Genomic DNA, 56,586 nt, shown 5'->3' on the forward strand with positions numbered 1-56,586 from the left:
ACGCGCGCTGGTGTACAGCGCGGCTGGTTATGACGGCGATAGTGATGGGGTTCTGGAGTCATTTACCAACAGTGACTTGGATCGGGATGATGTTGCTGACCACCGCGACAAACTTGCGATTAAGGTCTTGTGCAACGCGTTCCTCGCATTCGACTGGCATACACAACCCATCAAGACGGCTTAACCTCAGCCTCATTGAGTTTGGTCGCCAAGACTTCGACCTGCTCTTGGCGCTCGGCTTGGCTCAGCTTGGCGTGAGGGTTGAGCGACGACCATTGCGGATGGGCGCGCGCCTTATACAGCGCATCCGGCAACTTGCCTTCACGCCAGGTTTTGTCCTGCGGCGAGTCGACCTTGATGCTGTGCATCGCCGCATGGCCGCGCAGGTTCAGGGCCTTGAGCAATTGACGTTGGCGCAGGGCGAGCAGGCGCAGCACGCTGTCGTCGACGGTCAGCTCGCGCTGGCCCTTGAGCTTGCCCAGCAGGCGGCTGCCGTAACTGCGTGCAGTTTGCAGTGCGCCACCGGCAATGGCACCGGCGAGGGCGGCGGCGCCGAGGGTGAGACCGCCGACCAGCAGGTCCACACCCGCACCGGCTGCCGCGCCTGCGGCGATCCCGCCGCCGACCCGAACGCCGAGTTGTTTGAGGGTTTCGGGGTTGAACAGGTCATCGCCCCAGCGGCCATCCAGCAAGGGCAGGTCGCTGGCCGCGGCGTCCTGTGGGCGAAAACCGAATAGCTTGAGCAACGCCTCTACGCATTTCTGTTCGCGCTGGCGCACGGCTTTACACAAATCAGCGATGGCTTGCTGCTCATCTTCGGTGACCACACTGCGCCGGCATGCGGCGCAGTCGATCAGCAGCTCGGCGATCAAGCGCGCAGCGCTTTGCTGACGGGCCTGGCGTTGGGCTTGCTGATCGAGGATCAGGCGTTCCAATTGCGGCCGTGAGTTTTCCAGCAGCAGTGCCAGGCTTTCATACAAGCGGCGTTCGCCATCTTCCGGCGGCGCCACGCTGTCGAAACGCACCAGCGCATGCAGGCCGAGGCGGGCCAGGGCTTCGCGCCAGTCCGGCTCGCGGTGGTCGTTGCTGCTGACGAAGTTGAGCACCGGCAGCAATGGCTTGCCGCAACTGGCCAGCACTTGCAGCTCGTCGCGGTACTTGGCCAGCACTGGTTCGCGGGCGTCGATCACGTACAAACCGGCGTCCGAGGCCAGCAGTTGCCGCAGCACTTTGGCCTCCTGTTCAAAACGCTGGCGGGCTTCGCTGCCTTCCAGGAACCGCGCCAGGCGAGCCGGGCCATCGAGGCGTTCGCCGGGTCGGTCCAGGCGTTCCAGGTAATCAAGCAGCGCGATGGCATCCTCCAGGCCGGGCGTGTCGTACAGCTCCAACAAGGCTTCGCCGTCTACCGACAAGCGCGCGCCTTCGACATGCCGCGTGGTGCTGGGGCGATGGGAGACTTCGCCAAAGCCCACATCACGGGTCAACGTGCGCAGCAGCGAAGTTTTGCCGACGTTGGTGTGGCCGACCACGGCGAGCTTCAGTGGTTTAGTCATGACCGGTCTCCAGCCAGTTCAGCGGCGCACTGTCGGCGAACGGCAGCTCCAGCTGTTGCAGCGCGGCGTGCCAGTCGCCCAGGCGCTCGGCGTCCAGCGCCTGGCCGGGTGGCGCCTGCAACAGCCATACGCGGGTGGCGGTGGCGCTGCGGGCCAGCTCGGCGATCAACGCCAGGCTGCCGCGATCCGGCGAGCGGCGCGGGTCACAGGCAATGGCCAGGCGTGCGGGCGGGAAGCGCGTGAGTTGTTCCAGCAGTTTGTTGCGCGATTCGCGGCTGTCGAGGATGCCAGCATCCTTGACGCTGCTTGGCAGCTTGGGCGGCCACGGGTGCTGATCGTCGAGTTCGATGGCCACCAGCAGGGCGCCGTCGCTTTCCAGTTCGCTGATGCCGCCAGTGACGAGGTGCAGTTGTTCGGGCGCGGCGTCGTTGACGCCCAGCCGTTCACTGCTTGGCATCAGGCGTTCGCGTAATTGGCTGTAGCCGGGCAGGTTGAGGTCCAGGCGCAACGCAGCACGCCCGCGTTTCCAGCGCCACAGGCACAGCAGGGCGAGGAGCAATCTGGGCAGCAGGCCGTAAACCAGCAGCACGCCTACCAGCCACGCGGCCCAGGCCTGGCGGGCGCTTTCGATATTCAGGGCCGAGTCGCCGCTGGCGCGGATCATCTCCACCGTCGGCACATTAAAACCCAGCAAGGCGGGCAAGCTGCCGAGGGCTTGGGTCACGGCGACAAAAGTATCGGCGCCGAGGATGGTGGTTTCCCACACAAAACCGTAGCGACGCGTGGCCAGCAGTGTCAGCAGAATTACCATGGCGCTGAGCAGCGCCAGCAACCACAGGCTGTTGACCAGCACACCCACGGCCCAACGGTTGAGTTTCTGGCGCTGCAACAACAGCAACAAGGCTGGCGCCAATTGCGCGGCTTTGGCATCCCGGGCAAGTTTTTCGCTGAGCCATAACCACAGCCGCCCGAGGCTGGCGCTGTGTTCACCGGCAAACAGCAAGCCCAAGGCCCAGCTGATTAACAGGATCAGGTTCAAGCCGAGCAGGCTGCCCAAGGCCCAGAACACGTTCACCGGTGTCAGGCCGTTGCCCAAGGCGGCAAAGGCCAGCCCGGCGCCACTGATAACCGCGACCGCCGCCAGCAGCACCAACGCCAAACGAGCGCCTTGCAGCCAGCGGGTGAGGGCGGCGGTCAGCCCATCGCGCTCGGCCAGGTGCAGGGCACGCTGCTGGATGCGCGTCGCCAGGTCGCCACCGGCCGTGCGCGCCAGCCGGTTGGCTTCCAGGTCTTCCAAGGGGCCTGCGTGTTCTTCGCGCAGGCGCACGGTTTCGGTCAGCCAAAGTGTATGCAGCGGGTTCAGAGCAGTCACGCGCCGTCCTGTTGAGCAAGTGAGCTTGGAGCATAACCGCAGACTCGTGGCTCTGGTATTCTCGTCGGCATGAAAAAAACTCTCCCTTTAAGCCTGATCGCAGCCCTTGGTGAAAACCGGGTGATCGGCGTCGACAACAGCATGCCCTGGCATTTGCCGGGGGATTTTAAATATTTCAAGGCCACCACGCTCGGCAAGCCGATCATCATGGGGCGCAAGACCTGGGATTCCCTGGGCCGACCGTTGCCGGGGCGCTTGAACATTGTGGTCAGCCGTCAGACCGGCTTGGCGCTGGAAGGTGCGGAAGTTTTTCCGTCACTGGACGCGGCGGTTGAGCGGGCTGAAGCCTGGGCGCTGGAACAGGGCGTGGATGAGCTGATGCTGATCGGCGGTGCGCAGCTGTATGCGCAGGGGCTGGCGCAGGCGGATCGCCTGTATTTGACGCGGGTGGCGTTGAGCCCGGAAGGCGATGCATGGTTTCCGGCGTTTGATTTGAACCAGTGGAAGTTGGTGTCGAACGTCGAGAACCTGGCTGAAGGCGATAAGCCTGCCTACAACTTCGAAGTCTGGGAAAAAGCTTAAAAGCATCGCAGGCAAGCCAGCTCCCACAGTTGACCGATTTCTCCTGAGGAAACCGATTCAAGTGTGGGAGCTGGCTTGCCTGCGATAGCGGTCTATCAGACCTGCGCCAACTCCGCATGCTCATCAGCATCCAGCAGCGCTTTATCCGTCTGCCCCATGATCTGGCTGGTAATCGCCCCGGCGGTCATCGAACCATTCACGTTCAACGCCGTGCGGCCCATGTCGATCAGCGGCTCCACGGAAATCAGCAGCGCCACCAGTGACACCGGCAAGCCCATCGCCGGCAGCACGATCAGCGCGGCAAAGGTTGCACCGCCGCCCACGCCTGCCACACCGGCCGAACTCAAGGTCACAATCGCCACCAACGTCGCGATCCACAGCGGGTCCAGCGGGTTGATGCCCACGGTCGGTGCAACCATCACCGCCAGCATGGCTGGGTAGAGACCGGCGCAACCGTTCTGGCCGATCGTCGCGCCAAACGAGGCGGCAAACCCGGCGATGGACTGCGGGATCCCCAGACGGCGGGTCTGCGCTTCAATGCTCAGCGGAATGGCTGCCGCACTGGAGCGACTGGTGAAGGCAAACGTCAGCACCGGCCACACCTTGCGGAAGAACCGCAGCGGGTTGATCCCGGCCAGCGACAGCAATAGGCCGTGAACCACAAACATCAGCCCCAGAGCCAGATAAGACACCACTACAAAACTGCCGAGCTTGATGATGTCTTGCAGGTTGGAGCCGGCGACTACCTTGGTCATCAGCGCCAGCACGCCGTAGGGCGTCAGCTTCATCACCAGGCGCACCAGGCGCATGACCCAGGCTTGCAGGGTGTCGATGGCGTTGAGCACTTTCTGGCCTTTTTCCACGTCATCCTTGAGCAGTTGCAGTGCGGCAACCCCCAGGAATGCAGCGAAAATCACCACGCTGATGATCGACGTCGGCTTGGCGCGGGCCAGGTCGGCAAACGGGTTGGCCGGTACGAACGACAGCAGCAACTGCGGGATATTCAGGTCGGCCACCTTGCCCGCGTAATCACTCTGGATCACTTGCAGGCGTGCCATCTCCTGGGTGCCCGCCACCAGACCTTCGGCGGTAAGGCCGAACAGATTGGTCAGGCCGATACCGATCAGCGCCGCAATCGCGGTGGTGAACAGCAGCGTGCCGATGGTCAAAAAGCTGATCTTGCCCAGGGACGAGGCGTTATGCAGGCGCGCCACAGCACTGAGGATCGAGGCGAACACCAGCGGGATCACGATCATTTGCAGCAGTTGCACGTAACCATTGCCGACCAGATCAAACCAGCTGATCGAGGCCTTCAGCACCGGGTTGCCGTCGCCATAAATGGTGTGCAACACCGTGCCGAACACCACGCCCAATACGAGGGCAAACAGCACCTTCTTGGCGAGGCTCCAGTTCGTGCGACGGGTTTGTGCCAGGCCCAGCAACAGGGCCACGAACACCAGTAAGTTGAGAATCAGGGGCAGATTCATTGAAGCTCCGTTGAGAAGGCAGCCAATCGCGTGAGCCTGCGATTGCGAACCGGGAAGCCTAACAGTTTGAAATATATTGATTTAATACCAATATGGAATGGCGACTGTCGTTTTTGGAATAAGCATTTGACGCTCAGGCACATGCCCTTGGCGTTATCACGACGCAAGCGGTCGTGCTCGGGCGATAACTGTCATACAGATTTGTTAGCGTCGGTGTCTTTCACTCAGGGAGAAAACGCTTATGAAGCTCGCGCCAAAACTACTTGCCGCCGCCTTCTGCCTCGGCCTCGTCAGCCAGGCATTTGCCGCCACAGAGTTGAAACACTGGCCGGCGCCGGCCGCCGAGCAACTGAACAAGATGATCGCCGCCAACGCCAACAAGGGTAACTTCGCGGTGTTCGACATGGACAACACCAGTTACCGCTACGACCTCGAAGAGTCCTTGCTGCCCTACATGGAAAACAAGGGCCTGATCACCCGCGAGAGCATGGACCCATCGCTGAAGCTGATGCCGTTCAAGGACACCGCCGACCACAAGGAAAGCCTGTTCAGCTACTACTACCGCCTTTGCGAAGTCGACGACATGGTCTGCTACCCATGGGTTGCGCAGATTTTCTCGGGCTTCACCCTCAAGGAACTCAAGGTCCAGGTGGACGAGCTGATGGCTTCCGGCAAGCCGGTGCCGGTCACCTACTTTGAAGGCGATGTGGTGAAGAAGTCTGAGGTGCAGCCGCCGAAAGTCTTCACCGGCCAGGCTGAGCTGTACAACAAGCTGATGGAAAACGGCATCGAGGTGTATGTGATGACCGCCGCCTCCGAGGAGTTGGTGCGTATGGTCGCCGCCGATCCGAAGTACGGCTACAACGTCAAACCCGAGAACGTCATCGGCGTGAGCACCTTGCTCAAGGATCGCAAGACCGGCGAACTGACCACTGCGCGTAAGCAGATCACTGCGGGCAAATATGACGAGAAGGCCAACCTCGGCCTGGAACTGACGCCGTACTTATGGACCCCGGCAACCTGGATGGCCGGCAAGCACGCAGCGATCCTGACCTACATCGACGAGTGGAAAAAACCGGTGATCGTCGGCGGTGACACACCGACCAGCGATGGTTACATGCTGTTCCACGATGTGGACGTGGCCAAGGGTGGCATTCACTTGTGGATCAACCGCAAGGACAAATACATGACCCAGCTCAACGGCATGATGGCCAAGCACGCGGCTGCTCAGGCCAAGGAAGGCTTGCCGGTGACGGCGGACAAGAACTGGGTGATCGTCAAGCCGGACGAAATCCAGTAACGCGGTCAGTGTGGGAGCTGGCTTGCCTGCGATAGCGATCGGTCAGGCTCAGAGAGGCAAGCTGACACGCCGCCATCGCAGGCAAGCCAGCTCCCACAGTTGATCTCTGTTGTCTGGGGAGTTTTATTCAGACAAAAAAATGCCCCGCACGTGGCGGGGCTTTTTTATGGGCGGGGCTTACAGGCCGTCGAGCATCGCCTTGTTACGCACAGCACCTTTGTCGGCACTGGTGGCCAGCAGGGCGTAAGCCTTCAACGCGGTGGTGACTTTGCGCGGACGCTTCTCCACCGGTTTCCAGCCTTTCTTGTCCTGCTCAACCCGGCGTGCCGCCAGTTCTTCGTCGCTGATCAACAGGTTGATCGAGCGGTTCGGAATGTCGATCAGCACCTTGTCGCCGTCCTGCACCAGACCAATCGCGCCACCGGCAGCGGCTTCTGGCGAAGCGTGGCCGATCGAGAGGCCCGAGGTGCCGCCAGAGAAGCGGCCGTCGGTCAGCAAGGCGCAAGCTTTGCCCAGGCCTTTGGATTTCAGGTAAGACGTCGGGTAGAGCATCTCCTGCATGCCCGGGCCGCCTTTCGGGCCTTCGTAGCGGATGATCACGATGTCGCCTTCTTTCACTTCGTCGGCGAGGATGCCGCGCACCGAGCTGTCCTGGCTTTCGTAGATCTTGGCGCGGCCTTCGAACACGTGGATGGATTCATCCACGCCAGCGGTTTTCACCACGCAGCCGTCCAGGGCAATGTTGCCGTACAGCACGGCCAGGCCGCCTTCTTGCGAGTAGGCGTGCTCGACACTGCGGATGCAGCCGTTTTCACGGTCGTCATCCAGGGTTTCCCAACGGGTCGACTGGCTGAACGCGGTCTGGGTCGGGATACCCGCCGGGCCAGCCTTGAAGAAGTGATGCACCGCTTCGTCGTCAGTCTGGGTGATGTCCCACTTGGCGATGCCTTCGGCCAGGGATTTGCTGTGCACAGTCGGCAGGTCGGTGTGCAACAGTCCGCCACGGGCCAGCGAGCCAAGAATCGAGAAGATCCCGCCGGCGCGGTGCACGTCTTCCATGTGGTACTTCTGGATATTCGGCGCGACTTTGCACAGTTGCGGCACATGACGGGACAGGCGGTCGATGTCGCGCAGGTCGAAGTCGATCTCGGCTTCTTGCGCTGCGGCCAGCAAGTGCAGGATGGTGTTGGTGGAACCGCCCATGGCGATGTCCAGGGTCATGGCGTTCTCGAACGCCTTGAAGTTGGCGATATTGCGCGGCAACACCGACTCATCGTTCTCGGTGTAGTAACGCTTGCACAGCTCGACGATGGTGCGGCCAGCCTGCAGGAACAGCTGTTCGCGGTCGCTGTGGGTGGCCAGGGTGGAACCGTTGCCCGGCAAGGCCAGGCCCAGGGCTTCGACCAGGCAGTTCATCGAGTTGGCGGTGAACATGCCGGAGCACGAACCGCAGGTCGGGCAGGCGCTGCGTTCGTATTCCGCGACCTTCTCGTCAGAAGCGCTGGAATCGGCGGCGATGACCATGGCGTCGACCAGGTCGAGGCCGTGGGAGGCGAGCTTGGTCTTGCCGGCTTCCATCGGGCCGCCGGAGACGAAGATCACCGGGATGTTCAGGCGCAGGGCGGCCATCAGCATGCCGGGGGTGATCTTGTCGCAGTTCGAGATGCAGACGATGGCGTCGGCGCAGTGGGCGTTGACCATGTATTCCACGGAGTCGGCAATGATCTCGCGGCTCGGCAGCGAATACAGCATGCCGTCATGGCCCATGGCGATCCCGTCATCCACGGCGATGGTGTTGAATTCCTTGGCGACGCCACCGGCGCGTTCGATCTCGCGGGCGACCAGCTGGCCCAGGTCCTTGAGGTGGACGTGGCCCGGTACGAACTGGGTAAAGGAGTTGGCAATCGCGATGATCGGCTTCTTGAAGTCGTCATCTTTCATCCCCGTGGCACGCCACAGTGCGCGCGCGCCGGCCATGTTGCGGCCGTGGGTGGATGTTTTCGAGCGGTAATCTGGCATGGAGCACTCCGGGCGGCTAATCAAGTACTAAAGGGAAGTGAGCTTCTATTGACGTATGGAGCACTCAGAAAATGGCCGTGTGTCCAAACGTTGCCACTCGCGTCGCGGGATCGCCGCGTGCCTGGGCCTCGAGCTCATAAACCCGCCGGGGGATGACTGGCGATGAATAAGGCCGATTCTACACCGCTGGCGGCTGGAGGGAATGACCGTCTGTGGCGAGGGCGCTTGCTAGCGACCCACACGTGCATTCGCCACCCAGCCCCACAGGCTGAAAACGATGAAGCTTACGGCGATGGTCATCAGCAAATGGTTGCCGGTCTGCGCGAGGGCGGCGCTGCTGATGGCCGCGGTCAGGAACATGATGCTGTTGCCCGCCGACGCTGCCGTGCCCGCGCTGCTGGAAAACAGCAGCATCGCCGCCGAAATCGCAGCAGGCCGCACAAGGGTGACGGCCAGGGCGCTGATCAGCATCGGGATCAGCAGAGTCAGGGGGGTGATGGCCTCAACGCTGATAATCAGCGTTAACAAAATGCCGGCCACCAGCAGCAATCCCAGCCCGATATTGATTTGCCGGGACAGCGAGATGCGCTTCTGCAAGTACGATGCCGCGACGCCACCGAGCAGGTAGGCCACGCCGTACACCATCAACACCAGTGCGTATTGGTATTCGGACAGTTTCAACGCATCCATGAAAATCAGCGGCGTCACGCTGATCAAGGCGAAATAGCAGGCGAACACCAGCGCGGCGATCCACCAGTAGCGCAGGAAGTCGCGGTTGCCAGCGACGGCTCTGAGCGTACCGATGATTGATACCGGCGCGCGGTGCGGGCTGGCGGCCTTGGACGGCAGGATGCAGAGCGCATGGATCAACATGCCCAGTGCCATCAGCGCAAAGCCGTAGAAGCTGCCTTGCCAGTCGAAGGTGGTTTGCAGCCAGGAGCCGATCAGCGGCGAGAGCGCCACAAACGAACCGCTAAGGGTCATGTAATACAGGCGTACGCGGGCGCGGTCCTGTTCTTCGAACAGGTCTTCGACCAGTGCATGGCCCAGTACGAAAAACCCGCAGCCCATGGCCTGCACGCAGCGAAACAGCAGGAAGGTCAGGTAGTCGGACGCGAACGCGCAACCCATCGCGCCGAGGATCGACAGCGTAATGCAGCCGATCAGCACTTCCTTGCGGCCCCATTTATCCGACAGCGGGCCTGCAATCAATTGGGAAATTGAAAACACCAGCGTGAACAGACTGATCGACAGTGCGATTTCTGCGGTAGGTGTGTCGAACCTGGCAGCCAGCGCGGGAAACGAGGGCAGCAGAATGTTGATAGGGAAAAAGCTGATCAGGGAAATGCAGGTGATGAGGATGAAGCGGGAGAGGTAGGGCCCAGACATTGTTTTTGTTTTCCGGAGTAATTCCAGAAACCGATACTAGTCTGCGAAATGTGGAATTCAATCAAAACCGTTGAAGGACGGTTTGTGTCGGAAAAATGTGGGGGCGGGCTTGCCCGCGATGGCTGAGTGTCAGTCAACAAACTCGTCAACAGGTCCACCGCTATCGCAGGCAAGCCAGCTCCCACATTTGATCTGCGTGTTACTTAGCTATTAGGCAGCAACCGGCAGGTAATGCTCTTGATGTAGCGCGTTTCGGCAATCGCCGGGTGCACCGGGTGATCCGGGCCCTGGCCGCCGCGTTCGAGCATCTGGATGTTGCGGTCCAGGTGACGGGCGCTGGTCAGCAGGATGTTCTGCAGGTCGTCTTCCGGCAGGTGCATGGAGCACGATGCGCTGACCAGAATGCCGTCCTTGCTGAGCAGGCGCATGGCTTGCTCGTTCAGGCGGCGGTAGGCGCCTTCGCCGTTTTTCATGTCTTTTTTGCGTTTGATGAAGGCCGGTGGGTCGGCGACGATCACGTCGAAACGTTCTTCGCTGGCTTTCAGCTCTTTGAGGGCTTCGAACACGTCGCCTTCAATGCAGGTCATCTTCTCGGCAACACCGTTCAGTGCGGCGTTGCGCTCTACGCCGTCGAGGGCGAAGGCGGAGGCGTCGACGCAGAACACTTCACTGGCGCCGAACGCTGCAGCTTGCACGCCCCAGCCGCCGATGTAGCTGTACAGGTCGAGTACGCGTTTGCCTTTGGCGTACGGGGCCAGGCGGGCGCGGTTCATGCGGTGGTCGTAGAACCAGCCGGTTTTCTGGCCCTGGATCACCGGGGCTTCGAATTTCACGCCGTTTTCTTCCAGCGTGACCCACTCCGGCACCAGGCCGAAAACGGTTTCGACATAGCAGTTGAGGCCTTCGGCGTCACGCGCGGCGGAGTCGTTCTTGAACAGGATGCCGCTTGGCTTGAGCACTTGGGTCAGGGCAGCGATCACGTCTTCTTTGTGCGCTTCCATGGTCGCCGAGGCGATCTGTACTACAAGGATGTCGCCGAAACGGTCGACGACCAGGCCCGGCAACAGGTCGGAATCACCGTAGACCAGGCGGTAGAACGGCTTGTCGAACAGGCGGTCACGCAGGGACAGTGCGACGTTGATGCGGTGCACCAGCAGCGATTTGTCCAGCGGCAACTTGATGTCGCGTGACAGCAGGCGGGCGCAGATCAGGTTGTTCGGGCTCATGGCCACGATGCCCAGGGTCTTGCCGCCAGCCGCTTCCAGGATAGCCTGGTCGCCTGCCTGGAAGCCGTGAAGAGGTGTGGCGGCCACATCGATTTCGTTGCTGTAGACCCACAGGTGGCCGTTGCGCAAACGACGATCGGCGTTGGCTTTGAGACGCAGGCTAGGCAGGGACATGACGTCGCTCCGGAAAAAAGAGCGGGAGTATACCTGTTGCGCCGTTATTCATGTGGGAGCTGGCTTGCCTGCGATGCAGGCGACTCGGTGTATCTGACGTACGGTGGTGATGCAATCGCAGGCAAGCCAGCTCCCACACAAGCCCAGAGCCCACATTCAATCCGGTTTTTGAGGTGTCGGTCAGCTTCCCATAGAGGTTAGAATTCGCGCCTAGTCCAGAGTGTGTATTTATGTCCCCAGAGCTTTCCGCCGAGCAGATCCAGCAGGCCCTGCAAGGCATCAGCGTGCCGCCTCAACCGCAAATCATGGTGGATTTGCAGATGGAGCAGTACATGCCCGACCCGGACCTGGAAGTGATCGCGCGGCTGATCTCCCAGGATCCAGGCCTGTCTGGTGCGCTGCTGAAGATCGTCAACTCGCCGTACTACGGCCTGAGCAACAAGATCGCCTCGATCCAGCGCGCGGTGAACCTGCTGGGCAGCCGCTCGATCATCAACCTGATCAACGCGCAGTCGATCAAGGGCGAGATGAGCGACGACACCATCGTCACCCTCAACCGCTTCTGGGACACCGCCCAGGACGTGGCCATGACCTGCCTGACCCTGGCCAAGCGCACCGGCTCGCAAACGGTCGACGAGGCCTATGCCTTGGGCCTGTTCCACGACTGCGGCGTGCCGCTGATGCTCAAGCGCTTCCCCAATTACATGGCGGTGCTGGAGCAGGCTTACGCCAATGCCGGCCCGGATTGCCGGGTGGTCGACACCGAGAACAACGCGTTCAACACCAACCATGCCGTGGTGGGTTACTACACCGCCAAATCCTGGCGCCTGCCGGAGCATGTGACCGACGCCATCGCCAACCACCACAACGCCCTGGCGATTTTCAGCGATGAGTCGTCGCGCAACCCGCAACTTAAAAACCTGTTGGCGATCCTCAAGATGGCCGAGCACATCTGCTCGTCCCACCGCGTGCTGGGCAACCAATCGGCGGACCATGAGTGGGATGCCATCGGGCATCTGGTGCTGGATTACGTGGGCCTGTCGGACTACGACTTTGAAAGCCTGAAGCTATCGATCCGCGAACTGGGCGCGCACTGACCCTTTAATCAAGAGGTACACATGCCCGAGTTACCCGAAGTCGAAACCACCCGGCGCGGGATTGCGCCGCATTTGGAAGGCCAACGCGTCAGCCGTGTGGTGGTGCGTGAACGGCGCCTGCGCTGGCCGATCCCGGAAGACCTGGATGTGCGCCTGTCCGGGCAGCGCATCGTGCTGGTGGAGCGGCGGGCCAAGTACCTGTTGATCAATGCCGAAGTGGGCACGTTGATCAGCCATTTGGGTATGTCGGGCAATTTGCGCCTGGTGGAAGTCGGCTTGCCAGCGCTCAAGCATGAGCATGTGGACATTGAGCTGGAGTCGGGCCTGGCGCTGCGCTATACCGACCCTCGGCGTTTTGGCGCGATGCTCTGGAGCCAGGACCCGCACAACCACGAACTGTTGCTGCGCCTGGGGCCGGAGCCGTTGACCGACCTGTTTGATGGCGAGCGTCTGTTCCAGCTGTCGCGTGGCAAGTCGATAGCGGTGAAGCCGTTCATCATGGACAACGCGGTGGTGGTGGGCGTGGGTAATATCTACGCGACCGAAGCGTTGTTTGCGGCAGGGATAGATCCGCGCCGGGCTGCGGGTGGTATCTCACGCGGGCGTTATTTGAAGCTGGCGATCGAGATCAAGCGCGTGCTGGCGGCAGCTATCGAGCGTGGTGGCACCACGTTGCGGGACTTTATCGGCGGTGATGGGCAACCGGGGTATTTCCAGCAGGAGCTGTACGTCTACGGCCGGGGCGGTGAGGCGTGCAAGGTCTGCGGGAGCGAGTTGCGCAATGTGGTGCTGGGGCAGCGGGCGAGTGTGTTTTGCCCAAAGTGCCAGAGCTGAGTGTCGGGTGATGGCTGATGTCGCCATCGCAGGCAAGCCAGCTCCCACATTTGGATGTATTCACCACTCTAAATGTGGGAGCTGGCTTGCCTGCGATGAGGCCTTTACAGGCAATAAATAACTTCAGGCCTTGCCGGTAATCAACCGGTACTTGGCCATCAACTGCTCTTCCGTTTCCGGATGGGCTTCATCCAGCGGAATGCAATCCACCGGGCACACTTGCTGGCACTGAGGCTCGTCGTAGTGACCGACGCACTGGGTGCACAGGTTGGGGTCGATCACGTAGATCTCTTCGCCCTGGGAAATCGCAGCGTTCGGGCACTCGGGTTCGCAGACGTCGCAGTTGATGCAATCGTCGGTGATGATCAGGGACATGGAAACTCCTGCCAGGGCTGTCAGCCAGGGCATCTGAAAACTAATGCGTGCAATTGTGCCGCATTGGCGCCCGCAGTGCGAGCGTGTGGCAAGCCCGAATGTGGGTCGTTGCCTCTGTGGCGAGGGAGCTTGCTCCCGTTGGGGCGAGGAGCGGCCCCGCTTTGCTCGAAACCATTGGGACTGCTGCGCAGTCCAGCGGGAGCAAGCTCCCTCGCCACAAAGAGCCTTACTTCTTGAAGCGCAGGGTCAGCGCATCGGCTACGGCCGGATGCACGAACTTGGTGATATCTCCGCCCAAAGCGGCAATTTCACGCACCAACGTCGAGGAAATGAACGAGTAACGTTCCGACGGCGTCAGAAACAGGCTTTCCACGTCCGGCGCCAGTTGGCGGTTCATGTTGGCCAGCTGGAATTCGTATTCGAAGTCCGACACCGCGCGCAGGCCACGCAGGAACACATTGGCGTTCTGCTCTTTGGCAAAGTGCGCCAGCAACGTCGAAAAGCCCACCACTTCCACGTTGGGCAGGTGCTTGGTGACCTCACGCGCCAGCTCTACGCGCTGTTCCAAGGGGAACATTGGGTTTTTCTTGGGGCTGGCGGCGACCGCGATGATCACATGGTCGAACAAGCGAGACGCACGTTCGACCAGATCGCCATGGCCTTTGGTAATCGGGTCGAAGGTACCTGGGTACAACACTCGGTTCATCGCGTCGTCCTGGCGGAGTCCGTTGGGGAACCGGATGGTATCGCAGCATGCCCGGTGGGCCAAGTCGACTTATGTAGATAGATACCGTGAATACCCGGTTTTTTCATGCTGTTTTCAGACGTTCGGCCAATGCTGTCGCCAGTTGCGCGGTCAACCCGTACACCGATAATTGTGGGTTGGCGCCAATGCTGGTGGGGAACAGCGAGCCGTCGTGGATCGACAGGTTACGCAATTGATGATGACGGCCGAGGCTGTCGGCCACCGCGTTTTTCGGGTCCTCGCCCATGGCGCAACCGCCCATCACATGGGCGCTGCCCAGCGTGGTGCGGTGCAGTTCCAGGCTCAGGCCATCGATCAGGCTGCGTGCTTCGGCCAGGGTATTTACGTAGCGTGCATCATGATGCAGCGGCTTGACCGACTTGGCGCCCGCCGCGAACTGAATCTCGGCCATGGTATGAAACGCACGACGCAGGCCGTCCCAGGCGTAGTCCGAGACCTGGTAGTCGAGCACCGGTGTGCCGTCGCCACGTAATTCCACCGTGCCGCCGGGGCTGTCGGGGTGAAAGCCGTCGCGCAGCAGGGCGAGCATGGCGTGGGTGTGGGGCAACTGACTCATGTCCAGCGCGTTCCCGGTGCCGTAGCCGCCGAACAGCGTGCTGGCCAGGCCTGGATGCAGCGGCGGCGCCTCCAATTTGTAAGACATCTTACCGGTGGTGCCGTCCTGCCACTGGAAGTGATCGGAATAGATCGACTGCGGAGCGCCATAGAACGGATTGATCACCTCGTCGAACTGCCCCGCGGAGAAATTCACCAGATGCAGGAAGGTACGCTTGCCCAGCCGCGAATGCGGGTCGGGCGCGTCCGAGCGCATCAACAGCGCCGGGCTGTTGATGCCACCGCCCGCGAGCACGTAATGCTTGGCCTTGACCGTGATCTTGCGCCCGGTAGGCGCCACGCAACGCTCATCCATGGCCACGCATTCAAGGCTGCTGATGGTGTCGCCGCTGTATTTCAGGTGTTCGGCGCGGGCGAGGTAGAGCAGTTCGCCGCCCTTTTCCAGGGTGGAGGGAATGGTGGTCACCAACATCGATTGCTTGGCGTTGACCGGGCACCCCATGCCGCAGTAACCCAGGTTGAAGCAGCCGCGCACGTTGCGCGGGATCACGTGCCAGCTATAGCCGAGCTTTTCGCAGCCTTTGCGGATCACATCATTGTTGGCATTCGGTGGAATGGCCCAAGGGGCGATGCCCAGGCGCTGTTCCATTTTTTCGAACCACGGCGCCATTTCTGCGCTGCTGTGGCCCTTGACTGCATATTCACTGGCCCAGTGGGCGAGGGTGGCATCGGGTGTGCGAAAGCTCGAGGTCCAGTTGATCAGCGTGGTGCCACCGACGGCACGGCCCTGCAGGATAGTAATCGCGCCGTCCTTGCTCATGCGGCCGATGCCTTCCTGGTAGAGGCTGGCGTAGGCTTCGTCTTCGAGCAGCTTGAAGTCGCTGCTGGTCTTGAGCGGGCCTTCTTCGATCAGCAGCACTTTGTAGCCCGCAGCACTGAGGATCTCGGCAGTGGTGCCGCCACCCGCGCCACTGCCGATAATGGCCACATCGGCTTCCAGGGTCAGGTCATTGCTGAGGGCGGCGCCATTGTGGGTTTTCCAGCCACGGGCCAGGCCATCGCGGAACAGATCGGGTACGGGCATAGAAGTGCACTCTTATTTTTATACGAAGTTGCATTCAGTGTGGGAGCTGGCTTGCCTGCGATGGCGGTCTGCCTGCCTTTCATTTCTGGCTGATACACCGCTATCGCAGGCGAGCCAGCTCCCACATGTTTGATTGGGTTGCCAGGGCTAGATCTTCGGTGGGCCGGGGTAGCCGCAATGCGCCCAGGATTGTGGCCGGAAGTACCAGGCCATGATCACCAGCTTGAGCAGCGAGCCCTGGCCCATGCGCAGCAGGTTCAGGTAGCTGTTCTCCCAGCGGTGCAGGAAGTTGCGGATCTGATCGCTGCTGGCGTTTTCCCAACTGCCCCAAATGCCGGTCAACGGGCCACGGGTGATGCCCATGCTCAGCACGTCGAACAGTTGCTGGGTGAGCTTGAACATCTCCGGCGACAGGTTTTGCAGGCTGTAGTCGAGTTTTTTCAGGGTGTCTTCGATACCGGCGACCACGTCCTGGGCGCTGGCCGCGCCTTCGAGCAACACCGGGATGATTGCGCGCAAAAACGGCAAGTCGCTGCTGCGCAGCATGGCAAAGCCACTGGCCGGGGTGCTGCTGGAGCAGCCGCTGAGGCTGGCCCCCAAGCCGGCGGTGGCCAGGAATGCGCTGGCGCACAGGCCGATTTTCAGAACGCCGCGCCGTGACAGCGCGGGTGTTTCAGTCAGGCTAGGGTTCATTGTTATTGTTATCCCGAGGGTGGCGGAATCAGCGGATAAACAGCTTCTGGATCAACTTCTGGATGGCTTTGCCGTAAGGCGGGTAGATCAGTTTCGCCGCGTTCAGGCGCTGTTTGACCAGCACCCCTTTGGCCTTGCTGAACGTGAGGAAGCCTTCATGGCCGTGGTAATGGCCCATGCCCGACGGGCCGATGCCGCCAAAGGGCATGTCGTCCTGGGCCACATGCAGCAGCGTGTCGTTGAGGCAAACACCGCCGGAATGGGTTTCGTGGAGCACGCGGTTCTGTTCGCCCTTGTTGTAGCCGAAGTAATACAGGGCCAGTGGGCGAGGGCGCTGGTTGATGTAGGCAAACGCTTGGTCGAGGCCGCGATAAGGCACGATCGGCAGCACCGGGCCGAAGATTTCGTCCTGCATCACCGCCATCTCGTCGCTGACATTCAGCAACAGGCTATGGGCCATACGCCGTGCCTGGCCCTGGTCATACAGCGGTATCAGGGTGGCGCCCTTGTCGGTGGCGTCTTTGACGTAGGCATTGAGCCGGGCCTGTTGCCGCTCATTGATGATGGCGGTGTAGTCCGGGTTGTCGGCCAGGGTCGGATAAAACCCGCGAACGGCGTTGCTGTAGGCCTCGACGAAACCTTCAACGCGGTCTTCCGGCACCAACACGTAATCCGGTGCCACGCAGGTTTGCCCGGCATTCAGGCATTTACCGAAGGCAATGCGCTCGGCGGCGTCTTTGAGTGGCACGTCCGCGGAAACAATGGCTGGCGACTTGCCACCGAGCTCCAGGGTAACCGGTGTCAGGTGCTCGGCCGCTGCGCGCATCACGTGTTTGCCGATGCTGGTGGCGCCGGTGAACAGCAGGTGATCGAAGCGCAATTTGGAAAATGCCATGCCCACTTCGGCCTCGCCCAGCACCACGCACACCAGGTCTTCGGGGAAGATTTTGGCCAGCAGCGCCTTCAGCAGTTCGCCCGTGGCGGGCGTGGATTCGCTGAGTTTGAGCATCACCCGGTTTCCCGCCGCCAAAGCCCCGACCAGCGGCCCAATGGCCAGGTACAACGGGTAGTTCCAGGGGACAATCACCCCGACCACACCCAGCGGCTGGTAGATGACTTTGGCTGACGCTGGTTGGAAGGCAATGCCTACCGCACGCCGGGAAGGTTTCATCCAGCCTTTGAGGTGTTTGCTGGCGTAGTGAATGCCATGCAGGCTGGGCATCAACTCGGCGAACAGGGTTTCGTCTGCGCTGCGGTGGCTGAAGTCCTGGCTGATCGCGGTGATCAGGGCCTGGCGTTCGTCGCTGAGCACGTCGCGTAAAGCCTTTAGCCACTGCTTGCGCTGTGCAGCTGGCGGCATCGGGTTGGCCGCATAGGCGCGACGTTGGGCGTCGAACAGGTCCTGGAGTTGATCCAGCGCCTGGGAATCTTGCAGGTAGGCAACGTTGGCAGACATGGCGCAGTTCCCGATTGTTATAGGTCTGCCTGGATTTTTAGAGTCATTGCTCTAAATTGTCAAATGTCATTGCAGCAACATGCGGATTTATCCTGACAAGGATAGGCCGTAAGATGCCCCATCCCGTGTTCAGAAGCTGATCCCCTATGGCACCACGAGTAAAGACCAGCGAGCGCATTGTGCAAACCAGCCTGGAGCTTTTTAACCAGCAGGGTGAGCGCAGCGTCAGTACCAACCATATCGCCGCCCATATGGAAATTTCCCCGGGCAACCTGTACTACCACTTCCCCAACAAGCAGGCGATCATCGCCGTGCTGTTTCGTGAGTACGAAGCGCTGGTGGACAGTTTCCTGCGCCCGCCACAGGGCCGTGCGGTGACTGTCGAAGACAAGCGCTTTTACCTGCAGGCCGTGCTGGCCGGCATGTGGCGCTACCGCTTCCTGCACCGAGACCTCGAACACCTGCTGGAAAGCGACCCGGAACTGGCCACCGGCTACCGGCGGTTTTCCCAGCGCTGCCTGATCCAGGGCGGGGCCATTTACCAAGGGTTTGTCGACGCTGGCATCCTCAGTATGGACCCGGTGCAAACCGAGGCACTGACCCTTAATGCCTGGATCATCCTCACCTCGTGGGTGCGGTTCCTGTGCACCACCAATGAGAACTCCGCGCACTTGAGCGCCGAAGCGATCAAGCGCGGTGTGTATCAGGTGCTGGTGCTGGAGGCGGGGTTTGTCACGCCCCAGGCGAAAGAGGCGGTGGATGCCTTGTTCAAAGAGTTTTACGTGCCATTGAACCAGGCACTGGAAGAAGTGAAGTAGGACCTTTCCCGAATCTGTTCACAGGAGCCCGTCATGTCGCTTGCCCAACTGATCAGCCCCCAGCAATTGGCCGAACGCCAAAAGGCCGCGGGGCTGGTGATCCTGGATTGTCGTTTTGCCCTCGAAGACCCGGACTACGGGCTGTGCAGCTATGCCGAAGGGCATATCGAAGGCGCGCAATATGCCGACCTGGAGCGCCACCTCAGTGGGCCGGTGACCAAAGGCGTGACCGGCCGCCACCCGTTACCGGCGGCGGACACTTTGGTTGCGCAACTGCGGGCCTGGGGCATCCATGCCAACACCGACATCGTCCTGTACGACGACGGCCCTGGCGCCTATGCCGCCCGCGCGTGGTGGTTGCTGGCCTGGCTGGGCAAGCGTGACGGTGTGTTTATCCTGGACGGTGGTCTCAAGGCCTGGCACGCCGCCGGTTTCCCGTTGAGCCTCGATGCACCGGTGGTGGAGTCGGGAGCGTTCGCCGGTAAGCCGGACAACCGCCTGCTGCTGGACGCCGAGCATTTGCAAAAGCGCTTGGGTGAGCCGGGCCTCACCTTGATCGACGCCCGTGCAGCGGCGCGTTTTCGCGGCGAGGTAGAGCCGATTGATCCGATTGCCGGGCACATTCCCGGTGCGCAATGTGCAGCGTTCACCGAAAACCTGGGCAGTGATGGCCGCTTTCTACCGGCCGATCAGCTCAAGCAGCGCTTCGCCGCACAGTTGCAGGGCCGGTCACCGGATGAACTGGTGGCGTACTGCGGTTCGGGCGTGACGGCGTGCCACAACTTGTTTGCCTTGAGTTTGGCCGGTTACCCGTTGGGCAAGTTGTATGCGGGGTCGTGGAGTGAGTGGATTACCGACCCCACACGGCAGATTGCAACCGGCGACTGATTGAATAGCCATGTAAACCCAATAAAACTGTGGGAACTGGTTTGTGTGGGAGCTGGCTTGCCTGCGATGAGGGAGTGTCAGTCAGCTAATTATTGGCTGACACACCGCTATCGCAGGCAAGCCAGCTCCCACACAAACCAGCTCCCACATTTTTTAACCGTGTTGTGTCAGTAACCACTGCGGAATACGGCGCTCCAGGTAGTAACTGGGGCGTTTCAACGTCCCATCCACAAACCCCACATGCCCACCCTTGGCCAACAACTCAAACTCGGTGCAATCCGACAGTTCACTGGCCTCGGGCAGGCTGTGAGCAAACACGAACGGGTCATCGGCGGCCTGGATAATCAGGGTTGGCGTGCGGATTTCGCCCAAGTAGTAACGGCTCGAGGCGCGACGATAATAGTCCTCGGCACTGAGGAACCCGTGCAACGGTGCGGTCACCCGGCCGTCGAAGTCCCAGAACGTGCGCATTTTCTCCAATGAGCCCAGGGCTTCCAGGGTTTTCAGCCCTTCGGCCCGGCCATCCTTCACAAAGCGGCTTTGCTTGACGCGGATATACGCCAACATCTCGCGCATGAAGTGCTTCTGGTACACCCGCGAAAAGCCCAGCCCGATACGGTCAGCGCACTGGTCCAGTCGAAACGGCACCGACACCGCCGCTGCGCCTTGCAGCCCGGACGTCTCGCCGGTTTCGCCCAGGTGCTTGAGCAGCACATTTGCGCCCAACGAATAACCCACCGCATACAGCGGCGCCAAGGGTCGTTTGGCACGCAGGTGGGCAATCGCCGCCGCCAGGTCTTCACTGGCACCGGAGTGATAGCTGCGTGCCAACAGGTTTGGCTCGCCTGAGCACCCACGCCAATTCAAGGCGGCGCTGGCCCAGCCTTGAGCTGCGAGGGCTTTTTGCAGCCCGGCCACATAAGGCGAGTTGGACGAGCCGGTCAGCCCGTGCAGCACCAGCACCAATGGCGCTTGCGCGTCATGGGGCCCATGCCAGTCGAGGTCGAGAAAGTCGCCGTCGTCCAGCCACAGGCGTTCGCGTTGGCGTTCGATATGGGTGGTAGGGCGCCACAGCGGCCCCCACAGGGTTTGCAAGTGGGGGTTGCCGAGGCCGAAGGCGGGTTTGAACAGCTCAGAGGACGGGATCATGAAACTCTCGGTAGCAAGCGAGCTTACTGTGGCATGCGAGCTTGTTGTGGCGAGCAGGCTTGCCCTGCGTTGGGCTGCGAAGCGGCCCCAGTAAGGCCACCGCGCTCTTCCAATTAGGACCGAGTGTCCGGTTTTAGGGCCGCTTCGCAGCCCAACGCAGGGCAAGCCTGCTCGCCACAACAAGCCTGCTTGCCACAACAAGCCAGGTGGCCACAACAGGCCTGCGCAGATAATCAGGGCACCGGCCTCACATCAATGCGATACGGCTCGAAGATCTTCAACATCTCCCCGCTCTCACGCAGGTGCTTGAGCAGCTCGGCGAACGCCGCGCCGGTGATCGGCGCTTTGGGCCGTACCAGCGCGTAGTGGTGATACACCTGGTCAATCCGCTCCGAGACCAGGAACTGCCCGGCCATGTCCGCATTACGCACCATGAAGTCGCTCAGGTACGAACGCGTGACCAGCGCAATATCGGCACGCCCGCGCGCCACCATCAGCAGGTTGCTGTCATGGGAGTAGGTCAATGTGGCGTTGAAGTGTTCGGCCATGTTCTTGGGGTCGGGGTTGAAACCGGCAAAGGCGTAGTGATAACCGCTGAACACTGCAAGGCGCTTACCGGCGAGGTCGGTGAAATAGCTTTGGTCGCGGCCGGGCTTACGTTGGGCGACGAAGATTTCTGCATCTTCCAACCCCATGTCGACACTGGTGTGGGAAATATCCTGCCAACCCCAGTCGGGGTTTTCGAAGATGGCCATGTCGACCCGACCTTGCTCGAAATCACGAAAGCGCCGTGGAATCGACGTCGGCACCAACACAAACTGGTAGTCGGTTTGCGCAGCGTTCAGGGCTTCGACCAGTTGCGGCAACAAACCGGTATCGGCGCCCTGCTCGGGCCGAACGGTGTAGGGCGGGAAGTGCGCGGCGCCGATCCTGACCAATTGCGCGGCCGACGCCGGCAGCCACCACGCGGTGCCCAGTGCCCATATAGTCAGTCCTGCAGCCAGCCGCCATGGCGAAAACATTGAGGCACACACCGTTTAACACTCTGATGGCAATAAGCTAGGCGTTTTTGTCAGGGGAGACAACTTTCCGTCGGCAAATTAATAGCTTGCGCCTCAATCAGCTTTAAGCACCATCAACAGCGCCTCCTCGGCCAACTGCTCGAGGGTCAGGCTGCCTTCGGCGCGAAACCAGGTGGTGGTCCAGGACAAGGCGCCGGTCAGGAAGCGTCGAGTGATAAACACATCGCCCCTGATGTAACCCGCCGTCTTGGCCTCGCCCAGCACCTGCAGCCAGATGTCCTCATACACATCGCGCAGCGCCAGCACCTGAGCCTGGCCTTCAGCCGACAGCGAACGCCATTCATAGACCAGCACTGCCATCGCCTCGCCACTGCCGCCCATGATCGACTGCAACTCGCAGCGGATCAGCGCCAGCACGCGCTCACGCACGTTGCTGGCCTCTTCAAGTGATGCGCGCATCATCGCGGTGTTGTAGTGGATGGTTTCCTCCATCACGGCACGCAGGATCTCGTCCTTGCTCTTGAAGTGATGAAAGATACTGCCGGACTGAATGCCCACGGCACTGGCCAAATCACGCACGGTCGTGCGCTCGAAACCCTTGTTGCGAAACAGGTGAGCCGCGGTTTGCAGCAACTTGCCCCGGGCACTGTCGGGGTCGGTCAACTGGCCGCCGTCGACCATGGTGCGCATCACCCGCAGGGCTTTTTGCTCATCCATGCTGCTCTCCTTCATCTCTACTGACGTCTTGGGCGGCAATTTAGGCCGTGGCCGCCAGCCAAGCAAGCGCTTGGGCAAAACTTACATCAACCGTTTACAAACCAAGCGCTTGCTTGGTAGTCTCGACACCAGCCATCAGAGGAAGGATTTCTCATGAGCAAGACGGTTCGTATCGGCTGCGCCAGCGCCTTCTGGGGCGACACCTGCACGGCCGCCGCCCAATTGGTGCACGGCGGCGTCCTGGATTACCTGGTGTTCGACTACCTGGCGGAAGTCACCATGTCGATCCTCGCCGGTGCGCGGATGAAAGATCCCCAGGCCGGTTACGCCACGGATTTTGTCGAGGTGCTCACGCCGTTGCTGGGGGAGATCCAGCGCCAGGGCATCCGTGTGATCAGCAACGCCGGCGGCATCCACCCGCACGCCTGCGCCGCCGCCCTGCAAGCGGCCTGCGACAAGGCCAGTGTGCCGCTGAAAATCGCCGTACTGCTGGGCGACGACCTGCAACCTCAACTCAAGCAATTGCACAACATTACCGATATGTTCAACGGCGCGCCCCTGCCGCCAGTGTGCGTCTCGGCCAATGCCTACCTCGGCGCACCCGGCATTGCTCAGGCACTGGCGCTGGGCGCCGATATTGTGATTACCGGGCGCGTGGTCGACAGCGCCGTGGTCAGCGCCGCCTTGGTGCATGAATTCAACTGGTCGTGGCAGGACTACGACCGCCTCGCTCAAGCCGCGCTCGCCGGGCATATCATCGAATGCGGCGCGCAGTGCAGCGGCGGTAACTTCACTGATTGGCGTGATGTACCGGACTACGAGCACATCGGCTTTCCCATCGTCGAAGTCAGCACCGACGGCCAATTTACCGTGAATAAAGTCGCCGGCACCGGTGGGCTGATCAGCGAACTCAGCGTGGCCGAACAGTTGCTGTATGAAATCGGCGACCCGCGCGCGTATTTACTGCCCGAAGTGATCTGCGATTTCAGCCAGGTCAAGCTGCAGCAGCAAGGCCAAAACTGCGTGCGCCTGCACGGCGCCAAGGGTTTACCGCCCACCGACCAGTACAAGGTCAGCGCGACTTACCCCGACGGTTTCCGTTGCACCGCCAGTTGCCTGATTGCCGGGATCGACGCGGTGGCCAAGGCCGAGCGAGTCAGCCAGGCGATCATCAACAAGACCTCGGAACTGTTCAGCCAACGCGGCTGGGCGCCTTACACCGAGGTAAACATTGAACTGCTCGGCAGCGAAGCCACCTACGGTGCCCACGCCCAGCGCCAGGATTGCCGCGAGGTGGTGGTGAAATTGGCGGTACGCCACCCCAGCAAGCAGGCCTTGGTGCTGTTCGCCCGCGAGATCGCCCAGGCGGCGACCGGCATGGCACCCGGCTTGACCGGCATTGTCGGCGGGCGACCGACCGTGTACCCGCTGATCCGGCTGTTTTCATTCCTGGTCGACAAATCATCCTGCGCACCGCAGGTCGACTTCCAAGGCGCGCGGCACACCGTTGCGTTGCCTTCATCAGCGCCGATGCGCACACCCGCCGCGCCGATTGATCCACCCAAACCCGAAGGCCGCGCGGACGCCAGTGTGCCCCTGGTGAAACTGGCCGTGGCGCGCTCCGGCGACAAGGGCAACCACAGCAATATCGGCGTAATCGCCCGCCACCCCGACTACCTGCCTTGGATCGCCGAAGCGCTGACCCCGGAGGTGATCGTCGACTGGATGAGCCACGTGCTCGACCCACTTCACGGCCGTGTCGAGCGCTGGTACTTGCCCGGCAGCCACAGCTTGAATTTCCTGCTGGAAAACGCCTTGGGCGGCGGCGGCATCGCCAGCCTGCGCATCGACCCGCAAGGCAAGGCCTTCGCCCAACAATTGCTGGAAATCCCCATCGCCGTGCCGCAACACATAGCCGATCAACTCTCCTAAAGGACCGTCGCCGTGGCCTTCGACTCGATCTTCAAAGCCGACCTGTTCCAGGGGCAAACCGTGATAGTCACTGGCGGCGGCAGTGGCATTGGCCGCTGCACTGCCCATGAACTGGCGGCCCTTGGTGCCAGTGTGATACTGGTGGGGCGCAAGCCGCAAAAGCTGCAACAGGTGGCCGCCGAAATCGCCGAAGACGGCGGCACCGCGCACTGGCTGGCCTGCGATATTCGCGATGAAGAAGCAGTGACAGCGCTGGTCACGCAGATCATCCGCGAGCATGGGCCGATCCATGGGGTGGTGAACAACGCCGGCGGTCAATACCCGTCGCCACTGGCTTCGATCAATCAAAAAGGCTTTGAAACCGTACTGCGCACCAACCTGGTGGGCGGTTTCCTGATGGCCCGTGAAGTGTTCAACCAGTCGATGAACAAGCACGGCGGCGCCATCGTCAACATGCTCGCCGACATGTGGGGCGGCATGCCCGGCATGGGCCACTCGGGTGCTGCACGCTCAGGCATGGACAACTTTACCAAGACCGCCGCTTTCGAATGGGGTTACGCCGGTGTACGCGTCAACGCCGTGGCGCCGGGCTGGATTGCGTCCAGCGGCATGGACACCTACGAAGGCGCGTTCAAGGCAGTGATCCCCACCCTGCGTGAGCACGTGCCGCTCAAGCGCATCGGCACCGAATCGGAAGTCAGCGCGGCCATCGTGTTTTTGCTCAGCCCCGCCGCCGCGTTTATCAGCGGTAGCACCTTGCGCATCGACGGCGCTGCCAGCCTGGGCAGCCGCGCCTGGCCGCTGCACAAGGCGCAGCCGCCGAGCGAGCCGTTCAACGGTTTCCACCGCGCCTATTTACCCGATGTGCTGAAGACGGAGCACTGAACCATGCCGGTGATTGAAAGCCTGATCGACGCCCACAGCCCACAGTTCGCGCACAACCGTGAAGCCATGCTGGCAAGCATCCAACAGTTGCGCCAACTGGAGCACAACCTGCTCGCCAAAGCACAGGAAGCCAAACCCAAGTTCGACAAACGCGGCCAGTTGTTGCCCCGCGAGCGCCTCAACCTGCTGCTGGACCCCGGCGCGCCGTTTCTGGAATTGGCCAGCCTGGCCGGCTACAAACTCCACGATGACAAAGACGGCAGCGCGGCCGGAGGCGGCTTGATCGCCGGTATCGGCTACGTCAGCGGCGTACGCATGCTGGTGGTGGCCAACAACAGCGCGATCAAGGGCGGCACCATTTCGCCGTCCGGCCTGAAAAAATCCCTGCGCCTGCAACAGATCGCCATGGAAAACAAACTGCCGGTGGTGACCCTGGCGGAAAGCGGCGGTGCCAACCTCAATTACGCCGCCGAGATTTTCGTCGAAGGCGCACGCAGCTTCGCCAACCAGGCGCGCATGTCGGCCATGGGCTTGCCGCAGATCACCGTGGTACACGGCTCGGCCACGGCGGGCGGCGCGTATCAACCGGGGCTGTCGGATTACGTGGTGGTGGTGCGCGGCAAGGCCAAGCTGTTTTTGGCCGGGCCGCCGCTGCTCAAGGCCGCCACCGGCGAAGTCGCGACTGATGAAGAGCTGGGCGGCGCCGAGATGCACGCGCAAACCGCCGGCACGGCCGAGTACCTGGCGGAAAACGATGCCGATGGCGTGCGCATCGTGCGCGAAATCGTCAGCCTGCTGCCGTGGGATGATCGCCTGCCACCCGCTCCACAACGGGCTTACAAGGACCCGCTGTATCCTATCGACGAGTTGCTGGGGTTGATCCCCGATGACCCGAAAAAACCCTACGACGTGCGCGAAATCCTCGCACGCCTGGCCGACGGCTCGCACTTTCTGGAGTTCAAAGGCGAGTTCGACGCCCACACCGTCTGCGGCCACTTGCATATCCAGGGCCGCGCCGTCGGTGTGATCGGCAACAACGGCCCCATTACGCCCAAGGGCGCGAGCAAGGCGGCGCAATTTATCCAACTGTGCGACCAGAGCCGCACGCCGCTGCTGTTCCTGCACAACACCACCGGCTTTATGGTCGGCACCGAATCGGAGCAACAAGGCGTGATCAAGCACGGCGCGAAGATGATTCAGGCGGTGGCCAATGCGCGGGTGCCTAAACTCACGGTGGTGGTCGGCGGCTCTTATGGCGCGGGCAACTATGCAATGTGCGGCCGTGGCCTGGACCCGCGTTTTATCTTCGCCTGGCCCAACAGCCGCACGGCGGTGATGGGCGGCGCGCAAGCGGGCAAGGTGCTGCGCATCGTGACTGAGGCCAAGCAATTGAAGGACGGTCTGGTGCCCGACCCCAAGGTGCTGGACATGCTCGAACAGGTCACCGCGCAGAAACTCGACAGCCAGTCCACCGCCCTCTATGGCAGCGCCAACCTGTGGGACGACGGGCTGATAGATCCACGCGATACCCGCACGCTATTGGGGTTCTTGCTGGATATCTGCCACGAGGCCGAGGTGCGCCAACTGCAGCCCAACAGCTTTGGTGTAGCGCGCTGATCGTGCCCACGCTCCGCGTGGTAACGCAGCCAAGGACGCTCCGCGTCCCAATAAGGAGAACAACAACAATGATCTTCACCCAGGAACACCAGGAACTGCGCCGCACCGTGCGTGCCTTCGTCGACCGCGAGATCAACCCGCACGTGGACGAGTGGGAAAAAGCCGGGCGTTTTCCCATTCACGAAATTTTCCGCAAGGCCGGCGACCTCGGCCTGCTGGGCATTTCCAAGCCGGAACAATTCGGCGGCATGGGCCTGGACTACAGCTACTCCATTGTCGCCGCTGAAGAATTTGGCACCATCCGTTGCGGCGGCATCCCCATGTCCATCGGCGTGCAAACCGACATGTGCACGCCCGCCCTCGCCCGCTTCGGCTCCGATGAACTGCGCGACGAATTCCTGCGCCCGGCCATCAGCGGCGAGCAAGTGGGTTGCATCGGCGTCTCGGAAACCGGCGCCGGCTCCGACGTGGCGGGGCTTAAAACCCACGCGCGCAAGGACGGCGGCGACTACGTGATCAACGGCAGCAAAATGTGGATCACCAACTCGCCCAGCGCCGACTTTATCTGCCTGCTGGCCAACACCTCCGACGACAAGCCGCATATCAACAAATCATTGATCATGGTGCCAATGACCACCCCAGGCATCAGCGTCAGCCCGCCGCTGGAAAAGCTCGGCATGCACAGCTCCGAGACCGCCCAAGTATTTTTCGACGGTGTGCGCGTGCCGCAACGCAACCGCATCGGCCACGAAGGCGCAGGGTTCATGATGCAAATGCTGCAGTTCCAGGAAGAACGCCTGTTCGGCGCAGCCAATATGATCAAGGGCCTGGAGCATTGCATCGACAGCACCATCGAATACTGCAAAGAGCGCCAGACCTTCGGCAAGGCGCTGATCGACAACCAGGTGATCCACTTTCGCCTGGCCGAGCTGTCCACCGAAATCGAATGCCTGCGCGCGCTGGTCTACCAGGCCACCGAGCAATACATCAAAGGCCAGGATGTGACACGCCTGGCCTCCATGGCCAAACTCAAGGCCGGGCGCCTGGGCCGTGAGGTCAGCGACAGCTGCCTGCAATACTGGGGCGGCATGGGCTTTATGTGGGACAACCCGGTGGCCCGCGCCTACCGTGACGTGCGGTTGGTATCGATTGGCGGCGGCGCCGACGAAATCATGCTGGGCATCATCTGCAAATTGATGGGCACCCTGCCCGGGAAAAAATCATGAACACCCTGCTGCTCGAGCCGCACAACGGCGTGCTGCACATCACCCTTAACCGCCCCGCCAGCCGCAATGCGATGAGCCTGGAGATGGTCAACGAACTGCGGTCGGTATTGGCACAATTGGACAGCCAGGTGCGCGCCGTGGTGATCAGCGGCGCCGGTGGGCACTTCTGTGCCGGGGCGGATGTGAAAGACATGGTCATGGCGGGCGGGCAGTTGCCGGCGCTGAACCGCGCCTTCGGCACCCTGCTGCAAGCCGTCGAAGCCGTGCCGCAAGTGGTGATCGTGGTGCTGCAAGGCGCGGTGCTGGGCGGCGGCTTTGGGCTGGCGTGCGTGAGTGATATCGCGATTGCCGACCACCAGGCGCAGTTCGGGTTACCTGAGACCAGCCTGGGCTTGTTGCCGGCGCAGATTGCGCCGTTTGTGGTCAAGCGCATTGGCTTGACCCAGGCACGCCGACTGGCGCTGACGGCGGCGCGCTTTGATGGGGTTGAGGCTGAGCGGTTGGGCGTGGTGCATTACGTCGAGCGCGATGCACAAGCCTTGGCGGAACGATTGGATGAGGTGCTGGGGCAGGTGTTGCGCTGTGCGCCGGGGGCGAATGCGCGGACTAAAGCGCTGTTGCTCGCCAGTGTGGAACAGCCGGTCGGCCCGCTGTTGGATCAGGCCGCAGAATGGTTTGCCGAGGCGGTGACGAGTGAGGAAGGGATTGAGGGGACGCAGGCGTTTGTGCAGAAGCGTAAGCCTGGGTGGTCTCGATGACGCCATCGCAGGCAAGCCAGCTCCCACAAGGGGAATGCATTTCAAACTGTGGGAGCTGGCTTGCCTGCGATGAGGCCCGAACATTCACCCAATGTGCCAAGGGATAAACCCATGCCTGCATTCACCAAAATCCTGATCGCCAACCGCGGCGAAATCGCCTGCCGCATACAGCGCACCGCCCAAACCCTGGGCTACCGCACCGTCGCCGTCTTCAGCGACGCCGACGCCCAGGCCCTGCACGTGCAAATGGCCGACGAAGCCGTCCACATCGGCCCCGCGCCGGTTAACCAGTCGTACCTCAACATCCCGGCCATCCTCGACGCCGCCAGACGCACAGGCGCCGACGCCATCCACCCCGGCTACGGCTTCCTCTCCGAAAACGCTGGATTCGCCCAAGCCTGCCTGGACGCCGGCCTCACCTTCATCGGCCCCAGCGTTGCCGCCATCGAGCTGATGGGCAGCAAACGCCAGTCCAAACTCGCCATTCTCGACGCGGGTGTGCCGTGCATCGCCGGTTACCAAGGCAATGCCCAGGATGACGCGACCTTGCAGCAAGAAGCCAACCGTATCGGCTACCCGCTGATGATCAAAGCCAGTGCCGGCGGTGGCGGGCGTGGCATGCGCCTGGTCCACGACGGCAGCCAACTGCTCGATCAACTGCGTACCGCACGCTCCGAAGCCCTCAACGCGTTTGGCAGCGACGAACTGATCCTCGAACAAGCTTTGATCGACCCGCGCCACGTTGAAATCCAACTGTTCGGCGACAGCCACAGCAACCTCATTTACCTGGGCGAACGCGACTGCTCGATCCAGCGCCGCCACCAGAAAGTCATCGAAGAAGCGCCCTGCCCGGTGATGACACCTGCGCTGCGCCAGGCCATGGGCGAAGCTGCGCTGAAGGCTGGGCGTGCGGTCAATTACGTCGGCGCCGGCACCGTCGAATTTTTGCTCGACCGCAACGGCCACTTCTACTTCCTGGAGATGAACACCCGCCTGCAAGTGGAGCACCCGGTCACCGAACTGATCACGGGGTTGGACTTGGTTGAGTTGCAACTGAACATCGCCGCTGGCGAACCGCTGCCCTTGCAACAGGCCGACGTGACCCTGACCGGCCACGCCATGGAAGTGCGCCTGTACGCCGAAGACCCGGCCCAGGGCTTTTTGCCGCAAACCGGCGATGTGTTGCGCTGGGAGCCGGCTGCCCGGGTACGCATCGACCACGGCGTGCTTGAGGGCCAGCGCATCAGCCCGTTCTATGACGCCATGCTGGGCAAAATCATCGCCCACGGCGCCACCCGCGAAGAGGCCCGGCGCAAATTGCTGCGCGCAGTGCAAGACACCGTGTTACTGGGCGTCACCACCAACCAGGGTTTGCTGGTTGACCTGCTCGGGCAAGCGGACTTTATCGCAGGCGAGTTCAGTACCGGGTTTATCGCCAAACACTTCAATGACATCCCACGTCACGCCGCGACAAAGGAGCAGGTCGCGCTGGCCGCCGCACTGTTTTACCAACACAGCGCCAACACCCACCGCCAAGGCTTGTCGGGATGGCGCAACAAGGCCGCCTGGCGCTATCGCCTGGCGGTGAACGACGAGGTGCAGGACCTCGACGTCAACGTATTGGACGGCAACCATCTGCAAGCCAACGGCATCGAGATCCATGACCTGACCACCGACGGCCGCTGGGCCACACTGGTGATCGACGGTATTCGCCGTCGCCTGCCCTACCATCTGGACGACACTCAGCTCTGGCTGCCGGGCGTGAAGATCATCAACCGCACCCAACACGTCGCCAGCCGCCAGGCCGACGCCAGCACCGGCATCGTCAAGGCACCGATGGACGGCGCGATTGTCGATATCCGCGTGAGCGCCGGTGAAAGCGTCAGCAAAGGCCAACTGCTGCTGGTGCTCGAAGCCATGAAAATGGAACATCCGCTGACGGCCGGCATCGACGGTGTGATCAAGGGTGTGCAGGTCGTCGCAGGTGATCAAGTGCGCAATCGCCAGGTTTTGCTGGAGATCGAATAACACCCTAGGCGGAACTACACGGCCCAGCTACGCTCTATCCCCATCAGGAAAGGACGAGTACGGGAACCTGCACGATGCCCCATTGGCTGATTATTGACCTTGAAGCCACAACGGATGAAGGCGGCTGGCCCGTGACGGAGATGGAAGTCATCGAGATCGGCGCCAGCCTCGTGAACCGCCAGGGCCGCGAACTGGATCACTTCCAGCGCTTTGTGCGGCCGCTGCGTCGCCCCTTGCTGACGCCGTTCTGTCGCCAACTCACGCATATCACCCAGGCCAACATCGACGCGGCGGCGCCGATCACCGAGGTGTGGCCCTTGTTTGAGCGTTGGCTGGGCCAACATCAAGCGCGCCTGGAAGGCTGGGCCAGCTGGGGCGACTACGACCGCGCGCAGCTTGAACTTGAATGGCAACGCCATGGCCTGACCAGCGCGCTCGCCCAGACCGCGCATGTGAACCTCAAGCAGCGTTTCGCCAAGGCCCGGCGGCTGGACAAGCCCTTGGGGCTCAACGGTGCGCTGCAATTGGCGGGGATGCAGTTCCATGGCCAGCAACATCGGGCATTGGAAGACGCGCGCAACACCGCACGCCTGCTCCCGTTGATTTTGCCGGTCTAGGCAGCACCACCGGCCTTGGGCATACTGGCCGACCTTTCCAGACCCTTTTCCGAGGATTCACCCATGTTCAAAGTCAACGAGTACTTCGACGGCACCGTCAAGTCGATCGCTTTCGGCACCGCAGAGGGCCCTGCGACCATCGGCGTGATGGCACCGGGTGAATACGAATTCGGCACCGCCCAGCGTGAAATCATGCACGTGGTGTCCGGCGCCCTGTCCGTCAAGCTGCCAGATGCCAACGCCTGGGAAACCTTCGCGGCCGGCAGCCAGTTCAACGTGCCGGCCAACAGCAAGTTCCAACTGAAGGTTGCCGTAGACACCGCTTACCTGTGCGAATACCGCGGCTAAGGGTTACAGCGCAAAAAAATGCCCGTCTCGCAAGAGACGGGCATTTTTTATTCCAGGATCGTCACGGGCATTCCGACGGCTAATTCACCGCTGCCATCGTTGACCAGGTTCTGGCCGAACATCACGTCACCGCCCTGCTCACGGTAGGTCTTGAGTGTCGCCAGCGGCTCACGGTCGGCGCTGCGCTCGCCGCTGGCCGGGTCGATGGTGGTGAGGATGCAGCGCGAGCACGACTTGACCACGCGAAACTCCACGTCGCCGATACGCACGCGTTTCCAACCGTCTTCGGCGAAGGCCTCGCTGCCTTCAATCACTAGATTGGGACGGAAACGCAGCATTTCCATCGGCCGGCCGATGCGCTGGGACAAGTCGTCCAACGAGGCTTGGCCGATCAGCAGCAAGGGGAAACCATCGGCAAAACCGACCTGATCGTCGTCCTTGCCATAACCGGCCTCGGTAGTACGTGCACGTGCCAGCGGCACCTGCACCAGCCGCGTGGGCTTGCCGATAAAGTCGCTGACCCAGGCCGCCGCCGCATCGCCGGCATCCGGCACACGCAGTGTGTCGCGCCATATCGTCACGCCGCGCAACTCGGCATCGCTGCCCGGCAGCGCCACGTCCAGCGTGGCAAAGCCAGGCGAATTCAGGGTCAGGCCACCGGCGCTGTTCCACAACGCCGACAACTGGCTCATCTTCGCCACCGCCCGCTGGGTCAGGAATCGGCCACTGGCTTCGTCCACCAGCATCCAGCGTCGATCCCCATCCAGCCCGAGTTTATCCAGGCCGATGTGCTGCAAGGCTTCGGCCTTGCCGGACTTCAAGGGGTAACGGTACAGCGCGCTGAGACGAAGCATGGGCCTGCATTCCTGAGGGGGACAAAGCGCCACCCTATAGGACGGGACTTCCAGAATCAAAGGTCGCTGGAGCTCTTGTGACCGGTAAGCTTACTGTGGCGAGCAGGCTTGCCCTGCGTTGGGGGGCGAAGCGGCCCTGAAACCAGGCGCTTTGGTTTTGCCTGAGGTTACGCGGTGTGTTTATTGGGGCTGCTTCGCAGCCCAACGCAGGGCAAGCCTGCTCGCCACAACAAGCCTGCTTGCCACAACAAGCCTGCCTGCCATCACGAGACTGCCTGCCACAATAGGCCGCCTGCTCAGGCGGGCACTTCGTCCAACATCAAGCGTTGGCGCACCACATCCACCAGCTTGTCGGGTTGGAATTTGGACAGGAAGTTGTCGCAACCGACCTTCTTGACCATTGAGTCGTTGAAGCTGCCCGACAGCGAGGTGTGCAGCACCACATAAAGGCCACGCAGGCGCGGGTCGTTGCGGATTTCGGTGGTCAGGCGGTAGCCGTCCATCTCGGGCATTTCGGCGTCGGTGAAGATCATCAGCAATTTGTCGGTCATGACCTGGCCGCTGTCGGCCCAGGCCTTGAGCATGTTCAGCGCCTTGAGGCCGTCGCTGGCAATGTGCATCTTCACGCCGAGTTGCCCCAGGGTGTCGCGCAGTTGCGAGAGGGCCACGTTGGAATCGTCCACCAGCAGCACTTCGCGGCCACGGGCACGTTCCAGCACCGGGTCTTCGAGTTTTTCGCGGGAGACTTTGGCGTTATAGGGCACGATTTCGGCGAGGACTTTTTCCACGTCGATGATTTCCACCAACTGGTCATCGACCTTGCTGATGGCCGTGAGGTAATGCTGGCGCCCGGCGCTGGCCGGTGGCGGCAGGATGGCTTCCCAGTTCATGTTGACGATACGGTCCACACCGCCCACCAGGAAGGCCTGCACCGAGCGGTTGTACTCGGTGACGATAATCGTGCTGTTCGGCCCCGGCACCAGCGGGCGCATGCCGATGGCCTGTGACAGGTCGATGACCGGCAGGGTCTGGCCACGCAGGTTGACCACGCCGCATACAAACGGGTGACGCTGGGGCATCAGGGTCAACTTGGGCAGTTGCAGGACTTCCTGAACCTTGAACACGTTGATCGCAAACAATTGCCGCCCGGCCAGGCGAAACATGAGGATCTCCAGGCGATTCTCACCCACCAGTTGCGTGCGTTGATCTACCGTGTCGAGAATGCCGGCCATTAAAAGCTCCTGATGTGGGATTGTGCAGCTCACTTAAGGGTGGTTATCGGCGGCAAGCGCCAGACCTTGACCCCGGTAAAATGCCATGTAAATACATTGATGTCACACTGACATCATGGTTTACTGCAATCCGCTCTCCAGACGGCAGTACAGCGACCTTGCGCGACATTCAAATCGACGTAGGGTTCCGCTGTGTAAGGGATTCCCCTATGCACAATCAGGCCCGACCTGATATTCGCGATATCTAATAGCCATTAATGTGACGCCATTCTCATTGCATGAATGGAGTCAGGCTTTTGTTTGCCATCCCAAGCCCTCGGCCCACGGGTCTTCCAGACTTATACGTGGCGGCAACCAAAGTTGTGCAAATGACCCGAATGACCAGGGCCTTCCACGGCTACTCTGATCATTCAAGTAACGGTCCTACTGAAATTTCAGAAGCAGGCTACAGATCTCAGTCATATTTCAGCGGTAGTTTTACGCCATTCACCCGGTGCGACATCTCATCACCCGACCTTATGTTGCGGAGACTTGCATGATGAATAGCGCAAACGAATGGCAGACTGCACTTCCCGAGTTTCTGCTGGAAGCCGAAAAGCTTTTGGCCAAGTCAGAAGAGTGCCTGCACCATTTACATCTGATTCGCAACGACAGCGATGCCATCGACTGCATGAAAACCAGCCTGGCCAAGCTGGCGGAAAAAGCCGAAGGCCTGGCCCTGCAGGCGATCAGCGAGTTTTCCCGACATATCCAATACCTGATCGCCAACGCCGCAAGCCCCATGGAGCTGCACGACCAGGCGCTGAGTGCCCTGCATGACTGCCTGACGCTGCTGGCCTGGCAACTGGAGCTGATCGACATCCGCACCGGCGAACTGACGCTGGACGACAGCGAACAAACCACACTGATCGCGACCGTCACTTTGCACATCCCGCAGAAAGACTTCACGCATAAACCACAACAGCGCGTACATCACGCGTCCTGAGTACTGACAGGTCGTATTTGATCGTCGAGTTATCTAAAAACGACCGTACATTAAACGGTCGACAATGATGCGTGGGCGATATATATCAATTAGCCATCAACGCAATATCGATACAAACAAACCAAATTAATATAACTATGCTGAGTAAACCGCTGGCTCTTTGAACTACGGAGTCAGGTTCCTCGGCGTTTGGCGCAGATTAGGCGGCACCGGGTAAGGCGCCAGGCGACCGACGGTAATAGTGGTGGTACTATGCCCCGTTCGAAGTGACTCAACTTCAGCATGTATAAAAAAACGTTCCAGCACCGTATTCCACACAGAGCCCTGTCAGCCGCAGTGACCGGTCTTCCCGCAGCGAACCTTCATTGGCTCCATCCGCTATGTACGCCAGCCTAAAGTCACTCATCGCAAGGTCCGTGTCCCGCAGCAATGCTCGCCGCCTGGCCCTCGCCCTGTGCCTTTGCTCGCTGTTGGTCAGTCTGTGGGCCTACACACGCTCAGCTCCCCTGCCTTTGTTGATAGTGCTGCTCAACCTGGCCACCCTGGTGGTGGTGGGGCTGCAGCAGTGGCGCTCGCGCAAGTCGATAAAATTCCAGCCGCAGGAACTGGCCGACCGCCTGCTGCAAGTCCAGGAAAACGAACGCCACCGCCTCAGCCGCGAACTGCATGACGATATCGGCCAACTGCTGACCGCCGCCAAACTGCAAAGCGAATGGCTCAAGCGTCGCCTGCCCGACGACCTGCAAAGCCAATGCACGATGTTATGCAATACCTTGAACGAAACCCTGGCCAAAGTGCGCGACGTGTCCGCCATCCTCAACCCCCGCCAGTTGGCCAGCCTGGGCCTTGAGGCGAGCCTGCGCGCGCACTTGCTCAAGACCCTGGAAAACACCTCGGTGCACTGGAGCCTGGAATGCCAGCAGCGCCTGACCGGCATCCCGGAAGAAATGGCCGTGGCCGCCTTTCGCATCACCCAGGAAGCGGTGACCAATATGTTGCGCCATGCCCAGGCGCAGAATTTGCTGGTACGCCTGCAACGCCTGCCCGAAGGCCTGTCGCTGATGATCTGCGATGACGGCCTGGGCTTTTCACCGGCGACCAACCCAGGCCTTGAAGGCCAACGAGGCATGGCCGGCATGACCGAGCGCATCGACCAACTGGGCGGTGCATTGTCTGTCAGCAGCCAGCCAGGCAAAGGCACGCGCATCGACGCGCTTTTTCCCTGGGCGCCCCGCGCCCTCGAACGGGCCAATTCCCCTAAGGTTCTCGAGTGACTTGCAACTTACTCCTGGTGGATGACCACGCACTGATCCGGGCCGGCGTACGCGCGCTGATCCAGGATATCCAAGGCTACAGCGTGATCGGCGAGGCCAGCGATGGCGCGCAATTGCTGGAGACATTCAGCGCACTGCAGCCAGATATCGTGCTGCTCGACCTGTCGATGAAATACACCGGCGGCCTCGACGCGCTTCAGCAACTCAAGGCGGCCTACCCCAAAAGCAAGGTGCTGATCCTGTCGATGCACACCGACCCGGAGCTGATCATGCGCGCGCTGGAGTCCGGCGCCCATGGCTACCTGCTCAAGGACACCACCGCCAGCGAGCTGGAACATGCCCTGCTGGCCTTGCGTAACAACGAGCGCTACCTGAGCCCTGCGATTGCCCACACGGTGATCAACCAGGCGCTGATCCGCAGCCAGGGGCCTGTCTCCTCCGCCGCCGACAGCCATAACCTTACGGCGCGCCAGCTGGAGATCCTGCGTTTGATCGTGCGCGGCAAGTCCACCCGGGAAATCGCCCATGGCCTGGGCTTGAGTATCAAGACAGTGGAAGCGCATCGCTCGCAGATCATGAAACGCCTGCAGATCTTCGACGTGGCGGGCCTGGTGTTATTCGCCGTTCGTGAGCAGATCATCAGCCTGGACGACTAACGGCGAGCCTAGCGGCAAGTGCACGCGCAGGGCCTTGGGCAGCGCGGAAAAACGCAGGTCATCGCCTTTCAATGGCTCGCCATCAAGGTTGATATACAGCCCTTCGGCCACTTTGATCTCGACCCATGGCAGGCGCGCGCGCACAAACATATTGTCCAGGCCCCAGCCGTCACTCATCAGGGTCATCAGCGTGCCGACCACTTCCTGGGGCGCCGGCAAAATACTGATATCAAGCAAGCCATCATCGGCCAGCGCGCCAGGGCACAGCACATGCCCACCGCCCGCCTGGCGGCCGTTGCCGATGCCCAGTGCAAGCAAATCGCCCTTCCAGTGAAAGCCCGGCCCTTCCAGCTCGCCATACGCCGCCTTCAACTCGCTGAAACGCGACAGCCCGGTGAACAGATACGCCGCGCCGCCCAGCACTTTTTTCAGGTCTTCAGAGGTATTGGCGGTGACCTGGCTACCAAAGCCGCCGGTGGCCATATTGAGGAACATCTGCCCACCGGCCTGACCGAGGTCGATGGCCCTGGGCGGCACATCCAGCAGCGCCAGCGCGCGTTCAGGCTCCAGCGGCACACCGGCGGCGCGGGCAAAGTCGTTGGCGGTGCCCAGCGGCATCAACACCAGGCTGGCGTCGGTCTTGGCCAAGGCCATGGCCTCGGCTACATCACGCAACGTGCCGTCGCCACCACCGGCGATCAAGTGGGTATAACCGTCGGCCAAGGCTTCATTGACCAGGCGCTGGGCATCGCCGCCCTCCCACGTCACCCGTACCGCCAGCTCCCAACCCTGCTCGCGCCGGGCCTGCACGGCAGCGCGCACGTCCTCATTGAGGGCTTGCTTGCCGTGCAGGATCAACAGTGCTTTGGGGGTGGTCATGGGGGCATTCTCCTGGGTTCAAGGGTTCCTGAAGGATGTGGACCTTTGAGGAGAAGAAAAAAGCCATCTGCTTGAAAATTAATTCGTCGCCGGGTTACATCAATTTCAAAGCCTGCGATTAAAAACCGACTACATTAAAACCAATGGTGCAGCGTTAACCGCTGGCGAGTCGCCAAAATTTTTGCTCAGGAGAGCCAGAATGAAAGACGACTCAACAGACGATAAGCCCGCAATCGCCGCGCCCCTGGCTCGCCGGGACTTCCTCGGCAAAACCAGCCTGCTGGTTGGCAGCGCCGCGCTCGGGGTTGCTTTTGGCCCGTTGGCGCGCGCGGCACAGTCTCCCGGATCAGCCGAGGAACAACTGGAAGTGCCGGCCTGGACAAAAACCTTGGGCGGTCCCACCGGTGTGCCTTACGGTAAACCGTCCAGCTTTGAGACGGATGCGGTGCGCAATCTCTACCCCGGGCTTACCGAGCGCATGTCGGCTTACAGTACTTCGCCCCTGCAGGAACTGGACGGCATCATTACGCCCAACGGGCTGTTTTTTGAACGCCATCACGCCGGCGTGCCAGCGATTGACCCGGCCAGGCACTTCCTGGTGATTCATGGGCTGACCGACACAGCCTTGCTGTTCACCCTCGATGAGCTACGCCAGTTTCCCGCCGTCTCGCGCATCCACTTCATCGAATGCTCGGGCAACCCTTCATTCCTGCCGCCCTGGGGCAAAACCGCCGCTGAAGTCGCGGGCCTGGTCAGCTGTGCCGAGTGGATCGGCGTGCCGCTGAAAACCTTGCTGCACGCGGCTGGCCTTAAGCCAGGGGCGAAATGGGTTGTGGCTGAAGGCGCCGATGGCGCCGCCATGACCCGCAGCCTGCCGCTCGAAAAATGCCTGGATGACGTGTTGGTCGCCTACAGCCAAAACGGCGAAAGGCTGCGCCCCGAGCAAGGTTACCCCCTGCGTCTTATCGTTCCGGGTTATGAAGGCAATACCCACATCAAGTGGCTGCGCCGCCTGCATGTCACCGATGCCCCGGCGTACAGCCGTGAAGAAACGGCCAAATACACCGACTTGATGCCAGATGGGCGAGCCAGGAAGTTCTCCTTCGTGATGGAGTGCAAGTCACTCATCACGGCCCCGTCCGGCACCCAGACACTCACCCGCAAAGGCCCGCATGAAATACGCGGGATCGCCTGGAGCGGCAACGGAAAAATCACCCGCGTGGACGTGTCCGTCGACGGCGGGAACAACTGGTATGCGGCCACGCTGCAGGAGCCGGTGCTGAACAAATGCCTGACGGTGTTTCGCGCGCCCTTCCAATGGCTGGGCAAAGAAATGCTCATCATGAGCCGCGCCATCGACGAGACCGGCTACGTGCAACCCAGCCTGGAACAATTGAAAGCCGTGCGCGGGGACTTCTCGTTCTACCACAACAATGCAATCCAGCCCTGGCGCATCAACGCCAATGGGGAGGTGAGCAATGGCCGTGCATAACCTTACCGCCATGGCATTGGGGCTACTGAGCATGGGCGTGGTCGCATGCGCATCGACGGCTGCGCAATCCGGCTTGGGGCAGCCGGTGACAGAGCACTACATCGCCCGCTGGAACATCGACGTCGCTCCCGATGGCAAGAGCCTGCCCGCCGGACAAGGCACGGTCATGGAAGGCGAAAAGGTCTATCAAACCGCCTGCCTTGGCTGCCACGGCGCCAACCTGGAGGGCGGCACCGGCCCGGCACTAATGGGCGGCGCAGGCTCGCTCCCCACACCCAAACCGGTCAAAACGGTCGGCAGTTATTGGCCCTACGCAACCACCCTGTTCGACTATGTAAGGCGCACCATGCCCTTCCAGCAACCACAGTCGTTGAGCAATGATCAGGTGTACGCAGTGGTGGGTTATATCCTCAACAAAAACGAGATAGTGGAAGCGAACGCCACGGTGGATGCTGCCACCCTCACTCATCTGAAGATGCCCAATCGCGACGGCTTCTACGTCGACGACAGGCCGGATGTGCGTGTGGAGCCTTGCTATAAGGATTGTATCGGTAGCCCGAAAGCACGTTGATGTGCTTTTGATCCAACCACTCCGGTCGGCTTTCGATCTAAAGCGCAGATCAAAAGACCGCTGATTTCGCCAGCGAAAAGGATGTAATGGCCAGAGCAACAGAACAATACTCGGTCAACTGTGGGAGCTGGCTTGCCTGCGATGCAGGCACTTGGGTACATCAGGTACACCGAGTTGATGCCATCGCAGGCAAGCCAGCTCCCACATTTCGACCGCGGTGTCTCAGAGGATCGCCGCAATCAGCTCTTGTGCAACTTGCTCATCAACTGCGCCTCAGCCTGGGTCAACCCACACGACTGCGTCAGCTCATCCACCGTCGCCCCCATGCCGACCAATTTGGCCGCCTGGGCAAACGACAGGCTTGAAGGATCACGCTGCTCAATCTGCGCCAACTTATCCGGCAACGGCCCAAGAATCGCGCGCAGTTCATGCACTTCATCCCCGACCTTCACCGCACTCTGCTGGAAGTGATCCACACGCTTGACCAAATCCAGAATCCGTCGGTCACGCACAGCATCGCGCTCGGCCTGCTGCACGGCCAGTTCCCGTTGCTGGCGCATATAGCGCAGCAGGAATGCCAACGTCCCGGCCCACAACAGGGCCAGGACAATCACCGCCGCATCAAGGAACAATCAGATGCTCTCCAGTTCCGACCATTCTTCTTCGCTCATCATCTTGTCCAGCTCAACCAGAATCAACAGCTCGTTGTTCTTGTTGCACACGCCCTGGATGAACTTGGCCGACTCTTCGTTACCGACGTTCGGCGCGGTTTCCACTTCCGATTGGCGCAGGTAAACCACTTCAGCCACGCTGTCGACCATGATACCGACCACTTGCTTGTCGGCTTCGATGATCACGATACGCGTGTTGTCGTTGACTTCAGTAGGCATCAGGCCAAAACGCTGGCGGGTATCGATCACCGTCACCACGTTGCCACGCAGGTTGATGATGCCCAACACGTAGCTCGGCGCGCCTGGAACCGGGGCGATTTCGGTGTAGCGCAGCACTTCCTGCACGCGCATCACGTTAATGCCGTAGGTTTCATTGTCCAGTTTGAAGGTAACCCATTGCAGGATCGGATCATCCAAACCTTGTGCGGATGCTGACTTGTTCATACCCCTGACCCCTTCAGTGTGTGCTTCTTCGACCGCGCAACCGCACGGCCCTTATTGTTCAATCAACTGCGTTTGTTCTGTGGCATCGTCTTGACCGCCCCACTGGCGATCAACTCGGCCAGTTCGGCGACGTCGAGCAACGCGCACATATGTTCAATCACGGTGCCCGCCAGCCAAGGCCGCTGGCCCCGGTGGCTGCGCCACTTGATTTCATTCGGGTCCAGGCGCAACGAGCGGCTGACTTGATGCACCGCCAGCCCCCACTCGTAGCCCTGCACCGAGATCACGTATTGCAAGCCCTGGCGAAAATCATCGCGGTAGCGGTCGGGCATCACCCAGCGCGCCGTATCCAGCACCTTGAGGTTGCCGGCCTGGCTGGGCAGGATGCCGAGGAACCACTCCGGTTGCCCGAACAGCGGCGTCAGCTCCTGGCCTTCCAGCGAGTAGATCGACCCCAGGCACACCAGCGGCACCGCCAGGGTCAACCCGGCGACGTCGAACAGCAGGCACTCGAACGGCTCGGCCGCCCACGATGGGCGACCGTCACCCGTGACCGGCGGCGGCGTGATGCTCGGCGGCAGGTGCACATCGACCACCGGTTCAACCACCACGGGCGTGACCACCACGGGCGCAGGCACAATCGGCACCACCACGTGGGCATCACGAGCCTGTTCTTCCAGCACCGCTAACTGAAATTCATCCAGGGTGCTTTCGGGTTCGACTACGGCCGGTTCAAGGACCAGAATCGGCTCGGGCAATTCTTCTGCCGTCGCATCCTGCAACAAGGCATCCAGGTAGGATTCCAGTGCCAGTTGCGGCCGGGTCTTAAGCTCAACGGGACGGTTCATCACGCCACCTGCGCCACAAGTTGCTGGGACAGCAGATGTTTAAGCAACGCACGGTAAGCCAGTACGCCACGGCTCTTGCCGTCGAACTGCGACGGCGTGAGCCCGGCGCGGCTGGCGTCACGCAAGCGCGTGTCCACCGGAATGTAGCCGTTCCAGATCGTTTCCGGGTAAGCATCGCGCAACACCCGCAAGGTGCCCAGCGACGCTTGGGTACGACGGTCGAACAGTGTAGGCACGATGCTGAACGGCAGCGCCTGTTTGCGCGAACGGTTGATCATCGCCAAGGTGCTGACCATACGCTCCAGGCCTTTGACCGCCAGGTGTTCGGTCTGTACCGGGATCACCAACTGCTGGCTGGCCGCCAAGGCGTTGACCATCAGCACGCCCAGCAACGGTGGGCTGTCGATGATCGCGTAGTCGAAGTCCTGCCACAGTTGCGCCAGGGTCTTGGCGATCACCAGGCCCAGGCCGCTCTGCCCCGGCGACTGGCGCTCAAGGGTCGCCAGCGCGGTACTCGACGGCAACAGCGAAATGCTCTCGTTGCTGGTGGGCAGCAGCAATTGCCCGGGCAAATCTGCCGGTACGCTGCCCTTGTGCAGGAACAGGTCGTAACAGCTGTGCTCCAGCGCATCCGGGTCATAGCCGAAATAACTGGTCATCGAGCCGTGCGGGTCCAGGTCGACCACGACCACACGCTTGCCCGCCTCGGCCAGCAAGCCGGCCAAGGCGATGGACGTGGTGGTCTTGCCGACTCCACCCTTTTGATTGGCAACTGCCCAGACTCTCATTCAGTTGGTTCCTCCCGGTAGGCTAAGGCGCGACCGAGACATTACATAACATTATTGAGCCGGTGACGGAGAATTGACGGCGCTCTGACGAACCGGCGGCTTAACGGTTGGCGGTGCAGTTTGTGTGCCAGCCCGCTTCAAGGCTGCATCCGGTGTTGCGTTGGCAGTACCGGTGCCGGTCAGGCTGCGGCGCACATCCAGGTTACGTGACACCACCAGCACCACACGGCGGTTGCGCGCGCGGCCTTCGGCAGTGGCGTTATTGGCCACCGGTTGGAACTCACCGTAACCCACCGACGCCAGGCGCCCAGGGTTCACGCCCTGCATCGCGAGCATGCGCACGATGCTTGAGGCCCGTGCCGATGACAGCTCCCAATTGGTCGGGTATTGCGCGGTGCTGATCGGGAAATTATCGGTAAAGCCTTCGACGTGGATCGGGTTCTCAAACGGTTTGAGAATCGCCGCCACCTTATCGATGATGGTAAACGCCTGATCGCTCGGCAACGCATCGGCGCTGGCGAACAGCAGGCTGGAATTAAGCTCGATCTCCACCCACAACTCATTGCCGCGCACGGTCATCTGGTTGGATTTGATCAAGTCGCCAAACGCGGCACTGATGTCATCGGCGATGCTTTTGAGCGGGTCGCTGGTGCCACCGATGCCGGCGGCGGTTTCGTCACTGTCATTGACCAGCGGCTTGGCCGGCGTCACGGTCTTGGGCCGCTCCTCGCCAATCGGGATCGGCTTGAGCGAGCGGTCGGTGTCGTTGAATACGCCCACCAGCGCCTGGGAAATAATCTTGTACTTGCCCTCGTTGATCGACGAGATGGAGTACATCACCACAAAAAACGCGAACAGCAAGGTGATGAAGTCGGCGTAGGACACCAGCCAGCGTTCATGGTTGACGTGCTCTTCAGGCTCGCGGCGACGACGGCTCACAGGCAGATACCTCCCTGACCCCTATTGAGCGCTTCACTGCTGCCCGCTTCATTGTGGCGAGCGAGCTTGCTCGCGCTGGGGCGCGAAGCGGACCCACTCCAGGCAATGCGTTTGTTCAGGCAGGTTGCGGTGTATGGTTTTGGGGCTGCTTCGCAGCCCAGCGTGAGCAAGCTCACTCGCCACAACAAGCTCGATCGCCACAACAAGCTCGCTCGCCACATAACGCTCACTGGCCACAGGTCGATGTGCATGGGCATTAATCCATGAAGCCCTGGAGCTTCAATTCGATGGAGCGCGGGTTCTCGCCCTCGGCAATCGACAAGATGCCTTCCAGCAGCATTTCGCGGTAACGCGATTGACGCATGGCGATCGACTTGAGTTTGCTGGCCACCGGCAACAACACCAGGTTGGCACTCGCCACGCCGTAAATGGTGGCGACAAACGCCACGGCAATGCCGCTGCCCAGTTGCGACGGGTCGGCCAGGTTGCCCATCACGTGGATCAGGCCCATCACGGCACCGATGATGCCGATGGTCGGCGCGTAGCCGCCCATGCTTTCAAAGACTTTGGCGGCGTTGATGTCGCGGCTTTCCTGGGTGTAGAAATCCACCTCAAGGATGCTGCGAATCGCCTCGGGTTCGGCGCCGTCGACCAGCAATTGCAGGCCTTTGCGTGCATAGCTGTCGGGCTCGGCATCGGCCACGCCTTCCAGGCCCAGCAGGCCTTCCTTGCGCGCGGTGAGGCTCCAGTTGACCACACGGTCGATGCCGCCGGGCAGGTCCACGCGCGGCGGGAAGATAATCCACACCAGAATCTGCATGGCGCGCTTGAACGAACTCAGCGGCGACTGCAACAGCGCCGCGCCCACAGTACCGCCAATCACGATCAGCGCCGCCGGGCCATTGGCCAAGGCGCCGAGGTGGCCGCCTTCCAGGTAGTTGCCGCCGATAATCGCGACAAACGCCATGGTGATGCCAATCAGGCTCAAGACATCCATCAGAGGCAGGCCTCCACCAGATGTTTGCCAATGTCGTCCAGGCTATAAACCGCATCAGCCAGGTCCGCCTTGACGATGGCCATGGGCATGCCATAAATCACGCAGCTGGCTTCGTCCTGCGCCCAGATCGCGCTGCCACCCTGCTTGAGCAGGCGTGCGCCTTCACGGCCGTCGGCGCCCATGCCGGTGAGTACCACCGCCAGAACTTTGTCGCCGTAGGACTTGGCCGCCGAGCCGAAGGTGATATCCACGCACGGCTTGTAGTTCAAGCGCTCGTCGCCCGGCAGGATTTTGATCGCGCCACGGCCGTCGACCATCATCTGCTTGCCGCCCGGTGCCAGCAGTGCCAGGCCAGGACGCAGGATGTCACCATCCTCGGCTTCCTTGACGCTGATGCGGCACAGCTTGTCCAGGCGCTCGGCGAAGGCCTTGGTGAAGGCGGCGGGCATGTGCTGGATCAACACGATCGGCGCCGGAAAGTTGGCCGGCAGTTGGGTCAATACGCGCTGCAAGGCCACCGGGCCGCCGGTAGACGTACCAATGGCGACCAGCTTGTAGGCTTTGCGCTTGGGCGCAGGCAAATGCGCGCTCGGTGCCGGGGCCCGCACCGGCGCCACTGCGGGCCGGGCTATCGGGGCCGGGGCCGGGCGAGCAAACGTCGAGGTGCTAGGCGTCGGCGCGGCAACTGGCGCAGGCGCAGGCGCACTGAACAGGCTGCGACGGTTACTGCGCGAAATGCTGTGCACCTTCTCGCACAGCATCTGCTTGACCTTGTCGGGGTTGCGCGAGATGTCTTCGAAATTCTTCGGCAGGAAGTCCACCGCACCCGCGTCCAGCGCGTCGAGGGTCACCCGGGCGCCTTCGTGGGTCAGCGAGGAGAACATCAACACCGGGGTCGGGCAGCGCTGCATGATGTGCCGGACTGCGGTGATGCCATCCATCATCGGCATCTCGTAGTCCATGGTGATCACGTCCGGTTTCAACGCAATGGCTTGATCAATCGCCTCTTTACCGTTGGTGGCCGTGCCGACCACCTGGATGGTTGGATCGGCGGAAAGAATTTCCGAGACGCGGCGGCGGAAGAAACCCGAATCGTCCACCACCAGGACCTTGACTGCCATAAACACTCCGTTAGGCGGGGCGGGCACTACCGCCCTGCCCCACCAGAATCAAATACGCCGAGCGGCGTAACGCTTGAGCATGCTCGGAACATCAAGAATCAGCGCGATCCGACCGTCACCGGTGATGGTCGCACCCGACATGCCTGGGGTTCCCTGCAGCATTTTGCCCAAAGGCTTGATGACCACTTCTTCCTGGCCCACCAGTTGATCGACCACAAAGCCGATGCGCTGGGTGCCCACGGACAGAATCACCACATGGCCCTCGCGCTGCTCTTCATGCTTGGCCGAAGCCACCAGCCAGCGCTTGAGGTAGAACAGTGGCAACGCCTTGTCGCGCACGATCACCACTTCCTGGCCGTCCACCACGTTGGTGCGTGACAGGTCGAGGTGGAAGATCTCGTTGACGTTGACCAGCGGGAAGGCGAACGCCTGGTTGCCCAGCATCACCATCAGGGTCGGCATGATCGCCAAGGTCAACGGCACCTTGATCACGATCTTGGAGCCCTGGCCCTTGGTCGAGTAGATGTTGATCGAGCCGTTGAGCTGGCTGATCTTGGTCTTCACCACGTCCATGCCCACGCCACGGCCGGACACATCGGAAATCTCGGTTTTGGTCGAGAAGCCCGGCGCGAAGATCAGGTTGTAGCATTCGGTGTCGGTCAGGCGGTCGGCGGCGTCCTTGTCCATCACGCCGCGCTTGACCGCGATATTGCGCAGAATCGCCGGGTCCATGCCTTTGCCGTCATCGGTGATCGACAGCAGGATATGGTCGCCTTCCTGCTCGGCCGCCAGAATCACCTTGCCGTTACGCGACTTGCCCGAGGCTTCGCGTTCTTCCGGGGTTTCGACGCCATGGTCGACGGCGTTGCGCACCAAGTGGACCAGCGGGTCGGCCAGGGCCTCGACAAGGTTTTTGTCGAGGTCGGTTTCTTCACCCACCAGTTCCAGGTTGATTTCTTTCTTGAGCTGGCGCGCGAGGTCGCGAACCAGGCGCGGGAAACGGCCGAAGACTTTCTTGATCGGCTGCATGCGCGTTTTCATTACGGCGGTCTGCAAGTCTGCGGTGACCACGTCGAGGTTCGACACGGCCTTTTGCATGGCTTCATCGCCGCTGTTCAGGCCCAGGCGCACCAGGCGGTTACGCACCAGCACCAGTTCGCCGACCATGTTCATGATGTCGTCCAGGCGCGCGGTATCAACCCGCACGGTGGTTTCGGCTTCACTGGCAGGCTTTTCGGCTACCGGCGCCGCTGCGGCACGCGCAGGTGCGGCAGCCGGTGCCGGTGCGGGCTTGGCAGCCACAGGCGCGGCGGCTTTGGCTGGCGCAGGTTTGGCAGCCACAGGCGTTGCAGTCGCTGCTGCAGCCGGGGCCACTTCAGAGAACTTGCCTTTGCCATGCAACTCGTCGAGCAGCGCTTCGAATTCGTGATCGGAGATCAGGCCGTCAGCGCCAGGCTCAACGCTGGCAGGCGCGGCGCTGGCGGCAGGTGCGGCCGCGATGGCGGCGACTTCCGGCAAGGCTTCGGCGGCAAACGTGCCCTTGCCATGCAGTTGGTCGAGCAGTGCTTCGAATTCGTCGTCGGTAATGTCGGTGGCGCTTGTAGATGTGGCAGACGCAGCAGGCGCTGCCGACTCAGCAGCAGGTGCCACGGCGTCCGGCGCAAACTGGCCTTTACCGTGCAACTGGTCGAGCAGGGATTCGAACTCTGCGTCGGTAATGTCTTCGCTGGTCGGCACGGCAGGCGCAGCCACCGCTTGCGGTGCTTCAGCTTCGGCTTTCACCGCGCTCAGGGAGTTGAGCAGCTGTTCGAACTCGCTGTCGGTCACATCCGGCTCGGCTTCAACCTCAGGCTCAGGCGCGGCGACCGGCGCAACCGAGGTATCGGCAGGTTCGGCCAGGCGTGCCAGCGCAGCCAGCAACTCCGGCGTGGCAGCCGTGATCGGCGCACGTTCACGCACCTCGCTGAACATGCCGTTGACCGCATCCAATGCTTCGAGAATCACGTCCATCAGTTCCGAGTCGACGTGACGCTCACCCTTGCGCAGGATGTCGAACACGTTCTCGGCGATGTGACAGCACTCCACCAGCTCATGGAGCTGGAGGAAGCCGGCGCCCCCTTTTACAGTGTGAAAACCGCGAAAAATTGCATTGAGCAGGTTCGCATCATCCGGTCGGCTTTCCAGCTCGACCAGTTGTTCGGACAGTTGCTCTAAAATTTCGCCGGCCTCTACAAGGAAATCCTGAAGGATTTCTTCATCGGCGCCGAAGCTCATGTGGGTGCTCCTTAGAAGCCTAAACTGGATAACAGGTCATCTACGTCATCCTGACCTGACACAACGTCTTCACGTTTATCGGCATGAATCTGCGGACCTTCACCCTTGGCGAGATGTTTTTGTGGATCTTTTTCCGAGAGGATCGCTGCGCGGTCATGTTCGATGCCGGCAAAACGGTCGACCTGGCCGGCCATCAGCACCAATTTGAGCAAGTTGCTTTCCACTTCGGTGACCAGTTGGGTCACGCGCTTGATCACTTGACCGGTGAGGTCCTGGTAATCCTGGGCCAGCAGAATGTCATTGAGGTTGCTGGCCACCGTGCGGTTTTCCTGTTCGGTGCGCGACAGAAAGCCCTCGACCCGACGCGCCAACTCACGAAACTCCTCAGCCCCCACTTCCCGGCGCATGAAGCGGCCCCAGTCAACGCTGAGCGCCTGAGCTTCGGTGGCCATGCCATTGACCAAGGGCGTGGCGTTTTCCACCAGGTCCATGGTGCGGTTGGCCGCCGCCTCAGTCAGCCGGACCACATAGGACAGGCGTTCGGTGGCATCGGTGATCTGCGAGATTTCTTCGGCCTGGGGCATGTGCGGGTCAATCTGAAAATTGACGATTGCACTGTGCAGCTCGCGTGTGAGCTTGCCCACTTCCTGATACAGGCCGCGGTCACGGGTCTGGTTAAGCTCATGGATCAACTGCACCGCGTCGCCGAACTGGCCTTTTTCAAGGCTGTCGACCAACTGGTGAGCATGCTTTTTCAGGGTCGATTCAAAATCGCCCTGTGACGTTTCTTTATGCTCCATAGCTCCCCCGTGGTGACATCAGCCGTGGATGCGTTCGAAGATTTTTTCGATCTTCTCTTTCAAGGCCAATGCAGTGAATGGCTTGACCACGTAACCGTTAACCCCGGCCTGGGCGGCTTCGATGATCTGTTCACGCTTGGCTTCGGCGGTCACCATCAACACAGGCAAGCTGCGCAGTTTTTCATCGGCGCGCACGTGACGCAGCAAGTCGATACCGGTCATGCCCGGCATGTTCCAGTCGGTTACCAGAAAGTCGATGCTCCCGCTGTTGAGGATCGGAATCGCCGTCAGGCCGTCATCCGCCTCGACCGTGTTGGTGAACCCAAGGTCACGCAACAGGTTTTTTATGATCCGCCGCATCGTTGAGAAGTCATCAACGATGAGGATTTTCATGTTCTTGTCCAATTCGACCTCCAAGCAGTCTTAAACGCGCCCAGCACCTGGACGCGCCATTTCAATCAACAGGCGTTACACAAAAAGGACTGCCCAGGGCACCACGGCACGAACCCGCAAAAGCGTAGAGCCTTTGCGGTAGCGTCTGCAGTGTCCCCACACTGCCTGTCAGCGCGCGCGCCACTCTCCCAATCGCCCCCGCAAGCGGGCGGCGCACTGGCTATGCAGCTGGCTGACACGCGATTCGCTGACCCCCAGGACCTCACCGATTTCCTTGAGGTTCAGCTCTTCGTCGTAGTACAGCGCCAACACCAGTCGCTCACGCTCCGGCAAATTGGCAATCGCCTCCGCCAACGCGCTCTGGAAACGTTCGTCTTCCAGGTCGCGCGACGGTTCCAGATGTGCACTCGCGCCGTCCTCGTGCAGCCCTTCGTGTTCGCCGTCCTGCAAAAGGTCGTCGAAACTGAACAGGCGGCTGCCCAAGGTATCGTTCAAAATCCCGTAGTAATCGTCGAGACTCAATTGGAGTTCGGCCGCAACTTCATGATCTTTAGCGTCACGACCGGTTTTTGCTTCAATTGCACGAATTGCGTCACTGACCATACGCGTATTGCGGTGTACCGAACGCGGCGCCCAATCCCCTTTACGCACTTCATCGAGCATCGCACCGCGTATGCGAATACCCGCATACGTCTCGAAACTCGCGCCCTTGCTCGCGTCGTATTTGGTCGACACTTCGAGCAGGCCGATCATGCCGGCCTGGATCAAGTCCTCAACCTGCACACTGGCAGGCAGGCGTGCCAGCAAGTGATAGGCAATGCGCTTGACCAAGGGCGCATAGCGCTCGATCAGTTCGCCCTGACTGTCACGTGCCGACTTTTTGTAAAGGTTGTAGCCGCTGGATGTCATAGCACAGGTCCCGCGCTCGTCTGATGCACCAATCGCTCGACGAAAAACTCCAGATGCCCCCGAGGGTTGGCAGGCAACGGCCAAGTATCGACCTTCTGAGCAATAGCCTTGAACGCCAATGCGCACTTCGAACGAGGGAACGCTTCATAGACTGCACGCTGCTTTTGCACAGCCTTGCGCACACACTCGTCATAAGGAACTGCGCCCACGTATTGTAAGGCGACATCGAGGAAGCGATCCGTGACCTTGGTCAACTTGGCAAACAGATTTCGCCCTTCCTGCGGGCTTTGGGCCATGTTGGCCAGCACGCGGAAGCGGTTCATGCCGTAGTCACGGTTAAGCAGTTTGATCAGGGCATAGGCGTCGGTGATCGACGTGGGTTCGTCGCACACCACCAGCAGCACTTCTTGCGCGGCGCGCACGAAGCTGACCACGGACTCGCCGATCCCGGCGGCGGTGTCGATCACCAGCACATCGAGGTTGTCGCCGATGTCGCTGAACGCCTGAATCAGGCCGGCATGCTGCGCCGGGCTCAGGTGCACCATGCTCTGGGTGCCTGAGGCAGCCGGCACGATGCGAATGCCACCGGGGCCTTGCAGCAGCACATCGCGCAGCTCACAACGGCCTTCGATCACATCGGCAAGGGTGTGTTTGGGTGTCAGCCCCAGCAGAACGTCCACGTTCGCCAGGCCCAGGTCAGCATCCAGCAGCATGACGCGACGGCCAAGCTCTGCCAGGGCCAGGGACAAATTCACTGACACGTTAGTTTTCCCGACGCCACCTTTGCCGCCGGTCACCGCGATCACCTGTACGGGATGCATGCTGCCCATTTTATTTCTTTACCTTGTCTTGCTTAGACGCAGGCTACATGGCTTGGCCGCGTGAATCGCTTGCAGACCATCGATGTAGATACATTTCACGGTGTTCATCCTGCCTCACCCCACCCGCTTAGCCGGGTTGTGGTAAAGGTCGGCGAACATATCGGCCATCGCTTCCTCGCTAGGCTCTTCTTGCATTTGCACGCTGACAGCACGGCTGACCAACTGATGACGGCGCGGCAGATGCAAATCATCCGGGATCCGCGGCCCGTCGGTCAGGTAGGCAACCGGTAACTCATGACTGATCGCCAGGCTCAACACCTCGCCCAGGCTCGCAGTTTCGTCGAGCTTGGTGAGGATGCAACCGGCCAGGCCACAGCGTTTGTAGCTGTGGTAGGCAGCGGTAAGAACCTGTTTCTGGCTGGTGGTTGCAAGCACCAGGTAATTTTTCGACTTGATGCCACGCCCGGCCAGGCTTTCAAGCTGCATGCGCAGTGCCGGGTCGCTGGCTTGCAGGCCGGCCGTGTCGATCAACACCACGCGCTTGCGCAGCAGTGGGTCGAGTGCATTGGCCAGCGACTGGCCCGGGTCGACGTGGGTCACCGTCACATTGAGGATGCGCCCCAGGGTCTTGAGCTGCTCCTGGGCGCCGATGCGATAGCTGTCCATGCTCATCAGCGCGATGTTCTGCGCGCCGTACTTGAGCACATAACGCGCGGCCAGCTTGGCCAGGGTGGTGGTCTTGCCCATGCCGGCGGGGCCGACCATGGCAATCACACCGCCCTCTTCCAGCGGTTCGATTTCCGGCGTGGCGATCATGCGCGCCAGGTGCGCCAGCAACATGCGCCAGGCTTGGCGCGGTTCTTCGACTTCAGCCGTCAGTGCAAGCAAATCGCGCGACAACGGGCCGGACAGGCCGATGCGTTGCAGGCGACGCCACAGGTTGGCCTGGTGCGGTTTACTGCCTTGCAGTTGCGTCCACGCCAGCGAGCCCAGCTGCACTTCGAGCAGCTCACGCAGGCCATTGAGTTCAAAACGCATCGAGTCGAGCGCGCGCTGGTCGACAGCGGCGGCCGGGGCTGGCGCTGCAGGGCGTGGCGGTTCTTTGAAGGTCGGTTCTACCAACGGCTCGGCGGCGGTCAGCGGCAAGCCGGCGAACAATTGGCGATTGGTGCTGGCATCGCTGTCGCCACGCATGCTCAATTCAGCCTGGGCCGAGACAATGCGCGAGGCGGTCTTGCGCAGTTCGTCTTCGAGTTCCATGTTCGGCACGCGCGGCGCCAGCGCCGACGGGGTGTAATCCAGGGCAGCCGTCAGCTCGACACCGCCGGCAATGCGACGGTTTCCAATAATCGCGGCATCGGCGCCCAGCTCATCACGTACCAGTTTCATGGCCTGACGCATATCGGCGGCGAAAAAACGCTTAACTTGCATAACCCACTACCTCAGCCGTTGGGCCCTACTGTCGCGACGATAGTCACTTGCTTATTGTCAGGAATTTCCTGATAAGCCAAAACGTGCAAATTCGGAACTGCCAGGCGACCAAACCGCGACAACATCGCTCGAACCGGGCCTGCCACCAGCAGAATCACCGGGTGGCCCGCCATTTCCTGACGCTGGGCGGCTTCGATCAACGAACGCTGCAGTTTCTCAGCCATGCTTGGCTCCAGCAGAACGCCCTCTTCCTGGCCAAGTCCGGCCTTCTGAATACTATTGAGCAATATTTGTTCCAACCTTGGTTCCAAGGTGATCACAGGCAGCTCAGACTCAATGCCTACAATGCTTTGCACGATGGCGCGGGACAACCCGACACGCACCGCGGCCACCAAAGCGGCAGTATCTTGACTCTTGGCGGCATTGTTGGCGATGGCCTCGGCAATGCTGCGAATGTCGCGCACCGGCACCTGTTCGGCGAGCAAGGCTTGCAGCACCTTGAGCAACTGCGACAGCGACAGCACGCCGGGTACCAGTTCTTCGGCCAGTTTCGGCGAGGCTTTGGCCAGCAAACCCATCAATTGCTGGACTTCCTCGTGGCCGATCAGCTCATGGGAGTGCTTGTAGAGGATCTGGTTGAGGTGGGTAGCGACCACGGTGCTGGCGTCGACCACGGTGTAACCGAGCGATTGTGCCTGGCTGCGCTGGCTGACTTCGATCCATACCGCTTCCAGGCCAAAAGCCGGATCTTTGGCGGTAATGCCATTAAGCGTGCCGAACACCTGGCCAGGGTTGATCGCCAACTCACGATCCGGGTAGATCTCGGCTTCGGCCAGGATCACGCCCATCAGGGTCAGGCGGTAGGCGCTGGGGGCCAAATCAAGGTTGTCGCGGATGTGCACGGTGGGCATCAAGAAGCCCAGGTCCTGGGACAGCTTCTTGCGCACACCCTTGATCCGCGCGAGCAGTTGGCCACCCTGGTTGCGGTCCACCAGCGGAATCAGGCGGTAGCCGACTTCCAGGCCGATCATGTCGATCGGGGTCACGTCATCCCAGCCCAGCTCCTTGGTTTCCTGGGCGCGGGCCGGGGATGGCAGCAAGTCTTGCTGGCGGGCGATTTCCTGCTGGGCCTGGACCTTGACGGCATTTTGCTTGCGCCAGAACAGGTAGGCACCACCGGCGGCCATGGCCGCCATGCTCAGGAACGACACGTGCGGCATGCCCGGCACGATGCCCATGATCGCCATGATGCCGGCGGCCACGGCCAGCGCCTTGGGCGAGGCGAACATCTGGCGGCTGATCTGCTTGCCCATGTCTTCGGAGCCCGAAGCACGGGTAACCATGATGGCTGCAGCTGTGGATAACAACAGTGATGGCAATTGCGCCACTAAACCGTCACCAATGGTCAGCAAGGCGTAGACCTTGCCCGCATCGCCGAAGGTCATGCCGTGCTGGAAGATCCCGACCGCGATGCCACCGATCAGGTTGATAAACAGGATCAACAGGCCGGCGATGGCGTCGCCGCGCACGAATTTACTCGCGCCGTCCATGGAGCCATAGAATTCGGCTTCCTGGGCGACTTCCAGGCGGCGGGATTTAGCTTGGTTCTGGTCGATCAGGCCGGCGTTGAGGTCAGCGTCGATCGCCATTTGCTTGCCGGGCATGGCGTCGAGGGTAAACCGCGCGCTCACCTCGGAAATCCGCCCGGCGCCCTTGGTCACCACCACGAAGTTGATGATCATCAAAATCGCGAACACCACGATACCAACCACATAGTTACCGCCGATCACCACCTCACCAAAGGCCTGGATCACCTTACCGGCGGCGGCGTGGCCGTCCTGGCCGTGGAGCATCACCACCCGCGTGGATGCCACGTTCAGCGCCAGGCGCAGCAGGGTCGCGATCAGCAAAATGGTCGGGAATACGGCGAAATCCAGCGGCCGCAGGGCATACACGCAGACCAGCAGCACCACCACCGACAGCGCAATGTTGAAGGTAAAAAACACGTCGAGCAGGAACGGCGGCATTGGCAACATCATCATTGCCAGCATCACCAGCAACAACAACGGCACACCCAGGTTGCCCCGCGACAAATCAGTCAGGGTGCCACGGGCCGTGTTGAGCATTTGAGAGCGATCTACCACCGGTATTCCTCGTGTTCCTTGAAGCAAAGTTTTGACGCGGGAGAGCGTCCTGGAGGCGGTATTGCAAGAAGCCTTCCAACTTTGGTTTCAGGGCGACGATCGTCGAGTGGTCACCGGTTCAAATGTGGGAGCTGGATGGGGGGGTAATGATCGTTCCCACGCGCAGCAAAGGAATGCAGCCAGGGACGCTCCGCGTCCCGACTTGAGCCCGGCGCAACGGTGACGCAGAGCGTCACGGGAGGCATTCCCACGCGGGAGCGTGGGAACGATCTTCAGCGGGCTTGCTCGCGAAGGCGGTGGTTCAGTTAGAACAGTTTTGGCTGACACACCGCTTTCGCGAGCAAGCCCGCTCCCACAGCTGGATGGGGGTGTACCTGTTGTAAAGATCGTTCCCACGCTCTGCGTGGGAATGCAGCCAGGGACGCTCCGCGTCCCGACTTGAGCCTTGCGCAACGGTGACGCAGAGCGTCACAGGAGGCATTCCCACGCGGGAGCGTGGGAACGATCTTCAACCAGCTCCCACAGTTGGATGGGTGTGTACCTGTTGTTACTGAGGAAATTTCCGACAAGGTTTTCGGGTTGCCCCTAGGAACCGGGCTCCCTAGTCTCCGTACACCGCTGCAAATGCAGTGGTCGGGCGTCGCGGCCCGGTTTACTACGGAGTAAAAGCACCATCTCCCTTTCAGTCGACGCTTTTTTATCGTCTACTGTGCGGCGCTATGGCGGCTGTGCGCGGGATACCTTCGGGTATGCCGGGTTGCTCCTAGACCGGTCCGCGAACCTGCGTACAGCTGCCACCTTCAATCGCGTCGCGGCGATCAGTGGCGGCTCCACTTTCGCAAGGAGCTTCACAATGATCAAACCCACCCCAAATCCCCCACCCAGCGTAATCCTCACCCTTATCGACGGCATCAGCACCGAAGACCTGCTGGTCAACCTCACCGAAACCCTGGCATCCGCCCACGCCCTGACCTGCGACGTCGCCTTTGACCTGGAAGGAACACAGCGAGAAGGTGCGCTGGGTATTGCGCAGTTGATTGAGGTGGGACGGTTGTTGGCTGAGCGACTGCTGGATGACAGAGCGCCGTCACCAGAGGCAGAACCTGCCTGAATGATCGTGATGATCGTTCCCACGCTCTGCGTGGGAATGCAGCCAGGGACGCTCCGCGTCCCGACTTGAGCCTTGCGCAACGGTGACGCAGAGCGTCACAGGAGGCATTCCCACGCGGGAGCGTGGGAACGATCTTCATAAGGGTTGGATGTTGGACGCTTGCTTGCCTTTGGGCCCTGTCGTTACGTCATAGCTGACTTTTTGGTTCTCTTGCAGAGATTTGAACCCAGCACTCTGAATCGCTGAAAAATGCGCAAAAAGGTCCTCGCTACCATCATCTGGAGTAATAAAACCGAACCCTTTTGTTTCGTTAAACCACTTCACAGTACCCGTCGCCATAACCCTTCTCCTGACATTGCGCGCAAAAAATCCCGCTAGATAAGCCTGATACAAAACGCAAACACACCCTTTGGCCGGTGAATCCTGGCGAACTGTACCCGCTGACCTTCTCTCCACCGGGTACACGCTGAACTCAAGCGGTCCAAACACACCGGTTCATCATCGCCATCCAACGCAATCAGCCCTTCACCGGTCTTGCGGTTATAAACCTTGATCGTCCCCGTCACCGCTTCCATCACCCTTCCCCTGCATCTCGTTACTACTTGCGTACAGTGCCTGGCACCATCAAACCGCGAGAACGCAGAGCTGACTACTGTCAGAGTTGACAGGTAGACTGGGATTAACGACCAGTGGTAGTGATTGTTTGCTGAGCAGGCGGGGGGTTATTTTCTTCGTTTGCGGGATTTGCGCGCCTTGGGCGGCGCATCGATTTCGCTGCAGGGATTGCCCGTTGCCTGAACGGGTACTGCACTGCCTTCGCGGTCGCGGGCGACAAAACCAATGCCCTTGACGGCGTCAAACCACCTGACCGTAGCCCTGTCCATGACCGCTCTCCCGAGCCGCGCATGACGGCGCACCTCGCCGCTCTATGTAACAGTGAAGGCGGTGCAATGGATACTGTCAAAGTTGACAGGTAACGCTGAAC

At 61.1% G+C, this 56,586-nt stretch carries 54 protein-coding genes (1 of these 54 running past the window's edge); 21 read left to right on the top strand and 33 right to left on the bottom strand.

Annotation, left to right across the window (positions count from 1 at the left end; translation table 11 throughout):
- A protein-coding gene (locus GIW48_RS14315; RefSeq protein WP_099550319.1) for a hypothetical protein crosses the window boundary here: on the top strand, positions 1–184 show its 3' portion. It extends 371 nt beyond the left edge of the window; the window shows 184 of its 555 coding nt (coding positions 372–555); its start codon lies off the left edge, out of view; its stop codon occupies positions 182–184.
- Here GIW48_RS14315 and GIW48_RS14320 read toward each other — a convergent pair.
- Together GIW48_RS14320 and GIW48_RS14325 are read right to left on the bottom strand one after the other, a co-directional pair.
- Positions 171–1,553, bottom strand: a complete 1,383-nt coding sequence (locus GIW48_RS14320) for a DUF3482 domain-containing protein (protein ID WP_236460551.1) — start codon at positions 1,551–1,553, stop codon at positions 171–173. The genes GIW48_RS14315 and GIW48_RS14320 overlap by 14 nt on opposite strands.
- Complete coding sequence (locus GIW48_RS14325) at positions 1,546–2,925, bottom strand: DUF2868 domain-containing protein (RefSeq protein ID WP_236460550.1); 1,380 nt, start codon at positions 2,923–2,925, stop codon at positions 1,546–1,548. Before GIW48_RS14325 ends, GIW48_RS14320 begins: the two co-directional genes overlap by 8 nt.
- 69 nt (positions 2,926–2,994) lie before the next feature.
- On the opposite strand from GIW48_RS14325, the gene GIW48_RS14330 reads away from it, so the two are divergent.
- Positions 2,995–3,507 (top strand): dihydrofolate reductase, encoded by a 513-nt coding sequence (locus GIW48_RS14330; protein WP_017139482.1) that lies wholly within the window; start codon positions 2,995–2,997, stop codon positions 3,505–3,507.
- 95 nt (positions 3,508–3,602) lie between these two features.
- Here GIW48_RS14330 and GIW48_RS14335 read toward each other — a convergent pair whose 3' ends face one another.
- Positions 3,603–4,994, bottom strand: a complete 1,392-nt coding sequence (locus GIW48_RS14335; RefSeq protein WP_017139481.1) for an L-cystine transporter — start codon at positions 4,992–4,994, stop codon at positions 3,603–3,605.
- A gap of 241 nt (positions 4,995–5,235) precedes the next feature.
- Between GIW48_RS14335 and GIW48_RS14340 the strand changes: the two genes are divergently transcribed.
- Positions 5,236–6,294 carry a hypothetical protein gene (locus tag GIW48_RS14340; RefSeq protein ID WP_017139480.1) on the top strand — a complete coding sequence of 353 codons (1,059 nt, stop codon included), beginning with the start codon at positions 5,236–5,238 and terminating at the stop codon, positions 6,292–6,294.
- Between the two features lie 177 nt (positions 6,295–6,471).
- Here GIW48_RS14340 and ilvD read toward each other — a convergent pair whose 3' ends face one another.
- The 3 genes from ilvD to GIW48_RS14355 all read right to left on the bottom strand — a co-directional run bounded on the left by ilvD (position 6,472) and on the right by GIW48_RS14355 (position 11,102).
- On the bottom strand, positions 6,472–8,313 hold the full coding sequence (gene ilvD, locus GIW48_RS14345) for a dihydroxy-acid dehydratase (protein WP_017139479.1): 1,842 nt from the start codon (positions 8,311–8,313) through the stop codon (positions 6,472–6,474).
- A 228-nt stretch (positions 8,314–8,541) separates the two neighbouring features.
- Complete coding sequence (locus GIW48_RS14350; protein WP_177033839.1) at positions 8,542–9,702, bottom strand: MFS transporter; 1,161 nt, start codon at positions 9,700–9,702, stop codon at positions 8,542–8,544.
- A 203-nt stretch (positions 9,703–9,905) separates the two neighbouring features.
- A complete protein-coding gene (locus GIW48_RS14355) occupies positions 9,906–11,102 on the bottom strand; it encodes a class I SAM-dependent rRNA methyltransferase (RefSeq protein ID WP_177033840.1) in 1,197 nt (398 codons plus the stop codon).
- 284 nt (positions 11,103–11,386) lie between these two features.
- On the opposite strand from GIW48_RS14355, the gene GIW48_RS14360 reads away from it, so the two are divergent.
- The gene (locus GIW48_RS14360) at positions 11,387–12,199 is read left to right on the top strand and encodes an HDOD domain-containing protein (RefSeq protein ID WP_169987622.1); all 813 of its coding nucleotides are present in this window, start codon (positions 11,387–11,389) and stop codon (positions 12,197–12,199) included.
- Positions 12,200–12,220: 21 nt separating this feature from the next.
- Entirely contained in the window at positions 12,221–13,033 is an 813-nt protein-coding gene (mutM, locus tag GIW48_RS14365) for a bifunctional DNA-formamidopyrimidine glycosylase/DNA-(apurinic or apyrimidinic site) lyase (RefSeq protein ID WP_099550323.1), read from the top strand.
- Between the two features lie 123 nt (positions 13,034–13,156).
- On the opposite strand, the gene GIW48_RS14370 is transcribed toward mutM, so the two are convergent.
- The 5 genes from GIW48_RS14370 to GIW48_RS14390 form a co-directional block, all read right to left on the bottom strand.
- Positions 13,157–13,408 (bottom strand): YfhL family 4Fe-4S dicluster ferredoxin, encoded by a 252-nt coding sequence (locus GIW48_RS14370; protein WP_017139475.1) that lies wholly within the window; start codon positions 13,406–13,408, stop codon positions 13,157–13,159.
- Positions 13,409–13,634: 226 nt separating this feature from the next.
- Positions 13,635–14,114 carry a pantetheine-phosphate adenylyltransferase gene (gene coaD, locus GIW48_RS14375; RefSeq protein ID WP_236460549.1) on the bottom strand — a complete coding sequence of 160 codons (480 nt, stop codon included), beginning with the start codon at positions 14,112–14,114 and terminating at the stop codon, positions 13,635–13,637.
- A gap of 103 nt (positions 14,115–14,217) precedes the next feature.
- Entirely contained in the window at positions 14,218–15,813 is a 1,596-nt protein-coding gene (locus tag GIW48_RS14380) for a GMC family oxidoreductase (protein ID WP_017139474.1), read from the bottom strand.
- Positions 15,814–15,960: 147 nt separating this feature from the next.
- The gene (locus GIW48_RS14385) at positions 15,961–16,506 is read right to left on the bottom strand and encodes a hypothetical protein (protein ID WP_017139473.1); all 546 of its coding nucleotides are present in this window, start codon (positions 16,504–16,506) and stop codon (positions 15,961–15,963) included.
- 28 nt (positions 16,507–16,534) lie between these two features.
- Positions 16,535–17,962 carry a coniferyl aldehyde dehydrogenase gene (locus GIW48_RS14390; RefSeq protein ID WP_017139472.1) on the bottom strand — a complete coding sequence of 476 codons (1,428 nt, stop codon included), beginning with the start codon at positions 17,960–17,962 and terminating at the stop codon, positions 16,535–16,537.
- A gap of 146 nt (positions 17,963–18,108) precedes the next feature.
- On the opposite strand from GIW48_RS14390, the gene GIW48_RS14395 reads away from it, so the two are divergent.
- Complete coding sequence (locus GIW48_RS14395) at positions 18,109–18,780, top strand: TetR/AcrR family transcriptional regulator (RefSeq protein WP_017139471.1); 672 nt, start codon at positions 18,109–18,111, stop codon at positions 18,778–18,780.
- A gap of 33 nt (positions 18,781–18,813) precedes the next feature.
- Complete coding sequence (locus tag GIW48_RS14400) at positions 18,814–19,668, top strand: sulfurtransferase (protein ID WP_236460548.1); 855 nt, start codon at positions 18,814–18,816, stop codon at positions 19,666–19,668.
- A 153-nt stretch (positions 19,669–19,821) separates the two neighbouring features.
- Here GIW48_RS14400 and GIW48_RS14405 read toward each other — a convergent pair whose 3' ends face one another.
- The 3 genes from GIW48_RS14405 to GIW48_RS14415 form a co-directional block, all read right to left on the bottom strand.
- Positions 19,822–20,817, bottom strand: coding sequence for a hydrolase (locus GIW48_RS14405; protein WP_236460547.1), 996 nt, complete (start codon positions 20,815–20,817; stop codon positions 19,822–19,824).
- A 233-nt stretch (positions 20,818–21,050) separates the two neighbouring features.
- Entirely contained in the window at positions 21,051–21,839 is a 789-nt protein-coding gene (locus tag GIW48_RS14410; RefSeq protein ID WP_017134981.1) for a substrate-binding periplasmic protein, read from the bottom strand.
- A gap of 93 nt (positions 21,840–21,932) precedes the next feature.
- The gene (locus GIW48_RS14415; protein ID WP_099548899.1) at positions 21,933–22,556 is read right to left on the bottom strand and encodes a TetR/AcrR family transcriptional regulator; all 624 of its coding nucleotides are present in this window, start codon (positions 22,554–22,556) and stop codon (positions 21,933–21,935) included.
- A gap of 153 nt (positions 22,557–22,709) precedes the next feature.
- Here GIW48_RS14415 and GIW48_RS14420 point away from each other — a divergent pair, with 153 nt between their 5' ends.
- From GIW48_RS14420 to ppnP, 8 genes are all read left to right on the top strand, one after another.
- On the top strand, positions 22,710–24,488 hold the full coding sequence (locus GIW48_RS14420) for an acyclic terpene utilization AtuA family protein (RefSeq protein ID WP_236461497.1): 1,779 nt from the start codon (positions 22,710–22,712) through the stop codon (positions 24,486–24,488).
- A 12-nt stretch (positions 24,489–24,500) separates the two neighbouring features.
- Positions 24,501–25,373, top strand: coding sequence for an SDR family oxidoreductase (locus GIW48_RS14425; RefSeq protein ID WP_236461500.1), 873 nt, complete (start codon positions 24,501–24,503; stop codon positions 25,371–25,373).
- A gap of 3 nt (positions 25,374–25,376) precedes the next feature.
- Positions 25,377–26,990, top strand: a complete 1,614-nt coding sequence (gene atuC, locus GIW48_RS14430) for a geranyl-CoA carboxylase subunit beta (protein ID WP_170040651.1) — start codon at positions 25,377–25,379, stop codon at positions 26,988–26,990.
- A 68-nt stretch (positions 26,991–27,058) separates the two neighbouring features.
- Positions 27,059–28,216, top strand: a complete 1,158-nt coding sequence (atuD, locus tag GIW48_RS14435; RefSeq protein ID WP_017134976.1) for a citronellyl-CoA dehydrogenase — start codon at positions 27,059–27,061, stop codon at positions 28,214–28,216.
- Positions 28,213–28,974 carry an enoyl-CoA hydratase/isomerase family protein gene (locus tag GIW48_RS14440; protein ID WP_138448967.1) on the top strand — a complete coding sequence of 254 codons (762 nt, stop codon included), beginning with the start codon at positions 28,213–28,215 and terminating at the stop codon, positions 28,972–28,974. Before atuD ends, GIW48_RS14440 begins: the two co-directional genes overlap by 4 nt.
- A 111-nt stretch (positions 28,975–29,085) precedes the next feature.
- Positions 29,086–31,002, top strand: coding sequence for an acetyl/propionyl/methylcrotonyl-CoA carboxylase subunit alpha (locus GIW48_RS14445; protein ID WP_236461503.1), 1,917 nt, complete (start codon positions 29,086–29,088; stop codon positions 31,000–31,002).
- A 74-nt stretch (positions 31,003–31,076) separates the two neighbouring features.
- A complete protein-coding gene (locus tag GIW48_RS14450; RefSeq protein WP_017134973.1) occupies positions 31,077–31,619 on the top strand; it encodes an exonuclease domain-containing protein in 543 nt (180 codons plus the stop codon).
- Positions 31,620–31,682: 63 nt separating this feature from the next.
- Complete coding sequence (gene ppnP / locus GIW48_RS14455) at positions 31,683–31,967, top strand: pyrimidine/purine nucleoside phosphorylase (RefSeq protein WP_010566373.1); 285 nt, start codon at positions 31,683–31,685, stop codon at positions 31,965–31,967.
- Between the two features lie 47 nt (positions 31,968–32,014).
- Here ppnP and GIW48_RS14460 read toward each other — a convergent pair whose 3' ends face one another.
- Both GIW48_RS14460 and GIW48_RS14465 read right to left on the bottom strand, forming a co-directional pair.
- Positions 32,015–32,821: an MOSC domain-containing protein gene (locus GIW48_RS14460; protein ID WP_017134972.1), complete on the bottom strand. Its 807-nt coding sequence runs from the start codon at positions 32,819–32,821 to the stop codon at positions 32,015–32,017.
- A gap of 296 nt (positions 32,822–33,117) precedes the next feature.
- Entirely contained in the window at positions 33,118–34,053 is a 936-nt protein-coding gene (locus tag GIW48_RS14465) for a chemotaxis protein CheV (RefSeq protein WP_017134971.1), read from the bottom strand.
- Positions 34,054–34,588: 535 nt separating this feature from the next.
- Between GIW48_RS14465 and GIW48_RS14470 the strand changes: the two genes are divergently transcribed.
- The 3 genes from GIW48_RS14470 (at position 34,589) to GIW48_RS14480 (ending at position 36,968) form a co-directional block, all read left to right on the top strand.
- Positions 34,589–35,038: a hypothetical protein gene (locus tag GIW48_RS14470; RefSeq protein ID WP_017134970.1), complete on the top strand. Its 450-nt coding sequence runs from the start codon at positions 34,589–34,591 to the stop codon at positions 35,036–35,038.
- 380 nt (positions 35,039–35,418) lie between these two features.
- Positions 35,419–36,312, top strand: a complete 894-nt coding sequence (locus GIW48_RS14475; protein WP_236462052.1) for a sensor histidine kinase — start codon at positions 35,419–35,421, stop codon at positions 36,310–36,312.
- Positions 36,309–36,968, top strand: coding sequence for a response regulator transcription factor (locus tag GIW48_RS14480; protein WP_017134968.1), 660 nt, complete (start codon positions 36,309–36,311; stop codon positions 36,966–36,968). Before GIW48_RS14475 ends, GIW48_RS14480 begins: the two co-directional genes overlap by 4 nt.
- On the opposite strand, the gene yegS is transcribed toward GIW48_RS14480, so the two are convergent.
- Positions 36,927–37,847, bottom strand: coding sequence for a lipid kinase YegS (yegS, locus tag GIW48_RS14485; protein WP_170040648.1), 921 nt, complete (start codon positions 37,845–37,847; stop codon positions 36,927–36,929). The two genes, GIW48_RS14480 and yegS, sit on opposite strands and share 42 nt — an antisense overlap.
- Before the next feature lie 199 nt (positions 37,848–38,046).
- Between yegS and soxC the strand changes: the two genes are divergently transcribed.
- Both soxC and GIW48_RS14495 read left to right on the top strand, forming a co-directional pair.
- A complete protein-coding gene (gene soxC / locus GIW48_RS14490; RefSeq protein ID WP_170040647.1) occupies positions 38,047–39,339 on the top strand; it encodes a sulfite dehydrogenase in 1,293 nt (430 codons plus the stop codon).
- On the top strand, positions 39,326–39,910 hold the full coding sequence (locus GIW48_RS14495; protein ID WP_236462055.1) for a c-type cytochrome: 585 nt from the start codon (positions 39,326–39,328) through the stop codon (positions 39,908–39,910). Before soxC ends, GIW48_RS14495 begins: the two co-directional genes overlap by 14 nt.
- A gap of 239 nt (positions 39,911–40,149) precedes the next feature.
- Here the strand turns inward: GIW48_RS14495 and GIW48_RS14500 are convergent, their stop codons facing one another.
- The 14 genes from GIW48_RS14500 to flhA form a co-directional block, all read right to left on the bottom strand.
- Positions 40,150–40,542: a DUF2802 domain-containing protein gene (locus GIW48_RS14500; protein WP_017134964.1), complete on the bottom strand. Its 393-nt coding sequence runs from the start codon at positions 40,540–40,542 to the stop codon at positions 40,150–40,152.
- Complete coding sequence (locus GIW48_RS14505) at positions 40,543–41,025, bottom strand: chemotaxis protein CheW (protein ID WP_017134963.1); 483 nt, start codon at positions 41,023–41,025, stop codon at positions 40,543–40,545.
- A 62-nt stretch (positions 41,026–41,087) separates the two neighbouring features.
- On the bottom strand, positions 41,088–41,873 hold the full coding sequence (locus GIW48_RS14510; protein ID WP_099548890.1) for a CheW domain-containing protein: 786 nt from the start codon (positions 41,871–41,873) through the stop codon (positions 41,088–41,090).
- A complete protein-coding gene (locus GIW48_RS14515) occupies positions 41,873–42,661 on the bottom strand; it encodes a ParA family protein (RefSeq protein ID WP_017134961.1) in 789 nt (262 codons plus the stop codon). Before GIW48_RS14515 ends, GIW48_RS14510 begins: the two co-directional genes overlap by 1 nt.
- Before the next feature lie 51 nt (positions 42,662–42,712).
- Entirely contained in the window at positions 42,713–43,600 is an 888-nt protein-coding gene (gene motD, locus GIW48_RS14520; RefSeq protein ID WP_017134960.1) for a flagellar motor protein MotD, read from the bottom strand.
- 256 nt (positions 43,601–43,856) lie between these two features.
- Positions 43,857–44,597, bottom strand: a complete 741-nt coding sequence (locus GIW48_RS14525) for a flagellar motor protein (RefSeq protein WP_005790033.1) — start codon at positions 44,595–44,597, stop codon at positions 43,857–43,859.
- Entirely contained in the window at positions 44,597–45,718 is a 1,122-nt protein-coding gene (locus GIW48_RS14530; protein ID WP_236462058.1) for a protein-glutamate methylesterase/protein-glutamine glutaminase, read from the bottom strand. The genes GIW48_RS14525 and GIW48_RS14530 overlap by 1 nt, the downstream gene beginning before the upstream one ends.
- A gap of 48 nt (positions 45,719–45,766) precedes the next feature.
- Positions 45,767–47,992, bottom strand: coding sequence for a chemotaxis protein CheA (locus GIW48_RS14535; RefSeq protein ID WP_017134959.1), 2,226 nt, complete (start codon positions 47,990–47,992; stop codon positions 45,767–45,769).
- Positions 47,993–48,003: 11 nt separating this feature from the next.
- Positions 48,004–48,792 (bottom strand): protein phosphatase CheZ, encoded by a 789-nt coding sequence (locus tag GIW48_RS14540; protein ID WP_099548887.1) that lies wholly within the window; start codon positions 48,790–48,792, stop codon positions 48,004–48,006.
- Between the two features lie 18 nt (positions 48,793–48,810).
- Complete coding sequence (locus GIW48_RS14545; RefSeq protein WP_003192908.1) at positions 48,811–49,185, bottom strand: chemotaxis response regulator CheY; 375 nt, start codon at positions 49,183–49,185, stop codon at positions 48,811–48,813.
- A gap of 168 nt (positions 49,186–49,353) precedes the next feature.
- On the bottom strand, positions 49,354–50,094 hold the full coding sequence (gene fliA / locus GIW48_RS14550) for an RNA polymerase sigma factor FliA (RefSeq protein ID WP_017134957.1): 741 nt from the start codon (positions 50,092–50,094) through the stop codon (positions 49,354–49,356).
- The gene (gene fleN / locus GIW48_RS14555) at positions 50,091–50,924 is read right to left on the bottom strand and encodes a flagellar synthesis regulator FleN (protein ID WP_003192912.1); all 834 of its coding nucleotides are present in this window, start codon (positions 50,922–50,924) and stop codon (positions 50,091–50,093) included. The genes fliA and fleN overlap by 4 nt, the downstream gene beginning before the upstream one ends.
- Before the next feature lie 105 nt (positions 50,925–51,029).
- Complete coding sequence (flhF, locus tag GIW48_RS14560) at positions 51,030–52,346, bottom strand: flagellar biosynthesis protein FlhF (RefSeq protein WP_236462061.1); 1,317 nt, start codon at positions 52,344–52,346, stop codon at positions 51,030–51,032.
- An 11-nt stretch (positions 52,347–52,357) separates the two neighbouring features.
- Complete coding sequence (gene flhA / locus GIW48_RS14565) at positions 52,358–54,472, bottom strand: flagellar biosynthesis protein FlhA (protein WP_032865399.1); 2,115 nt, start codon at positions 54,470–54,472, stop codon at positions 52,358–52,360.
- 871 nt (positions 54,473–55,343) lie between these two features.
- Here flhA and GIW48_RS14570 point away from each other — a divergent pair.
- Complete coding sequence (locus tag GIW48_RS14570; RefSeq protein ID WP_236472928.1) at positions 55,344–55,601, top strand: DUF6124 family protein; 258 nt, start codon at positions 55,344–55,346, stop codon at positions 55,599–55,601.
- A 135-nt stretch (positions 55,602–55,736) separates the two neighbouring features.
- On the opposite strand, the gene GIW48_RS14575 is transcribed toward GIW48_RS14570, so the two are convergent.
- Both GIW48_RS14575 and GIW48_RS14580 read right to left on the bottom strand, forming a co-directional pair.
- Positions 55,737–55,940, bottom strand: coding sequence for a cold-shock protein (locus GIW48_RS14575; RefSeq protein ID WP_099548885.1), 204 nt, complete (start codon positions 55,938–55,940; stop codon positions 55,737–55,739).
- A gap of 383 nt (positions 55,941–56,323) precedes the next feature.
- A complete protein-coding gene (locus GIW48_RS14580; protein ID WP_236462063.1) occupies positions 56,324–56,485 on the bottom strand; it encodes a cold-shock protein in 162 nt (53 codons plus the stop codon).
- Between the last annotated feature and the right edge of the window lie 101 nt (positions 56,486–56,586).

It is taken from the genome of Pseudomonas sp. PA-6-3C, assembly GCF_021605825.1.
GTDB classification, from domain to species: domain Bacteria; phylum Pseudomonadota; class Gammaproteobacteria; order Pseudomonadales; family Pseudomonadaceae; genus Aquipseudomonas; species Aquipseudomonas edaphica.

Excerpts from the sequence above, each read along its gene's own strand:
- GIW48_RS14390 (WP_017139472.1), bottom strand. The coding sequence starts at position 17,962 with ATGTCTGCCAACGTTGCCTACCTGCAAGATTCCCAGGCGCTGGATCAA.
- GIW48_RS14450 (WP_017134973.1), top strand. The coding sequence starts at position 31,077 with ATGCCCCATTGGCTGATTATTGACCTTGAAGCCACAACGGATGAAGGC.
- flhF (WP_236462061.1), bottom strand. The coding sequence starts at position 52,346 with ATGCAAGTTAAGCGTTTTTTCGCCGCCGATATGCGTCAGGCCATGAAA.
- GIW48_RS14320 (WP_236460551.1), bottom strand. The coding sequence starts at position 1,553 with ATGACTAAACCACTGAAGCTCGCCGTGGTCGGCCACACCAACGTCGGC.
- atuC (WP_170040651.1), top strand. The coding sequence starts at position 25,377 with ATGCCGGTGATTGAAAGCCTGATCGACGCCCACAGCCCACAGTTCGCG.
- mutM (WP_099550323.1), top strand. The coding sequence starts at position 12,221 with ATGCCCGAGTTACCCGAAGTCGAAACCACCCGGCGCGGGATTGCGCCG.
- GIW48_RS14530 (WP_236462058.1), bottom strand. The coding sequence starts at position 45,718 with ATGGCAGTCAAGGTCCTGGTGGTGGACGATTCGGGTTTCTTCCGCCGC.
- coaD (WP_236460549.1), bottom strand. The coding sequence starts at position 14,114 with ATGAACCGAGTGTTGTACCCAGGTACCTTCGACCCGATTACCAAAGGC.
- GIW48_RS14335 (WP_017139481.1), bottom strand. The coding sequence starts at position 4,994 with ATGAATCTGCCCCTGATTCTCAACTTACTGGTGTTCGTGGCCCTGTTG.
- GIW48_RS14525 (WP_005790033.1), bottom strand. The coding sequence starts at position 44,597 with ATGGATGTCTTGAGCCTGATTGGCATCACCATGGCGTTTGTCGCGATT.
- flhA (WP_032865399.1), bottom strand. The coding sequence starts at position 54,472 with ATGCTCAACACGGCCCGTGGCACCCTGACTGATTTGTCGCGGGGCAAC.
- GIW48_RS14575 (WP_099548885.1), bottom strand. The coding sequence starts at position 55,940 with ATGGCGACGGGTACTGTGAAGTGGTTTAACGAAACAAAAGGGTTCGGT.
- GIW48_RS14580 (WP_236462063.1), bottom strand. The coding sequence starts at position 56,485 with ATGGACAGGGCTACGGTCAGGTGGTTTGACGCCGTCAAGGGCATTGGT.
- GIW48_RS14420 (WP_236461497.1), top strand. The coding sequence starts at position 22,710 with ATGAGCAAGACGGTTCGTATCGGCTGCGCCAGCGCCTTCTGGGGCGAC.
- ilvD (WP_017139479.1), bottom strand. The coding sequence starts at position 8,313 with ATGCCAGATTACCGCTCGAAAACATCCACCCACGGCCGCAACATGGCC.
- GIW48_RS14370 (WP_017139475.1), bottom strand. The coding sequence starts at position 13,408 with ATGTCCCTGATCATCACCGACGATTGCATCAACTGCGACGTCTGCGAA.
- GIW48_RS14515 (WP_017134961.1), bottom strand. The coding sequence starts at position 42,661 with ATGAGAGTCTGGGCAGTTGCCAATCAAAAGGGTGGAGTCGGCAAGACC.
- soxC (WP_170040647.1), top strand. The coding sequence starts at position 38,047 with ATGAAAGACGACTCAACAGACGATAAGCCCGCAATCGCCGCGCCCCTG.
- GIW48_RS14570 (WP_236472928.1), top strand. The coding sequence starts at position 55,344 with ATGATCAAACCCACCCCAAATCCCCCACCCAGCGTAATCCTCACCCTT.
- GIW48_RS14330 (WP_017139482.1), top strand. The coding sequence starts at position 2,995 with ATGAAAAAAACTCTCCCTTTAAGCCTGATCGCAGCCCTTGGTGAAAAC.
- fleN (WP_003192912.1), bottom strand. The coding sequence starts at position 50,924 with ATGGGCAGCATGCATCCCGTACAGGTGATCGCGGTGACCGGCGGCAAA.
- GIW48_RS14415 (WP_099548899.1), bottom strand. The coding sequence starts at position 22,556 with ATGGATGAGCAAAAAGCCCTGCGGGTGATGCGCACCATGGTCGACGGC.
- GIW48_RS14445 (WP_236461503.1), top strand. The coding sequence starts at position 29,086 with ATGCCTGCATTCACCAAAATCCTGATCGCCAACCGCGGCGAAATCGCC.
- GIW48_RS14340 (WP_017139480.1), top strand. The coding sequence starts at position 5,236 with ATGAAGCTCGCGCCAAAACTACTTGCCGCCGCCTTCTGCCTCGGCCTC.
- fliA (WP_017134957.1), bottom strand. The coding sequence starts at position 50,094 with ATGACATCCAGCGGCTACAACCTTTACAAAAAGTCGGCACGTGACAGT.
- GIW48_RS14505 (WP_017134963.1), bottom strand. The coding sequence starts at position 41,025 with ATGAACAAGTCAGCATCCGCACAAGGTTTGGATGATCCGATCCTGCAA.
- GIW48_RS14355 (WP_177033840.1), bottom strand. The coding sequence starts at position 11,102 with ATGTCCCTGCCTAGCCTGCGTCTCAAAGCCAACGCCGATCGTCGTTTG.
- GIW48_RS14350 (WP_177033839.1), bottom strand. The coding sequence starts at position 9,702 with ATGTCTGGGCCCTACCTCTCCCGCTTCATCCTCATCACCTGCATTTCC.
- GIW48_RS14470 (WP_017134970.1), top strand. The coding sequence starts at position 34,589 with ATGATGAATAGCGCAAACGAATGGCAGACTGCACTTCCCGAGTTTCTG.
- GIW48_RS14535 (WP_017134959.1), bottom strand. The coding sequence starts at position 47,992 with ATGAGCTTCGGCGCCGATGAAGAAATCCTTCAGGATTTCCTTGTAGAG.
- yegS (WP_170040648.1), bottom strand. The coding sequence starts at position 37,847 with ATGACCACCCCCAAAGCACTGTTGATCCTGCACGGCAAGCAAGCCCTC.
- GIW48_RS14510 (WP_099548890.1), bottom strand. The coding sequence starts at position 41,873 with ATGAACCGTCCCGTTGAGCTTAAGACCCGGCCGCAACTGGCACTGGAA.
- GIW48_RS14460 (WP_017134972.1), bottom strand. The coding sequence starts at position 32,821 with ATGCTTCGTCTCAGCGCGCTGTACCGTTACCCCTTGAAGTCCGGCAAG.
- GIW48_RS14405 (WP_236460547.1), bottom strand. The coding sequence starts at position 20,817 with ATGATCCCGTCCTCTGAGCTGTTCAAACCCGCCTTCGGCCTCGGCAAC.
- GIW48_RS14395 (WP_017139471.1), top strand. The coding sequence starts at position 18,109 with ATGGCACCACGAGTAAAGACCAGCGAGCGCATTGTGCAAACCAGCCTG.
- GIW48_RS14495 (WP_236462055.1), top strand. The coding sequence starts at position 39,326 with ATGGCCGTGCATAACCTTACCGCCATGGCATTGGGGCTACTGAGCATG.
- ppnP (WP_010566373.1), top strand. The coding sequence starts at position 31,683 with ATGTTCAAAGTCAACGAGTACTTCGACGGCACCGTCAAGTCGATCGCT.
- GIW48_RS14465 (WP_017134971.1), bottom strand. The coding sequence starts at position 34,053 with ATGGCCGGCATTCTCGACACGGTAGATCAACGCACGCAACTGGTGGGT.
- GIW48_RS14400 (WP_236460548.1), top strand. The coding sequence starts at position 18,814 with ATGTCGCTTGCCCAACTGATCAGCCCCCAGCAATTGGCCGAACGCCAA.
- GIW48_RS14385 (WP_017139473.1), bottom strand. The coding sequence starts at position 16,506 with ATGAACCCTAGCCTGACTGAAACACCCGCGCTGTCACGGCGCGGCGTT.
- GIW48_RS14540 (WP_099548887.1), bottom strand. The coding sequence starts at position 48,792 with ATGGAGCATAAAGAAACGTCACAGGGCGATTTTGAATCGACCCTGAAA.
- atuD (WP_017134976.1), top strand. The coding sequence starts at position 27,059 with ATGATCTTCACCCAGGAACACCAGGAACTGCGCCGCACCGTGCGTGCC.
- GIW48_RS14475 (WP_236462052.1), top strand. The coding sequence starts at position 35,419 with ATGTACGCCAGCCTAAAGTCACTCATCGCAAGGTCCGTGTCCCGCAGC.
- GIW48_RS14410 (WP_017134981.1), bottom strand. The coding sequence starts at position 21,839 with ATGTTTTCGCCATGGCGGCTGGCTGCAGGACTGACTATATGGGCACTG.
- GIW48_RS14380 (WP_017139474.1), bottom strand. The coding sequence starts at position 15,813 with ATGCCCGTACCCGATCTGTTCCGCGATGGCCTGGCCCGTGGCTGGAAA.
- GIW48_RS14545 (WP_003192908.1), bottom strand. The coding sequence starts at position 49,185 with ATGAAAATCCTCATCGTTGATGACTTCTCAACGATGCGGCGGATCATA.
- GIW48_RS14440 (WP_138448967.1), top strand. The coding sequence starts at position 28,213 with ATGAACACCCTGCTGCTCGAGCCGCACAACGGCGTGCTGCACATCACC.